The organism is Microbacterium sp. UFMG61 (genome assembly GCF_015354505.1).
Classification (GTDB): domain Bacteria; phylum Actinomycetota; class Actinomycetes; order Actinomycetales; family Microbacteriaceae; genus Microbacterium.
Window position 1 is genome coordinate 223891 of sequence record NZ_JACAFP010000001.1, and the last position, 55828, is coordinate 279718.

At 69.4% G+C, this 55828-nt stretch carries 54 protein-coding genes (2 of these 54 running past the window's edge); 28 read left to right on the forward strand and 26 right to left on the reverse strand.

Going from position 1 to position 55828, the window contains the following annotated elements; translation table 11 throughout:
- On the forward strand, positions 1-2756 hold the 3' portion of the coding sequence (locus tag IXW21_RS01145; RefSeq protein ID WP_194762412.1) for a bifunctional proline dehydrogenase/L-glutamate gamma-semialdehyde dehydrogenase. Its footprint begins 721 nt before the window's first position; 2756 of the gene's 3477 nt are visible here — the last part of the coding sequence; the start codon falls outside the window, past its left edge; it ends in the stop codon at positions 2754-2756.
- Between the two features lie 85 nt (positions 2757-2841).
- Here IXW21_RS01145 and IXW21_RS01150 read toward each other — a convergent pair whose 3' ends face one another.
- The 6 genes from IXW21_RS01150 to IXW21_RS01175 form a co-directional block, all read right to left on the reverse strand.
- Complete coding sequence (locus IXW21_RS01150; protein ID WP_194762585.1) at positions 2842-3897, reverse strand: ABC transporter permease; 1056 nt, start codon at positions 3895-3897, stop codon at positions 2842-2844.
- Positions 3898-3935: 38 nt separating this feature from the next.
- Positions 3936-4832, reverse strand: a complete 897-nt coding sequence (locus IXW21_RS01155; RefSeq protein WP_194762413.1) for an ABC transporter ATP-binding protein — start codon at positions 4830-4832, stop codon at positions 3936-3938.
- 142 nt (positions 4833-4974) lie between these two features.
- Entirely contained in the window at positions 4975-6204 is a 1230-nt protein-coding gene (locus IXW21_RS01160) for a hypothetical protein (protein WP_194762586.1), read from the reverse strand.
- A 38-nt stretch (positions 6205-6242) separates the two neighbouring features.
- The gene (locus IXW21_RS01165) at positions 6243-7442 is read right to left on the reverse strand and encodes a benzoate/H(+) symporter BenE family transporter (protein ID WP_194762414.1); all 1200 of its coding nucleotides are present in this window, start codon (positions 7440-7442) and stop codon (positions 6243-6245) included.
- A gap of 22 nt (positions 7443-7464) precedes the next feature.
- Entirely contained in the window at positions 7465-8169 is a 705-nt protein-coding gene (locus tag IXW21_RS01170) for a response regulator (protein WP_194762415.1), read from the reverse strand.
- Positions 8166-9533 carry a sensor histidine kinase gene (locus IXW21_RS01175; RefSeq protein WP_194762416.1) on the reverse strand — a complete coding sequence of 456 codons (1368 nt, stop codon included), beginning with the start codon at positions 9531-9533 and terminating at the stop codon, positions 8166-8168. Before IXW21_RS01175 ends, IXW21_RS01170 begins: the two co-directional genes overlap by 4 nt.
- Positions 9534-9796: 263 nt before the next feature.
- On the opposite strand from IXW21_RS01175, the gene IXW21_RS01180 reads away from it, so the two are divergent.
- The gene (locus IXW21_RS01180) at positions 9797-11014 is read left to right on the forward strand and encodes an MFS transporter (protein ID WP_194762417.1); all 1218 of its coding nucleotides are present in this window, start codon (positions 9797-9799) and stop codon (positions 11012-11014) included.
- A 291-nt stretch (positions 11015-11305) separates the two neighbouring features.
- Complete coding sequence (locus tag IXW21_RS01185) at positions 11306-13270, forward strand: MSCRAMM family protein (protein ID WP_194762418.1); 1965 nt, start codon at positions 11306-11308, stop codon at positions 13268-13270.
- A gap of 29 nt (positions 13271-13299) precedes the next feature.
- Here the strand turns inward: IXW21_RS01185 and IXW21_RS01190 are convergent, their stop codons facing one another.
- Both IXW21_RS01190 and IXW21_RS01195 read right to left on the reverse strand, forming a co-directional pair.
- Entirely contained in the window at positions 13300-14115 is an 816-nt protein-coding gene (locus IXW21_RS01190; RefSeq protein WP_194762419.1) for a Cof-type HAD-IIB family hydrolase, read from the reverse strand.
- A gap of 5 nt (positions 14116-14120) precedes the next feature.
- Positions 14121-14969, reverse strand: coding sequence for an exodeoxyribonuclease III (locus IXW21_RS01195; protein WP_194762420.1), 849 nt, complete (start codon positions 14967-14969; stop codon positions 14121-14123).
- 37 nt (positions 14970-15006) lie between these two features.
- On the opposite strand from IXW21_RS01195, the gene pyrE reads away from it, so the two are divergent.
- Entirely contained in the window at positions 15007-15567 is a 561-nt protein-coding gene (gene pyrE / locus IXW21_RS01200) for an orotate phosphoribosyltransferase (protein WP_042541265.1), read from the forward strand.
- Positions 15564-16466, forward strand: coding sequence for an ROK family protein (locus tag IXW21_RS01205; RefSeq protein WP_194762421.1), 903 nt, complete (start codon positions 15564-15566; stop codon positions 16464-16466). Before pyrE ends, IXW21_RS01205 begins: the two co-directional genes overlap by 4 nt.
- A gap of 31 nt (positions 16467-16497) precedes the next feature.
- Here IXW21_RS01205 and IXW21_RS01210 read toward each other — a convergent pair whose 3' ends face one another.
- A complete protein-coding gene (locus IXW21_RS01210) occupies positions 16498-16890 on the reverse strand; it encodes a hypothetical protein (RefSeq protein ID WP_228528029.1) in 393 nt (130 codons plus the stop codon).
- 200 nt (positions 16891-17090) lie between these two features.
- Here IXW21_RS01210 and IXW21_RS01215 point away from each other — a divergent pair, with 200 nt between their 5' ends.
- Entirely contained in the window at positions 17091-18248 is a 1158-nt protein-coding gene (locus tag IXW21_RS01215; protein ID WP_194762422.1) for an anhydro-N-acetylmuramic acid kinase, read from the forward strand.
- 19 nt (positions 18249-18267) lie between these two features.
- Here the strand turns inward: IXW21_RS01215 and IXW21_RS01220 are convergent, their stop codons facing one another.
- From IXW21_RS01220 to IXW21_RS01240, 5 genes are read right to left on the reverse strand one after another with little or no spacing between them, the layout of a single operon-like run.
- Positions 18268-18435 (reverse strand): hypothetical protein, encoded by a 168-nt coding sequence (locus tag IXW21_RS01220; RefSeq protein WP_194762423.1) that lies wholly within the window; start codon positions 18433-18435, stop codon positions 18268-18270.
- Entirely contained in the window at positions 18432-19001 is a 570-nt protein-coding gene (locus IXW21_RS01225) for a YdeI/OmpD-associated family protein (RefSeq protein ID WP_194762424.1), read from the reverse strand. The genes IXW21_RS01220 and IXW21_RS01225 overlap by 4 nt, the downstream gene beginning before the upstream one ends.
- A gap of 1 nt (position 19002) precedes the next feature.
- Positions 19003-19812, reverse strand: a complete 810-nt coding sequence (locus tag IXW21_RS01230; RefSeq protein ID WP_194762425.1) for an HAD-IIA family hydrolase — start codon at positions 19810-19812, stop codon at positions 19003-19005.
- Between the two features lie 55 nt (positions 19813-19867).
- Complete coding sequence (locus IXW21_RS01235; protein ID WP_194762426.1) at positions 19868-20500, reverse strand: metal-dependent transcriptional regulator; 633 nt, start codon at positions 20498-20500, stop codon at positions 19868-19870.
- 30 nt (positions 20501-20530) lie between these two features.
- Positions 20531-20833 carry a hypothetical protein gene (locus IXW21_RS01240; RefSeq protein ID WP_194762427.1) on the reverse strand — a complete coding sequence of 101 codons (303 nt, stop codon included), beginning with the start codon at positions 20831-20833 and terminating at the stop codon, positions 20531-20533.
- Between the two features lie 145 nt (positions 20834-20978).
- On the opposite strand from IXW21_RS01240, the gene IXW21_RS01245 reads away from it, so the two are divergent.
- Complete coding sequence (locus IXW21_RS01245) at positions 20979-23552, forward strand: rhamnogalacturonan lyase (protein WP_194762428.1); 2574 nt, start codon at positions 20979-20981, stop codon at positions 23550-23552.
- A 93-nt stretch (positions 23553-23645) separates the two neighbouring features.
- Here IXW21_RS01245 and IXW21_RS01250 read toward each other — a convergent pair whose 3' ends face one another.
- The gene (locus IXW21_RS01250) at positions 23646-24941 is read right to left on the reverse strand and encodes an Nramp family divalent metal transporter (protein ID WP_194762429.1); all 1296 of its coding nucleotides are present in this window, start codon (positions 24939-24941) and stop codon (positions 23646-23648) included.
- Between the two features lie 69 nt (positions 24942-25010).
- On the opposite strand from IXW21_RS01250, the gene IXW21_RS01255 reads away from it, so the two are divergent.
- Entirely contained in the window at positions 25011-25670 is a 660-nt protein-coding gene (locus IXW21_RS01255; RefSeq protein ID WP_194762430.1) for a TrmH family RNA methyltransferase, read from the forward strand.
- Between the two features lie 30 nt (positions 25671-25700).
- Here the strand turns inward: IXW21_RS01255 and IXW21_RS01260 are convergent, their stop codons facing one another.
- A complete protein-coding gene (locus IXW21_RS01260; RefSeq protein WP_194762431.1) occupies positions 25701-25892 on the reverse strand; it encodes a hypothetical protein in 192 nt (63 codons plus the stop codon).
- Between the two features lie 117 nt (positions 25893-26009).
- Positions 26010-27329, reverse strand: a complete 1320-nt coding sequence (locus IXW21_RS01265) for an MATE family efflux transporter (protein ID WP_194762432.1) — start codon at positions 27327-27329, stop codon at positions 26010-26012.
- Positions 27330-27443: 114 nt separating this feature from the next.
- On the opposite strand from IXW21_RS01265, the gene IXW21_RS01270 reads away from it, so the two are divergent.
- The 4 genes from IXW21_RS01270 (at position 27444) to IXW21_RS01285 (ending at position 31659) form a co-directional block, all read left to right on the forward strand.
- The gene (locus IXW21_RS01270; protein ID WP_228528030.1) at positions 27444-27992 is read left to right on the forward strand and encodes a DUF1992 domain-containing protein; all 549 of its coding nucleotides are present in this window, start codon (positions 27444-27446) and stop codon (positions 27990-27992) included.
- Between the two features lie 49 nt (positions 27993-28041).
- Positions 28042-30006 (forward strand): M13 family metallopeptidase, encoded by a 1965-nt coding sequence (locus IXW21_RS01275; RefSeq protein WP_194762434.1) that lies wholly within the window; start codon positions 28042-28044, stop codon positions 30004-30006.
- Positions 30007-30187: 181 nt separating this feature from the next.
- On the forward strand, positions 30188-31111 hold the full coding sequence (locus tag IXW21_RS01280) for a serine hydrolase (protein WP_194762435.1): 924 nt from the start codon (positions 30188-30190) through the stop codon (positions 31109-31111).
- Between the two features lie 116 nt (positions 31112-31227).
- Positions 31228-31659, forward strand: coding sequence for a DUF4357 domain-containing protein (locus tag IXW21_RS01285; RefSeq protein WP_194762436.1), 432 nt, complete (start codon positions 31228-31230; stop codon positions 31657-31659).
- A 19-nt stretch (positions 31660-31678) separates the two neighbouring features.
- Here the strand turns inward: IXW21_RS01285 and IXW21_RS01290 are convergent, their stop codons facing one another.
- Positions 31679-33121, reverse strand: a complete 1443-nt coding sequence (locus IXW21_RS01290) for an MFS transporter (protein WP_194762437.1) — start codon at positions 33119-33121, stop codon at positions 31679-31681.
- Between the two features lie 64 nt (positions 33122-33185).
- Entirely contained in the window at positions 33186-34649 is a 1464-nt protein-coding gene (locus tag IXW21_RS01295; protein ID WP_194762438.1) for a peptide MFS transporter, read from the reverse strand.
- Between the two features lie 91 nt (positions 34650-34740).
- Between IXW21_RS01295 and IXW21_RS01300 the strand changes: the two genes are divergently transcribed.
- The 3 genes from IXW21_RS01300 to IXW21_RS01310 all read left to right on the forward strand — a co-directional run bounded on the left by IXW21_RS01300 (position 34741) and on the right by IXW21_RS01310 (position 37667).
- Entirely contained in the window at positions 34741-35430 is a 690-nt protein-coding gene (locus IXW21_RS01300) for a GNAT family N-acetyltransferase (RefSeq protein WP_194762439.1), read from the forward strand.
- A gap of 114 nt (positions 35431-35544) precedes the next feature.
- Positions 35545-36930 (forward strand): glycine--tRNA ligase, encoded by a 1386-nt coding sequence (locus tag IXW21_RS01305; protein ID WP_194762440.1) that lies wholly within the window; start codon positions 35545-35547, stop codon positions 36928-36930.
- Between the two features lie 5 nt (positions 36931-36935).
- Positions 36936-37667, forward strand: a complete 732-nt coding sequence (locus tag IXW21_RS01310) for a hypothetical protein (protein ID WP_194762441.1) — start codon at positions 36936-36938, stop codon at positions 37665-37667.
- Here IXW21_RS01310 and IXW21_RS01315 read toward each other — a convergent pair.
- The 4 genes from IXW21_RS01315 to IXW21_RS01330 form a co-directional block, all read right to left on the reverse strand.
- On the reverse strand, positions 37657-38082 hold the full coding sequence (locus tag IXW21_RS01315) for a DUF1801 domain-containing protein (protein ID WP_194762442.1): 426 nt from the start codon (positions 38080-38082) through the stop codon (positions 37657-37659). The two genes, IXW21_RS01310 and IXW21_RS01315, sit on opposite strands and share 11 nt — an antisense overlap.
- Positions 38079-38651, reverse strand: a complete 573-nt coding sequence (locus IXW21_RS01320) for an HhH-GPD-type base excision DNA repair protein (RefSeq protein WP_194762443.1) — start codon at positions 38649-38651, stop codon at positions 38079-38081. Before IXW21_RS01320 ends, IXW21_RS01315 begins: the two co-directional genes overlap by 4 nt.
- 37 nt (positions 38652-38688) lie before the next feature.
- A complete protein-coding gene (locus IXW21_RS01325; RefSeq protein WP_194762444.1) occupies positions 38689-39210 on the reverse strand; it encodes an apolipoprotein A1/A4/E family protein in 522 nt (173 codons plus the stop codon).
- Between the two features lie 145 nt (positions 39211-39355).
- Positions 39356-40663 carry a glutamyl-tRNA reductase gene (locus IXW21_RS01330; protein WP_194762445.1) on the reverse strand — a complete coding sequence of 436 codons (1308 nt, stop codon included), beginning with the start codon at positions 40661-40663 and terminating at the stop codon, positions 39356-39358.
- Positions 40664-40726: 63 nt separating this feature from the next.
- Here IXW21_RS01330 and hemE point away from each other — a divergent pair, with 63 nt between their 5' ends.
- On the forward strand, positions 40727-41749 hold the full coding sequence (gene hemE / locus IXW21_RS01335) for a uroporphyrinogen decarboxylase (protein WP_194762446.1): 1023 nt from the start codon (positions 40727-40729) through the stop codon (positions 41747-41749).
- 19 nt (positions 41750-41768) lie between these two features.
- On the opposite strand, the gene IXW21_RS01340 is transcribed toward hemE, so the two are convergent.
- Positions 41769-42674, reverse strand: coding sequence for an NAD(P)H-binding protein (locus tag IXW21_RS01340; RefSeq protein ID WP_194762447.1), 906 nt, complete (start codon positions 42672-42674; stop codon positions 41769-41771).
- Between the two features lie 65 nt (positions 42675-42739).
- Here IXW21_RS01340 and IXW21_RS01345 point away from each other — a divergent pair, with 65 nt between their 5' ends.
- The 10 genes from IXW21_RS01345 to hemL all read left to right on the forward strand — a co-directional run bounded on the left by IXW21_RS01345 (position 42740) and on the right by hemL (position 50912).
- Positions 42740-43078, forward strand: a complete 339-nt coding sequence (locus IXW21_RS01345) for a metalloregulator ArsR/SmtB family transcription factor (RefSeq protein ID WP_194762448.1) — start codon at positions 42740-42742, stop codon at positions 43076-43078.
- A 59-nt stretch (positions 43079-43137) separates the two neighbouring features.
- Entirely contained in the window at positions 43138-44694 is a 1557-nt protein-coding gene (gene hemG / locus IXW21_RS01350; RefSeq protein ID WP_194762449.1) for a protoporphyrinogen oxidase, read from the forward strand.
- 169 nt (positions 44695-44863) lie between these two features.
- The gene (locus tag IXW21_RS01355; RefSeq protein ID WP_194762450.1) at positions 44864-45286 is read left to right on the forward strand and encodes a hypothetical protein; all 423 of its coding nucleotides are present in this window, start codon (positions 44864-44866) and stop codon (positions 45284-45286) included.
- 1 nt (position 45287) lies between these two features.
- A complete protein-coding gene (locus IXW21_RS01360; RefSeq protein ID WP_194762451.1) occupies positions 45288-45695 on the forward strand; it encodes a phage holin family protein in 408 nt (135 codons plus the stop codon).
- Entirely contained in the window at positions 45682-45987 is a 306-nt protein-coding gene (locus IXW21_RS01365) for a hypothetical protein (RefSeq protein WP_194762452.1), read from the forward strand. Before IXW21_RS01360 ends, IXW21_RS01365 begins: the two co-directional genes overlap by 14 nt.
- Positions 45988-46088: 101 nt before the next feature.
- On the forward strand, positions 46089-46766 hold the full coding sequence (gene hemQ, locus IXW21_RS01370) for a hydrogen peroxide-dependent heme synthase (RefSeq protein ID WP_194762453.1): 678 nt from the start codon (positions 46089-46091) through the stop codon (positions 46764-46766).
- An 8-nt stretch (positions 46767-46774) separates the two neighbouring features.
- On the forward strand, positions 46775-47788 hold the full coding sequence (gene hemC / locus IXW21_RS01375; protein WP_194762454.1) for a hydroxymethylbilane synthase: 1014 nt from the start codon (positions 46775-46777) through the stop codon (positions 47786-47788).
- Positions 47785-48579, forward strand: a complete 795-nt coding sequence (locus tag IXW21_RS01380; protein ID WP_194762455.1) for a uroporphyrinogen-III synthase — start codon at positions 47785-47787, stop codon at positions 48577-48579. The genes hemC and IXW21_RS01380 overlap by 4 nt, the downstream gene beginning before the upstream one ends.
- Positions 48576-49553 (forward strand): porphobilinogen synthase, encoded by a 978-nt coding sequence (gene hemB, locus IXW21_RS01385; protein WP_194762456.1) that lies wholly within the window; start codon positions 48576-48578, stop codon positions 49551-49553. Before IXW21_RS01380 ends, hemB begins: the two co-directional genes overlap by 4 nt.
- Before the next feature lie 33 nt (positions 49554-49586).
- Positions 49587-50912, forward strand: a complete 1326-nt coding sequence (gene hemL, locus IXW21_RS01390) for a glutamate-1-semialdehyde 2,1-aminomutase (protein WP_194762457.1) — start codon at positions 49587-49589, stop codon at positions 50910-50912.
- A gap of 193 nt (positions 50913-51105) precedes the next feature.
- On the opposite strand, the gene IXW21_RS01395 is transcribed toward hemL, so the two are convergent.
- The gene (locus IXW21_RS01395) at positions 51106-52536 is read right to left on the reverse strand and encodes an HNH endonuclease signature motif containing protein (RefSeq protein WP_194762458.1); all 1431 of its coding nucleotides are present in this window, start codon (positions 52534-52536) and stop codon (positions 51106-51108) included.
- A gap of 145 nt (positions 52537-52681) precedes the next feature.
- Between IXW21_RS01395 and IXW21_RS01400 the strand changes: the two genes are divergently transcribed.
- Positions 52682-53131, forward strand: a complete 450-nt coding sequence (locus tag IXW21_RS01400) for a hypothetical protein (RefSeq protein ID WP_194762459.1) — start codon at positions 52682-52684, stop codon at positions 53129-53131.
- 134 nt (positions 53132-53265) lie between these two features.
- Here IXW21_RS01400 and IXW21_RS18140 read toward each other — a convergent pair whose 3' ends face one another.
- Complete coding sequence (locus IXW21_RS18140; RefSeq protein WP_228528031.1) at positions 53266-54837, reverse strand: ATP-binding cassette domain-containing protein; 1572 nt, start codon at positions 54835-54837, stop codon at positions 53266-53268.
- A 124-nt stretch (positions 54838-54961) separates the two neighbouring features.
- On the opposite strand from IXW21_RS18140, the gene IXW21_RS01410 reads away from it, so the two are divergent.
- Positions 54962-55828: the 5' portion of an enoyl-CoA hydratase/isomerase family protein gene (locus IXW21_RS01410; protein ID WP_194762460.1), read on the forward strand. The gene runs 195 nt beyond the window's last position; the window shows 867 of its 1062 coding nt (coding positions 1-867); it begins with the start codon at positions 54962-54964; its stop codon lies off the right edge, out of view.

Consider the following 55828-nt stretch of genomic DNA (forward strand, 5'->3'; position numbering starts at 1 on the left):
CGTTCACCAGCATCCTCGACCAGCCGGGTCTCGAGAACCTCGAGGCCGGGATCGTGCTGCAGGCCTACCTGCCCGACGCGCTCGGCGCCATGCAGCAGCTGCAGGAGTGGGCTTCGGCGCGGCGCGCGAAGGGCGGGGCACCCATCAAGGTGCGCGTCGTCAAGGGCGCGAACCTCGCCATGGAAGAGGTGGACTCGAAGATCCACGACTGGCCGCTCGCCACCTACGGCACCAAGCAGGACTCCGACACGAACTACAAGCGCGTGCTCGACTGGTCGATGACTCCCGAGCGGCTGGATGCGGTGCGCATCGGCGTCGCGGGGCACAACCTCTTCGACATCGCCTACACCTGGCTGCTCGCGAAGGCGCGCGGGGTCACGGATGCCGTCGAGTACGAGATGCTGCTCGGCATGGCGACGGGACAGGCCGAGGCGGTCCGCAAGGACGTCGGACAGCTGCTGCTCTACACACCGGTCGTGAACCCCGCCGAGTTCGACGTCGCGATCGCCTACCTCGTGCGCCGCCTCGAAGAGAACGCGAGCCCCGAGAACTTCATGTCGGCCGTGTTCGAGCTCGCCTCGAACCCGACGCTGCTGACCCGGGAACGCGAGCGCTTCGAGCGTTCGCTGGACGCTCTCGAGGCCGACCGCAGCGTGCCCGCCTCGAACCGCGTGCAGGATCGTGCGGCCGAGGCCGCCGGGTGGGTCCCTGAGCCTGTCGAAGGGTTCCACAACCAGCCCGACAGCGACCCGGCGATCGCCGCGAACCGTGCGTGGGGCCGTGAGATCCTCGCCCGCTCGACCGCGTCGACGCTCGGTCTCGACTCCATCGCCCTCGCCAAGGTCGAGACGATCGACGAGCTCGACGGCATCTTCGCCGCGGCATCCGCCGCCGCCGAGAGGTGGGCGGCTCTGCCCGCTGCCGAGCGCGCCGCCGTGCTGCATCGCGCCGGCGATGAGCTCGCCGCGCGTCGTGGACAGCTGATCGAGATCATGGCCCACGAGGCGGGCAAGACCATCGCCGAGGCCGACCCCGAGGTCTCGGAGGCGATCGACTTCGCGCACTACTACGCCGAGCGCGCTCTCGATCTCGAGAACATCGTGGGCGCCGACTTCGTGCCCTCCAAGGTGACGGTGGTCACGCCGCCGTGGAACTTCCCCGTCGCGATCCCCGCCGGTGGCGTGCTCGCGGGCCTCGCCTCGGGGTCCGGCGTCATCATCAAGCCGGCCAAGCTCACGCAGCGCTGCGGCGCGGTGATGGTCGAGGCGCTGTGGGCCGCGGGTGTTCCGCGCGATCTGCTCGCGCTCGTCGACCTCGCCAACCGCGATCTCGGCACGCGTCTGGTCGCGAGCCCCGAGGTCGACCGGGTGATCCTCACCGGCGCCTACGAGACCGCGCAGCTGTTCCGCTCGTTCCGCTCCGACCTGCCGCTGCTCGCCGAGACGAGCGGCAAGAACGCGATCATCGTGACGCCGTCGGCCGACCTCGACCTCGCCGCCGCGGACGTCGCCCGCAGCGCCTTCGGCCACGCGGGCCAGAAGTGCTCCGCGGCGTCCCTCGCGATCCTCGTCGGATCCGTCGCCGCGTCGAAGCGGTTCGAGCGTCAGCTGGTCGACGCCGTCACCTCGATGCGCGTCGGGCTGACCGACGACCCGGCGACCCAGATGGGACCCATCATCGAGCCCGCGAACGGCAAGCTGCTCACCGCGCTCACGACCCTCGAGCGGGGCGAGCGCTGGCTCGTCGAGCCGAAGAAGCTCGACGACGAGGGACGCCAGTGGACGCCCGGCGTCAAGGTCGGCGTGGCCCCCGGATCGACCACCCACCTCACCGAGTTCTTCGGGCCCGTGCTCGGCATCATGCACGCGAAGGACCTCGACGAGGCGATCCGCCTGCAGAACGCCGTGGACTACGGCCTCACCGCCGGCATCCACTCGCTCGACTCCGCCGAGGTCGCGACCTGGCTCGACCGCGTCGAAGCCGGAAACCTCTATGTGAACCGCGGCATCACCGGTGCCATCGTGCAGCGCCAGCCGTTCGGCGGGTGGAAGCGCTCCGCTGTCGGTGCCGGCGCCAAGGCCGGTGGACCGAACTATCTGTTCGGCCTCGGTGAGTGGGCCTCGGCCGAGCTCCCCGCCGCCGCGGCGGGCGCCGCCATCAGCTCCCCGGTCGAAGCGCTGCTGGCGGCAGCGAGCGCCGACCTCGATGCCGTCGAGATCGAGTGGCTGCACCGTGCGGCCGCTGCCGACGAGCGCGCCTGGACCTCGGAGTTCGGCACGGTGAGCGACAAGTCGGGCCTCGGCGTCGAACGCAACGTCTTCCGGTACCGCCCGGTCGAGACCGATGTGCGCATCGCTGAGAACGCTCCGCTCGTCGAGGGCATCCGCGTGATCGCCGCTGCCCTCCGCAGTGGCAGCCCGTTCACGGTGTCGGCGCCCGCGCTGCCGTCGAAGGTCGAGAAGGCGCTCCGTGCGCACGGGGTGTCGGTCTCGCACGCGAAGGATGCGGCGTGGGTCAAGGCATACGCGAAGGCGGCGGCGAAGGCCGCGCACAGCTGGAAGCGGCTCCGTCTCGTCGGTGGCGACGCCTCGGCGCTGTTCGACGCACTCGGCGGGACGCCGGATGTCGCGGTGTGGTCGCACGCGGTCACGGGCGCCGGTCGCGTCGAGATGCTGCCCTTCCTGCACGAGCAGGCCGTGTCGATCACGAACCACCGGTTCGGCAACCCGACGACCCTGTCCGACGGCCTGATCTGACCCCGGGTCGGATCCTGACGACGAGGCCCCACCCCGCAGATGCCTGCGGGGTGGGGCCTCGTCGCGTCGGAGTCGCGATCCGTGTTCAGCCGCGCAGCGCCTCGCCGAGCTTCACCCGCGAGCCCATGCGCAGCAGTGAGTTCTCGTAGATCTTCGCGCCGACCACGATCGCGGCGACGCAGCTCGCGAGCAGAATCACCAGGCTCAGCAGCGGCTCCCACCACTGCGCCTCGCCCACGAACAGTCGCATCGGCATACCGACCGGAGCCGAGAACGGCACGTACGACATGATCGTCAGCACCAGCGGGTTGTCGTTGAAGATGATCACGAGCACGTACGGCGCCATGATCAGCATCGTGATCGGAGTCGTCGTCGAGCCGATGTCCTCCTGGCGGGAGACCATGGACGCCGCTGCGGCGAAGAGCGCCGCGAGCAGGATGAACCCGAACAGGAAGAACACCGCGAACCAGATGATCGGGGCGCCGAGCGTCGACAGCACCTCGCGCTGACCCGTCGCTATGAGTCCTATCGTCGCGACCGCGGCCAGGGCGAGGATCTGCCCCATCGCGAGGATGGTGTTGCCGATCACCTTGCCGGCGAGCAGCGTGCGCGCCGAGATGGTCGAGAGCAGGATCTCGACGACGCGCGTCTGCTTCTCCTCGACGATGCTCTGGGCGATCGTGCCGCCGAACGTCGCGGCAGCTCCCATGAACACGATGCCGAACGCGATCGCGATGAAGTAGCGCAGCAGCGGGTTGGTCGTCGCGGGTTCGAGGATCTCGACAGTCGGGGCCTGCGAGAGCGCAGACATGAGACTGGTCGGCGCGTCCTTGAGAGCGACGATCGTGACCCCGGTCGGGCCATCGCCGGGGACGACCGCGGCATCGACCTTCTCGTCGCGCAGCAGCTGCTCGGCCTCGGCCTGATCCGTCACCTCGGTGATCTCGATGTCGGGCAGGGCCGACACGATCGAGGCGGTCTCCGACGTCACGGCCACGGGCATGGTGCTCGTGTTCTTGCTCGCGAAGCCGCCGATGACGATGCCGGCGAGCGCGATGAGCAGCAGGACTCCGGTGGAGATCAAGAAGGCCTTGCTGCGCAGCTTCGAACCGATCTCGCGCTCGGCGACGAGCCAGATCATGGACGCCTGCGACGGGGAGCCGGCATTCTTCGGGATGCTCACTGGATGACCTCCTTGAAGATCTGTGCGAGGGACGGATGCTTCGGCGCGAAGCTCGCGACATCGCCGCGCTCGACGGCGGAGCGCAGCACGCGCTGGGCGGTCTCGGCACCGTCGGCGTCGAACAGGGCATACCCGCCTTCGAAGTCGACCACGGTGACGCCCGGCTCGGCGCGCAGCCAGCCGGCATCCCCGGCAGAGATGAGCTCGTAGCGGTTGCCCGCGTGCTGGGCGCGCAGGCCGTCGCGCGATCCGGAGGCGCGGATCGTGCCGGCCGCGAGGATCACGAGGTCGTCGCACAGGCGCTCCACGACGTCGAGCTGATGAGAGGAGAACAGGATCGATGCGCCTCGGGCGGCCGAGGACTGCAGCACCGATGCGACGACGTCGACCGCGAGCGGGTCGAGACCCGAGAACGGCTCGTCGAGGATCAGCACCTCGGGGTCGTGCACCAGGGCCGCAGCGATCTGCGCGCGCTGCTGGTTGCCGAGCGACAGCGACTCGATCGTGTCGTTCAGGCGCTCTTCGAGTCCGAGCTCGGTGAGCAGGGCGGTCGCTCGCGCCGTCGCATCCGCCTTGCTGAAGCCGTGCAGGCGCGCGAGGTAGACGATCTGCTCGAGCACCTTCATCTTCGGATAGAGGCCTCGCTCTTCGGGCATGTAGCCGAAGTGGCGGCGGTCGGCGCTCGACAGCGCGCGGCCGTCGAGTTCGACGCTGCCCCCATCGGAGCCGAGCAGCCCGAGGACGATGCGCATGGTCGTGGTCTTGCCTGCGCCGTTGCCGCCGACGAACCCGGTGAGACGCCCGGGGGCCACCTCGAACGAGACGTCGTCGAGCACGCGCCGCGAGCCATAGCTCTTGGTGATGCCGCTCAGTACGAGCTTTCCTGTGGTCATGCCCTCACGCTACGGAGGGCGGGGTCGCCGCGGCATCCCCCCTGCGGCGGAGATCCAGGGGGGACCCGCCTCCGGTGCGCCTCCCCCGAGGGGCGGACGTGCGTGCGTGCGCCCGGTTCAGCGCACCGGTCAGCGCGCCGGCTCAGCGCAGGAAGAGGAAGCCGAAGATGCCCAGCGCGAAGGGCGCAGCCGTGACGATGAACACGACGCCGAGGATGATGCCGACGACCAGCCACGGACTGCGCCGTCGGAGGCGCCGACCCGGCGGGGCGACGCCCGGGGGAGGGGTGAGCATGCCGGCAGGCGCCGCGAACGGCAGCGCCGGGGCGCCGGGGATGCCGGGCGAACCGGACATGCCGGGCGAACCGGGGATGCCGTGGGCGGCTGCGGCTGCGGCTGCGGCGGGGTTCGCGGGATGCGGCGCCGCCAGGCGCAGCCGGTCGTCGCGCCACCGTGCCCACTGGTCGAGCTTGGTCAGCAGTGCTCCCACCGCCCCGAACAGCCAGGCCCAGGTCGCCGCATCGAGTGTCGACACGTCGCGGCGCGCATAGAGGAAGAGCCAGTCGTCGACGATCTCGACGTCGAGCTCTGCCGCATGATCGATGAACCGCGCCATGACATCCGGCGTGAACAGATAGAGGGCGTCGGCTTCGTAGCCGGCCGGGCAGTACAGCGAGAAGTACCGGTCGAAGTCACCCTCGAGCGAGAGCCGCTGGTCGCCCCTGAACGCGGACGCGAGTGTGCTGCCGAGCGTGTTGTTGCCGAGCGCGTCGAGCACGATGTTCGGCAGAGGCACGTCGAGCTTGACGGCCACGTAGCCCCACCGGTGGGTCGTCGACTGCTTGCCGTTGCTCGTCGTGTACTGGTAGTTGCCGAATTCCACGAACCGGGGCTCGACGCCGCGCAGCACATCGGTCGACATGCGGCTCGAGCCCGACGAGAAGATCATCCCGGGCAGGGGAGGGGCGTCGATGCGATCGATGTAGGTCATCGCGTTGGCGCCGGCGAAGCGCGAGAGTCGCAGCCGAGTCAGCGCCCGAAGACGGTTGGCGCGCCGCACGAGAGCCACCACGCCGACGATGAGGCCGGCGGCGAGCAGTACTCCGAGCACCAGGCCGACCGCGACGCCCGTTCCCCGGGCGATCGCGTAGCCGATCCCCATCAGGAAGATGCCGATCACGGGCACGACGAACAGCAGTCCGATGATCCCGAACACCCAGCCCGCGATCTGCGCCGCCGATGTCGGGTTCGCCGCACGGTGGGCTCGCGCGTACGCGTCCAGCTCCGCGGGATGCACCGGCTCGATGAGCGCGCGGGCATCGAAGAAGCCGGGAGCGCTCGCGGCAGCGGGGGTGTCGGCGGACGGAGGCATCACGCGTCCACGCTAACCCGAAGACGGCGGACGCGGGATCAGCGGCGCCCGGCGTGCAGCACCGCGCGCACGAGCAACCCGGCCACGAGCGCCCAGAACGCGGCGCTCACACCGAGTACGGAGATGCCGGATGCCGCGACGAGGAACGTGACGACAGCGGGGATCCGCTCGCCGGGGTCATCGATGGCCTGCTGCACGGACGATCCGAATGCCGCGAACAGTGCGAGGCCCGCGACCGCGGGGATCACCGCTTCGGGCGCGAGCAGCACGAGTGCCGCGAAAGCCGCCGAGAAGCCGCCGAGCACGAGATACGAGACCCCTGTCGAGAGGCCGGCGACCCATCGGCGCTTCGGGTCGGGGTCGGCGTCGGGGGATGCCGCGAGTGCCGCGCTGATGGCGGCGAGGTTGATGGCATGGCCTCCGGCGGTGGCTCCCAGGGCGGTGCCGACACCCGTGACGAGCATCGCGGGTCGCCACGGCACCTCGTAGCCGAAGCTGCGCATGATCGCGACGCCCGGCACGTTCTGCGAGGCCATCGTGACGATGAACAGCGGCAGCGCGATGCCGACGAGCGCACCGACCGTGAAGGTGGGGGCGGTGAACTCTGCATGGGGCAGCAGCAGTCCGGCATCCACGGGCGCGCCCGCCTGCACCAGTGACACCGCGACGACGATCGCTGCGGCGACGAACGCCAGCGGCACAGCCCAGCGGGGTGCGAGGCGGGCGAAGATCAGCCAGGTGAGAACGACCGGAATGACGCCCCACGGGTTCGTCGCGAGCCCGGTGATCGGCGCGAGACACAGCGGAAGCAGCACGCCGGCGAGCATGGCCTGCGCGATCGACGGAGGGATGCGCGCGATCAGCCCGCCGAGCGCCGGCCAGACCGCGGTGAGCAGGATGAGCGCCGCCGTGACGAGGAAGGCCCCGACGGCTGCCGACCAGCCCCCGTCGACGACACCGGTCGCCGCGAGCAGTGCGGCGCCGGGTGTGGACCATGCCACGGTGATCGGCATCCGATACCGCCATGCCAGCACGATGCAGGCGAGTCCCATCGTGAGGCTGACAGCGAGCAGTCCGCTGGCCGCCTGCGCCGATGACGCGCCGACCGCGGTGAGTCCCGTGAGCACGACCGCGAACGAGCTCGTGAACCCGACCAGTGCCGTGACGATGCCGGCCACGATCGGGCGGGACAGCCGCGCGGGTGGCGGGGGAGCGGAGGGCGCAGAAGCGGACACCATCCGAGAGTATCCATGACCCGAGCTATGCGAGTCCCATGCGGTGCGCGAGTACGACGGCCTGCACGCGGTCGCGGGCGCCGAGCTTCTGCAGGATGCGTGAGACGTGCGTCTTCACGGTCGCCTCGCCGATGAACAGGGCACTCGCGATCTCCGCGTTGCTGCGGGCGTCCGCGAGCAGAGCGAGAACCTCGGCCTCCCGCTCGGTGAGCGGCTCGGCCAGCTCGACGGTCGGAGCGGCGGCCGGTGCGGAGGCCTGCGCCGGTTCGACGCCGGACGTCGGAGCGGATGCCGTCGCGAACCGTGCGAGCACCCGGCGCGTCACCTCCGGCGCGAGCATCCCGTCGCCCGCGGCGAGAGCGCGCACGGCGGCCAGGAGGTCTTCGGGGCCGGCGTTCTTGAGCAGGAATCCGCTCGCCCCGGCATCCAGCGCCTGGTACAGGTAGTCGTCGCGGTCGAACGTCGTGATGATCGCGATCGCGGCCGAGATCTCGGGGTCGGCGACGATGCGCCTGGTCGCCTCGATGCCGTCCATGTCGGGCATCTGCACGTCCATCGTGATCACGTCGGGGCGCAGGGCGGTCGCCTGTGCGATGGCTTCGGCACCCGTGGCCGCCTCGCCGACGACCGTGATGTCGGGTTGAGTGTCGAGGATCGTGCGGAAGCCGGCGCGGAGCATCGCGTGGTCGTCGACGAGCAGGACGCGGATCGGCGTGGAGGTGTCGGTCATCGTGCGGCACTGCTCTCGGGTGTCTGGGGAGTCTGGGGCGGTCGGGGATCCTGGATCGCCGGGGCATCCTGGGTCGTCGAGGAGCCCGGGGGTGCCGAAGCATCCTGAGCCGGTCGCGGAGCCGAGTCGTCGAGGGGGACCCGGGCGCGCACGCGCAGACCGCCCGTGAGGCGGGGCGTGACCTCGAGGGTGCCGCCCGACGCCGCGGCCCGCTCCCGCATGCCGAGTTGGCCGAGTCCGGGGCGAAGAGCCGCGATCGCGCGTCCCGTGTTCACGATCTCGACCTCCACACCGTGCTGGTCATAGCGCACCCGCACATCGGCCGTCGCTCCGGTGCCCGCGTGACGGCGAGCATTCGTGAGCGACTCCTGGGCGATGCGGTAGAGGTTGACCGCGACGACCGACGGCACCGGCAGGGGATCGCCGATCACGGCGTAGTCGGTGGGCAGCCCCGCCTCGGTCGACGCCGCCACGAGCTCGGCGATGTCGTCGAGCGCGACGGTCGACGAGGCATCCGTCGTCTCGCCGCCGGGGGTCCGCAGCGTCTCGAGCAGCTGTCGCAACTCGTGGATCGCGTCGCGCGCCGAGCCCTCGATGCCGGTCAGGATGCTCTTCGTCTTCTCGGGGTCCTGATCGATCACGAGCCGGGCGGCGCCCGCCTGCACCCCCATGACCGACACATGATGCGCGACGACGTCGTGCAGCTCACGGGCGATGCGCACGCGATCGAGGGCGACTGCCTGCGCGGCCGTGACCTCGCGCTGCTGCTCGAGTTCGGCGGTGCGCTGCTCGAGCACCGCGCGCTCCTGAGCGGCGTTCCACGATCGCTCGCCGAAGTAGTACGCGCCGGCGAAGTACAGCACGTTCAGCAGCAGCTGGATCAGCATGAATGCCAGGTACGGCGAGAGCAGTCCCGCGGCGACCTCGGCCTTCTCGGCCTCCTCGATGGCCGTGTGATACATCGTGATGAGCAGCCAGATGAACATGCCGACGATGATCGCCACGCGCACGACCATGGCCGCGCGGCGGTTGTTCATCCAGGCGCCGACCGTGTACAGCGAGACGAACATCGCGATGTTGCCCACGTAGATCTCGGGCACCTGGAAGGTGATGGCGAGGAAGTACGCGACGCACACCGCGATCGCGACGGCGGCCGGCCAGCGGCGCCGCCAGCCGAGCGGAGCCGTGACCGCGAGCGCGTAGAGGAGGGCGGTCCACTCGGGGGCCCGTGTGTCGCCGTAGATGTCGGCGACCGTGGAGAGTGCGGCGCTGAGGATCGCGCCGACGAACATGATCGCGGCCAGAACCAGGTCACCGCGCTGCTCGCGGACGCTGGGGAGGCGGGTGAACGGCGCGGCAGGCATTCCCCCACCGTAGAGCCGGGGCGGATGCGACGGCATCCCCCGCACGACGGATCGTATGGGGGCTCCCGCACTGTCATGGGCGGCCATCTCCGTGAAGGGCGGAGCTTCCGCGGTCGAACCTCCGCCCATCGCCGAGTTCTCCGCCCGCCGCGGGTGCGCACGGCATCTGCCCGACGCGGGTGTGCACGGCAGGCGCTTGCCGCGGGTGCACACGGCATCCGCCCGACGCGGGTGCGCACGGCATCCGCCTGGGAGAATCGAGCGTGACCTCGACGCCCGCCGCGCTCTCCCCACCCTCGGCGCCCTTCGCGCCCCGCCTCGCCCCGCTGTACCTCGCAGGGTTCACCACCGCTTTCGGGGCTCACGGCATCGCCGCAGCACTCGGCGCCGAGACCGAGGACATCGGCTGGACCCTGCTCGCGTTCGGTCTGACCCTCGCGCTGTACGACCTCGCCGAGGTGCTGCTCAAGCCGCTGTTCGGTGCGCTCAGCGACCGCATCGGCGTGCGCCCGGTGATCATCGGCGGGCTCCTCGCGTTCTCGGCATTCTCCGTGGTCGGCGCCGTCGTCCCGGGCATGCTCGGACTCGTGATCGGACGCTTCGGTCAGGGAGGTGCGGCATCCGCGTTCTCGCCGTCGTCGTCGGCCGCCGTGGCGAGGCTCACCGACGACGCCACGCGGGGGAAGTACTTCGGTCGCTACGGATCGTGGAAGAGCCTCGGCTACGCGCTCGGTCCGCTGCTCGGCGCGGTGCTCGTGGTGTGGGGCGGAATGCCGGCGCTGTTCTGGGCGCTCGCGGTGCTCGGCGTGGTGGCCGCGGGGTGGGTCGCGGTGGCCGTGCCGCGCGTGCCGGTGCTGCCCCGCAGACGGGTGACCCTCGTCAACCTCGGTCGTGAGCTGACCGCACCCGGATTCCTCGTTCCGACGCTCGTGCTCGCCGCCACCACCGGTGCCCTGGCGGTGGCGGTCGGGTTCCTGCCGCTGCTCGGGCGGCAGGCCGGACTCGACACGGTCTGGAGCATGGCGATCGTCACGGTGCTCGCGATCGCGTCGAGCGTCGCGCAGCCGTTCGTCGGGGCCGCGCACGATCGGGGAAGGGTCTCGGTGCGCCTCGCCGCTGTGGGCGGACTCACCCTGATCACCCTGGGCATCGCGCTCGCCGCGCTCACCCACCACCCCGTGGCGCTCGTCGCGACCGCGCTGCTGGTGGGACTCGGCGTCGGCACCGCGACACCCGTCGCGTTCTCGCACCTCGCGGCATCCACACCGCCGGACCGGATGGGGCGCACGATGGGCAGCGCCGAGCTCGGGCGGGAGCTGGGGGACGCCGGTGGGCCGCTCGTCGCGGGCGCGGTGGCGACGGCATCCGTTCCCGGCGTCGGCCTCGGGGTCGTCGCCGCTCTCACCGCCGGCGCCGGAGCACTCGCGCTGGTGGGGCTGCGGCGTCACACGGACTTGCCGGCCTCGGGAGACTCGGGATGAGCGCATAGTGTGAGCCCTGTGATCGTGCAGGATCTCTCCCGCAAAGGAGCACCTTGATGATCGGACGCATCCTGATCGACCTCTTCCTGGCCCTCGACGGAGTCACCCAGGGCCCGGATCGGGTGCCGGAGGTCGGGACGTTCGAGGACTGATGCTAAATATCGCCCCGCTTCTTCCCTGCTGCACGGTGATCGGATAGCTTCAACCCCACGCGGCCGCATCGGCAGCGGTTCCGAGGTCCGGCGCAGGGTTCACTCACGGCGTGCTCGACCTCCGTCGGAGGGTGGGACTATGGCGCAACGACGCGCTCTGATTCATGCAGTCCTGGGTGGGGTGGCGGCGATCGCACTCGCACTCGGGGGAGCGACGGCAGCGGGAGCGGTGGAGGATGACCCCGCGACGGGCGCGGGCGCGGTAGCGGACGTGGTGGCTGCGGCCGCCGACGAAACCGCCGACCCGCTCGACGGCGTCGCCGACGGTGAGGATGTCGACGTCGACGTCGACGTCGACACGGCACCTGCTTCAGCCGTCGTCGAGGAAGCACCGGCATCTGCATCGGCACCGGCGCTGATACCGACCCCCGCAGTGATTCCGCCACCGCCACCCGTGCCACAAGGCATAGGAACGATCAGCGGCACAGTGACGCGCGAAGACGACGGAGCTCCGATCTCCGGGGTCAGCGTATCGCTGACCGGGAGTGGGTGGGTGACCCCGTCGGTCGCCACCGACGCGAACGGCGACTACACCTTGAGTGGACTCGCGGACGATTCCTACGTCGTGTCCTTCTTCGCCGGAGGAGGAACGAACCTCGTGCGCGAGTACTGGCAAGGCGTCACGGACTTCTCGGCCGCCACGCCTGTCGTCATCACGGGCGGCGCGTCGGTCACCGACATCGACGCTTCGCTGCGTGCCGGAGGCGCCATCGAGGGTGTCGTCACGCGAGCGCAGGATGGTTCCCCGGTTGCCGAGGCTGACGTCTCGGCGCTCAACGCGAACAACGAGATCGTTGCGTCCACGCAAGCCGACACCGCGGGAGAGTACCGCCTCGGCGGACTTCCTGCGGGCGCATACCGCTTACGCTTCGGCTCGCCTGACCCGGGGCTCGTCTCCGAATACTGGAGCAACGCATACAGCTGGGACACAGCGACGCCCGTCACGATCGCCGGGGCGCAGGTGATCATGAATGTGGATGCCGCGCTCGACTCCGTCGGCTACATCAGCGGCACCGTGACGAAGAGCGCCGACGGGACTCCAGCTTTCGGTTCTGTCATGGTCAGCGGCATCGACCGGGACATGCGCGTCGTCGCGATCAACGGTGACGGGAGTTATCGAGCAGCCGTCGCACCGGGGACCTATGTCGTGCACTTCGACGCATTCGATTCCGGCCTGCTCGACGAGTACTGGGAGGATGCCGCCACCGAGGAGGCCGCGACTCCAGTGGTCGTCGAATCTGGCGATGACATCACAGGCACAGACGCTCAGCTCGAATCAGCCGCGACAGTCACCGGCACCGTCACGATCGTGAGCTCGGAGGACCGCGAGATCCTCGTCGAAACCTGGGATGGTGATGAGCGTGTCGGATATGTGATCGCCGACGGCAAGACGGGGTCATACACGCTCAACGTCCCCGCGGGAACGTACATCCTCAAGGCATCCGTGACCTTCTACGACGACAGCCCGACGATGGCCAAGCCGCAGTTCTACGACGGCGTCGAGACGGCGGATCTCGCGACTCCCGTGACGGCGGCAGCGTCCACGACAGTGGACGGCATCGACTTCACGCTCGTGCCCATCACGAAGTCGGAGCCGGAGCCGGAGCCGGAGCCGGAGCTAGAACCCGGGCCGGCTCTCGCGCTCTCAACGGGGTCGATCCGTGCCGGCAGCGACATCGACGTGTCGGGTACGGGGTTCGCCCCTGGCGCGAAGATCGCTTTCGAGTTGCGCTCGGCTCGTCTGGCGTTGGGAACGCTGACCGCCGATGCGAGCGGCGCGATGTCGGGTACCTTCCGCGTCCCTGCGAGCACGTCCCCCGGAATGCACACGCTCGTGGCGTTGAACGTGCAGTCGGAGGTCGTGGTCAGTGCCCGGCTCCTGGTCACTGCGGCACCCGGCGCCACGGCCACGGGGACGGTGACAGGCGCCGGCTCCCCACTGGCCAGCACTGGCACCGATGTGCCGGCGTTCGCGGTGATGATGGCATCCGGCCTGCTGCTCGCCGGCCTGCTGCTTGTTCCTCGTCGCCGCGTACAGAACTGACTCGAATGCTGACCTCGTGTCATGTCCGGTCAGTCGAACGCGAGCATCCGCTCGATCACCCGCGCCACACCGTCGTCGTCGTTCGACGCTGCGGTCTCGTCCGCGGCGTCCTGCACGACGTCGTCGGCTCCGGCCATCGCGACGCCGTGACCGGCCCACCGGAGCATCTCGACATCGTTGAGGGCATCGCCGAAGGCGACCACACCGGTGCGGTCGATGCCGAGGTGCTCGCACAGGCGCGCCAATCCCGAGGCCTTCGTGACCCCCTCGGCCATGACCTCGACGAACGGGGCTCCCGAGAGCGTCGCCTCGAAGCCGGTCAGGTCGAGGTCGCGCAACGTCTCGAAGAGCGCGGCCGGCGCGAGTTCAGGATGCCGGATCACGAACTTCAGGCTCGGAGCGGACACGACCTCGTCGAGCGCCACCCCGCCCATCGTCTCGGGGGCGCGCTTGTGGTCGGAGAGGTCGGCGATCTCGGCGTAGCCGTGCTGGGCGACGAACGTCTCGCCGCCCTCTCGCACGCTCGCGAACAGCAGGCCGGGGATGCTGGCGCGCAGCGCCTCGGCCAGGGGGCGGATGGTCTCTGCCGGAAGCTCTTCGGCGAACAGCATCCGTCCGTCGACGAGGTGCGTCGCATAGGCGCCGTTGCTGCACAGTGCCCATCCGTCGAAACCCGCTCCACCGGCGAGAGCCCGCAGCCCGATCGGCTGGCGCGCCGTGACGGGGACGACGTGGATGCCGCGGGCTCGCGCGGCGTCGAGCGCCGCTCGGGTGCGGGTGCTCACCTCGGATGCCGTCGTCAGCAGCGTGCCGTCGAGGTCGGTCGCGATCAGGCGGAGCGACACGGAAATCAGGAGAAGATCATCGGCAGGTCGTCGTCGTCCTCAGCGCCACCGCCGAGATCGAACTCCACCACGACCGGCACATGGTCGCTGGGCTGCTCGCCCTTGCGCTCGTCGCGGTGGATCGACGCGCCGGTCACCGCATCTGCAAGCGTCTTCGAGCCGAGCACGAAGTCGATGCGCACACCCTCGTTGCGAGGGAACTTCAGCCGCTGGTAGTCCCAGTACGTGAAGCCCTCGGGGATCAACGGGCGCACGACGTCGGTGAGTCCCGCATCGGCGAACGCGAAGAAGGCCTGGCGCTCCTCCGGCGAGACGTGCGTGGAGACGCCCTCGACGATGTCGGGGTCGCCGTTGTCCTTGTCGAACGGGATGATGTTGAAGTCGCCGACCAGCGCGAGGGGCAGGTCGGGGTTCGCGGCGAGCTCGGCCGCCGTCGCCTTCTTCAGCTCCTCGAGCCAGTGCAGCTTGTAGGCGTAGTGCGGGTCTCCGAGGGCGCGGCCGTTGGGCACGTACAGGCTCCACACGCGCACGCCGTCGACGAGAACGCCGAGGGCGCGCGCCTCGAGCGGAGCATCCGGACCCTCATGGCCCTTGGCGAAGCCCGGCATGCCGTCGAACGCGGTGCGCACATCGGTGACCGGCAGGCGGCTCGCGATCGCGACGCCGTTCCACTGATTCAGTCCGTGCACCTCGACGTGGTACCCGGCCTCTTCGAACGGCCCGTAGGGGAACTGCTCGGGTTTGCACTTGATCTCCTGCATCGCCAGCACGTCGATGTCCTCACGGACGGCGAACTCGACAGTGCGGGTGACACGGGTGCGGATGGAGTTGACGTTCCAGGTGGCCAAGCGCATGCGTCAAGCCTAGAGCCCACCTCCTACACTGGATGCCGTGACCGCACTCGACGCAGACCGCCAGACCCTCCTCGACCTGATCAAGGACGAGGCCGTGTTCCACGGAGACTTCACCCTCTCGAGCGGCAAGAAGGCGACGTACTACGTCGACATGCGCAAGCTCACCCTCGACCACCGTGCCGCTCCCGCGATCGGTCGCATCATGCTCGATCTGATCGGCGACCTCGATGTGGTCGCGGTCGGAGGTCTGACGCTCGGTGCAGACCCGATCGCGAACTCGGTGCTGCACGCCTCGGTCGCCGCCGACAAGCCGCTCGACGCCTTCGTGGTGCGCAAGGAGCCGAAGGACCACGGCCGCGGCCGTCAGATCGAGGGCGCCGACGTCAAGGGCAAGCGCGTCGTCGTGCTCGAAGACACCTCGACCACCGGCCAGTCCGCGCTCAAGGCCGTCGAGGCCCTGCGCAAGGAGGGTGCCGAGATCGTCGCGGTCGCGGTGATCGTCGACCGCAAGACCGGCGCCCAGGCCGCGATCGAAGCCGAGGGTCTCGAATGGCGTGCCGCCTTCGACCTCGACGACCTCGGACTCGACCCCCAGTGACCCGCTACGCGCTCGCGGTCGACGTCGGCGGCACCAAGATGGAGGCCGCGCTCGTCGATGAGCACGGCACTCTCGTCGACGGCAGTCGTTCGCGTCAGGCGACCGGTCGTGAGGCGACGCTCGATTCGCTGAATCTCGCCGTGGTCGCGATCGTGACGCACGCCCTCGCCGCGCTTCCCGCAGATGCCGAGCTCGTCGGCGCGGGGGCAGGCAGCGCCGGACCGATCGACCGCGGAGCCGGCGCGATCATGCCGGTGAACATGCCGCTCGCCCGCGGCTTCGGTCTCGCAGAGTCGGTGCGCGCCGCGGCATCCGCGGTGCTCGGCCGTGACGTGCCGACGATCATGGGTCATGACGGCGGTGCACTCGCTCTTGCGGAGGCATGGCTCGGTGCGACCCAGGATGCCGGTGCATCACTGTCGATCGTCGTCTCGACCGGCGTCGGCGGAGGATTCGTGGTGAACGGCGCGTACATCCCCGGCGCCACCGGCAACGCCGGGCACCTGGGGCAGGTGCGGCGCGAAGGAGGACTCACGCTCGAAGAGATCGCCTCGGGCCCCGCGAGCGCCGCGTGGGCGCAGCAGCAGGGCTGGGCCGGTGCCACCGGCGAGGACCTGGCGCGGGATGCCGCGGCAGGCGACACCATCGCCCGCGCCGCGATCGAACGTTCCGCGAAGGCCGTCGGCGAGGCTCTCGCTGACGCGGCGACTCTGGTCGACCTCGACGTGGTCGCGATCGGCGGCGGGTTCTCGCGGGTCTCGGCCGACTACATCGACCTCGTGCAGCAGGCCCTCACCGCGAGCGCCGCGCACGAGTACTCGCGTCGCACGCGCGTGGTGCGCTCAGGGCTCGGTGACGAGGGGCCGCTCATCGGCGCTGCGGCGCTCGTCCTGCGCTGAGTCGCGACTCGGCCGCACTCCGCGGGCTGTCTCAGCGGGGCGCGACGATCAGGTGGCGCTGCGGCCCTTCGAGTCGAGCCACCGCGACCTTGAGTTCGGTCGTCTCGGCGGCGACTGCATCGATGCGTGCGGCCAGCCGTTCTTCCACGCCGTCGATTCGTGCGGTGAGTTTCTCTTCCACTCCGTCGATGCGTGCGGTGAGCCTCTGTTCCACTCCGTCGATACGGGCACCGAGTCCGTCGATACGGGCACCGAGTCCGTCGATACGGGCACCGAGCGACGTCTCGCTGCCGACGAGGTCGGCGCGCAAGGCGTCGGTGCGACGGATGCACCAGGCGAAGCCCGCGAACATGAGGCTGCCCTGTGTCAGCAGCAGGCCGACTGCGCTGAGGACGATCGTGATGATCTCGGCGGACACGAACATGCTCCCATTCTGGGGGTGGCGGGTGGAGTCTCGCAGAATGCTACGTGGGAGACGTCCGAGGGCAACGGCGGTGCAGAACATTCGCCGGGCTGCGCGAAGAACGCGATTCAGCACGTGATCGTGCAGAAGAGATCCCGCGTTCCGTTCGCCTCCCTAACAAAACAGCTCTACGCTCGAAGCAGGCGACGGAAGGAACACGCATGCGCGTACTCGGACTGCTCTCGGGCACCTCGCACGACGGCATCGACGTCACGGTCGTGGACTTCGAGGAGAGCGCGGGAGAACTGCGCGGCACCGTGCTGCACGAGGACAGCGTCCCGTATGAGCCCGAACTGCGGGCCCGTCTCCTCGCTGCGCTGCCTCCGGCGCCCACCACGCTCGCCGAGGTCTGCGAGCTCGACACTCTGATCGGCCAGGCCTTCGCCGAGGTCGCGGCCGCCGCATCCGACGCGGTCGGGGGAGTGGATGCCGTGTGCTCGCACGGCCAGACCGTCTTCCACTGGGTCGACGCCCGCCACGCACTGGGCACGCTGCAGATCGGTCAGCCTGCGTGGATCGCCGAGCGCGTGGGCGCGCCGGTCGTGTCGGACGTGCGCATCCGCGACATCGCCGCGGGTGGGCACGGCGCTCCGCTCGTCTCGTTCCTCGACGAGCTCCTGCTCCGCGGTCGCGCGGGGGTCTCGGCGGCGGTGAACCTCGGCGGCATCGCCAACATGACCGTGGTCGGCCCTGACGGGCTGTCGGCCTACGACATCGGCCCGGCGAACGCGCTGGTCGACGCGGTCGTCGTCGCCGAAGGTCTGAACGAGCGCGGGTACGACGCGGATGCCGCCATCGCGCGCACCGGAAAGGTCGACGCCGACCTCCTCTCAGTCCTGCTCGCCGACCCCTATTACGCGCTCTCGCCGCCCAAGAGCACCGGCAAGGAGCACTTCCACCTCGACTACGTGCGCGCGCTCGTCGACCGGGCGCGACCCGGCATCGCGCCGGCAGACCTCATCCGCACCCTCACCGAGCTCACGGTGCGCACGGTCGCCCAGGACGTCCGGGCCGCCGGCATCCGCTTCCTCGCGGTGTCGGGCGGCGGATGCCACAACCCGCTGATCATGCAGGGACTGCGCGAGACGCTTCCCGACGTCGAGGTCGTCCTGGCCGACGAGCTCGGGGCGCCGGTCGACAGCAAGGAGGCGATCCTGTTCGCCCTGATCGGCTGGTGCACCATGCACGGGGTCGCCGCCGTGACGCCCGGTGGCACGGGAGCTCGCGAGCCGCGCATCCTCGGCACGATCACGCCGGGTGTGGGTCCGCTGCGGATGCCGGAGCCGGTCGAGCGCGTGCGCAGCCTGATCTTGGCCTGATCCCGACCTGCGACCGCGATCAGCGCGTGCGGTCGTCGTCGTCCCAGGGGCCTTCCCACCAGCCCGCGCGGCCGCCGCCCTCTCCTCCGCCGCGACGGCGCGAGCGCACGAACTGCACGATGAACACCGTCAGCGTGCTGAGAAGGATCAGGAACACCGCCAGGAACAGCAGGTCCGACTGGTTCATGGGCGCTTCCCCTCCGCGGCATCCGCCACGATCTTGGCGATCCGCGCGGCGCGCGTCTCGGCTCGTTTCGCCGTCGCGATGTGTGTCAGGCCGAACTTCTTGACCGACTTCGGGAAGGCATCCCAGTGCGCGCGCGCAGCGGGCACGGCATCCAGAGCCGCAGTCAGCTCGGGTGGTTCGATGCCCGCCTCCGGACCGTCGAGCATCGTCCATGAGCCGTCGGCCTTCGCGGCGTCGAGCACGCGGATGCCGGCCGGTGCGAGCAACCCGGCGGCCTCGAGATCGACCAGTCGTGCCTTGTTGGTCGCCGCCCAGCCGCTGCCGCGGCGCCGCGGCGAGAACCATTGCCCCACGGTCTGATCGTCGAAGGTGCGCACAGGGCCGTCGATCCAGCCGAAGCACAGCGCCTGCCGCACGGCATCGTCATAGCCGACGCCTCCGACGTCCTTGCCGCGCACGCTCAGAAGCCAGACTCCCGCGGTGCGCTCATGATGCTCCTCGAGCCAGGCGCGCCAGGCCGCCGCATCTTCTGCGACGACCCGCTCACCCTCGTCGAGCGCCCCCATGTCAGTCCTCGTCGAGCGTCGGGATCGAGGCCGTGACCGTGGGCAGCAGGTCGGCGACCGAGTCGACGATCTCGTCGGGGCGGAACGGATACTTCTCGACCTCGGCCTCGTCGCTGATGCCCGTCATCACGAGCACGGTGTGCAGGCCCGCCTCGATGCCGGCGATGATGTCGGTGTCCATGCGGTCGCCGATCATCCCGGTCTTCTTCGAGTGCGCGCCGATCTTGTTGAGCGCCGAACGGAACATCATCGGGTTCGGCTTGCCGACGACGTAGGGCTCCTTGCCCGTGGCCTTGGTGATCAGGGCCGCGATCGCGCCGGTGGCCGGCATCACGCCGTCGGCCGACGGGCCGGTGGCGTCCGGGTTTGTGACGATGAAACGCGCACCCTTGATGATGAGACGGATCGCCTTGGTGATCGCCTCGAACGAGTAGTTGCGGGTCTCGCCGACGACCACGAAGTCGGGGTTCGTCTCGGTCATGATGAACCCGGCCTCGTGCAGCGCGGTGAGGATGCCGGCCTCGCCGATCACGAAGGCCGAGCCGCCGGGCAGCTGCTGCGCGAGGAAGTCGGCGGTCGCGAGAGCCGATGTCCAGATCCGCTCCTCGGGCACGGTCAGGCCACTGGCCCGCAGGCGGGCAGAGAGGTCGCGCGCGGTGAAGATCGAGTTGTTCGTGAGCACCAGGTACGGGATCTCGTTCTGCTCCCACCCGGCCAGCAGCTCGGCGGCTCCGGGGATGGCGTCGTTCTCATGGACGAGCACGCCGTCCATGTCGGTGAGCCAGCATTCGATGTCATCGCGGTGTGCCATGTGCTCAGCCTATTGGCCCGCGGTGACGGGCAGGTGACAGGTTCGGACGAGGTTCTCAGGCGCTGAGCCAGACGACCTCTGCCGCGCCGTCGGGGAGGTCGATCGGGGCGCCGTCCAACGCGATGCCGGATGCCGTGGTGGCCACGGTCGCCGCGACGATCACCCCTGCCGCCTCGAGGGCGCGCAGCAGCTCGGGGTCGCGGTCGTCGACGCGCAGCACGCGACCGACATGCCCGGTCGGGGCATCGGCGAGCAGCACGAAGGGCTCGCGATCGACGACTCCGTCGGCATCCGGGATCGCGTCCCCGTGCGGATCGAAACGTGGCCGCCCCAGGCGAGCGTCGATGCCCTCGAGCAGGCGGTCGCTGATCGTGTGCTCGAGCACCTCGGCTTCGTCGTGCACCTCATCCCAGCCGTAGCCGAACTCCTGCACCAGCCAGGTCTCGATCAGGCGGTGCCGCCGCACCATCGCCAGCGCGCGCTGCGTGCCGGCATCCGTCAGTCGCACCGCGCCGTAGGGAACGTGCGAGACGAGTCCGGCGGCGGCGAGCTTCTTGACCATCTCGGTCACCGACGAGGGAGCGATGCCGAGCTTCGCGGCGAGCACCGAAGGCGTGATCGGCGCATCCTGCCATTCGGTGTGCGCGTAGACGGTCTTGAGGTAGTCGTCTGCTGCCGGGGATGCCACGGGTCCAGCCTAGATCAGGCGTCGCCCTGCTCAGGGGTTGGCGACCTCGACCAGGAGGCCGAACGCGACCTGCCCCGCGAAGAACACGATGAGGAACCCGAGCAGCGCGGCGAAGAGCGACAGGCGCCCGTCGAATCCCTCGATCTCGGCGATGCCGATCTTGCGCGCACGGAAGGCCAGCACGAGGGTCGCGATGCCCAGGGCGAGCTGCACCCAGGGGCCGCCGACGGGCAGCACGGTGGGGAAGGCGACGAGCAGACCGCCGATCACGCCGGTCGCGATTCCGATCCAGGTGAGGATGCGGACGGTACGGCGCGCGGGCTCGGCAGACATGACTTCGAGCCTAATCGCCGACATCGCCTGTGGATCGTCTCAATCGGGTCGGATTCCTTGACGGACACGGCTTGTGCGGGTAGCTTCGAGCGGGCACGGGAAAACGCTATCCGAGTGGGCTTCGGCCCAGAGAAGGATTTCGACGATGAATATCCGACACCGATCGTTCCATGCTGCCGTCGCCGTCACGGCTGTGGGGTGCCTCCTCCTCGGAGGCGCGCAGAGTGCGGGGGCAGCCACCCCGGGACAGGCATCCGGCTCCGCGTCCACGGGCCGCCACGACCCCGCCCCCGCGACCCCTCAGCTCGAAGCCCTCGACCGCGGCCTCGTCGCCGTCTCGACCTCAGACGGGGTCTTCCTCAGCTGGCGGCTGCTCGCGACCGAGGCGGGGGGCGCGACCGCGACCGGTCTCAGCGGACCCGACTTCGCGGTCTACCGCGACGGTGTCAGGATCGCCACCGTCACCGACAGCACGAACTACGCGGATGCCGAGGGCGCGGCCGACTCGGAGTACTCCGTCGTACCTGTGGTGCAGGGCGTCGAGCTGACGGCATCCGCGTCGGCATCCGTCACCGCCTGGGCCGAGGGGCATCACGACCTGCCGCTGCAGAAGCCCGCCGACGGCGTCACGCCGAAGGGCGAGGCGTACACGTACTCGGCGAACGACGTGTCGGTCGGCGACGTCGACGGAGACGGGCAGTACGAGTACGTCGTGAAGTGGGACCCGTCGAACTCGAAGGACGTGTCGCAGCGCGGCTACACGGGCCCGGTCTACCTCGACACGTACGAGCTCGACGGCACGCTGCTGAACCGCCTCGACCTGGGCGTGAACATCCGCGCGGGTGCGCACTACACCCAGTTCCTCGTCTACGACTTCGACGGCGATGGGCGCTCCGAGACGATGCTGAAGACGGCGCCCGGAACCAAGGCGGTGCAGTACGCCGCCGATGGCTCGGTCGCCGCCGAGTCGTACATCACGATGCCCGAGGCCGACGTGGCCGCCGGATACTCGAACGACGACGACTACCGACTCAGCGCCGCCGACTACGAGGCGCACCTGGTCGAGATGTTCCTCGGCTGGAGCGAGCGCGACGAGGTCGTCTCGGGGCAGTGGCCCGCAACCCTCGAAGAGGCGTGGGGCATGCCCGTCACGCACGAGTATCCGCTGTCGCGGGAGAGCGCCGAGGAGCTCGCCGACACGTTCATCGACGTGTACGCGCCGAGCCGCAGCGCGCGCAACCTGCTGCGCGAGTTCGAGGGCTTCATCGTCGACGGCCCGGAGTACCTCACGGTCTTCGACAGCGCGACCGGCGAGGAGCTGCAGACCATCCCGTATCCGACCGAACGCGGCGACGACGGTCTGCTGTGGGGTGACTACGCGATGTCGCGCATCGAGCCGGGCAACCGCGTCGACCGGTTCCTGGCGGGCGTCGGCTACCTCGACGGAGAGCATCCGTCCGCCGTGTTCGCCCGTGGCTACTACACGCGCACGACGGTCACGACGTTCGACTGGGACGGCGAGAACCTCAGCCAGCGCTGGCAGGTCGACAGCGGCCACGCACCCATGACCAACCCCTTCAACGACTCGCCGCACGGACGCGACGGCACGGATCCCGAGTTCGGCACGATCACGACGCAGGGCGATCACTCGCTGAGCCTGGCCGACGTGGATGCGGACGGCAGGCAGGAGCTCGTCTACGGCTCGGCGACGATCGATGACGACGGCAGCCTGCTCTACAGCTCGTTCGACGTGCTGCCCGAGGGCAGTGCGGCTCCCGGTGAGAACGTGCGACTCGGTCACGGAGACGCTCTGCACGTGGCCGACATCGATCCGAGTCGCCCCGGTCTCGAGATCTGGACCGCCCATGAGGGAGCCACGAGTGCGCCCTACGGCTCGGCGATGCGCGACGCGGCGACCGGCGAGACCCTGTTCGGCGCCTACTCGGGGCGCGACACGGGTCGCGCCATGATCGGCGATGTCCGCCCCGACGTGCCGGGCATCGAGGTGTGGTCGAGCATGCCCGGCGGCACCGAGGGCAGCGGACTGCTGAGTGCGACAGGTGAGGTGCTGCAGCCGGAGACCCCGGGCACGAACATGTCGATCCGCTGGGCGGGCGACCTGACGACCCAGATCGTGAACGGGGGCGGCACCCAGACGCCGACGATCGACGACTGGACACGCGGAAACCTGCTCACGGCGACGGGCACGCTCACCAACAACGGCACGAAGGGCAACCCCTCACTCGTCGCCGACGTGCTGGGCGACTGGCGCGAGGAGCTGCTCGTGCGCACCGCGGACTCGAGCGCGCTGCGGTTCTTCACGACCACCGAGCCGACCGTGCACAAGCTCACGACGCTCATGCACGACGTGCAGTACCGCGTCGAGACCGCTCGGCAGCAGACGACGTACAACCAGCCGGCCTACACGTCGTACTACCTGGCGAGCGATCTCGACTGGGCGGACGTCCCGGTGCTGACGGCACCCGTGACGCCGAAGGCGCCGACCGTCAAGGACCGTCCCGGCACGGCCCATGACGAGGTGCAGGTGCCGAAGAACGTCGCGGGCGTGACCTACTACGTGAACGGCGAGGAGGTCACGTCGCGCAACGGCAAGGTGCGCGTCTCGGGTGAGGCGACGGTCGTCGCCGTACCCGACAGCGGATATCGCATCGCCGACGGTGCCGAATCGGTGTGGACGGAGACCCTGCGCGGGCGCTGACGCCTGCGGCGACAGGACGCCGCCCCGAGCCGACTCTTCCCGTGCCGGCTCGGGGCGGTTCTGTGTGTGGATGCCTGCGTGCGGAGGTGCAGATCAGGCGCCGGTGAGCACCAGCCAGAGCAGGGCGCCGTTGAGGGCGATGAGAAGAACGGATGCCAGGATGCCGGCGGCCGTGGTCCAGGTGCGGTTGACCCAGACGCCGAGGGTGCGCTTCTGCGCGGTGAGCGCGACGAGCGGGATCAGCGCGAACGGGATGCCGAACGACAGCACCACCTGGCTGAGCACGAGCGCCAGGGTGGGGTCGACGCCGATGCCGAGGATCACGAGCGCAGGGATGAGCGTCACCAGGCGGCGCGCCAGCAGCGGGATGCGCACGTGCAGCAGGCCGTGCATGATCTCCGCTCCCGCATACGCGCCCACCGAGGTCGAGGCGAGTCCTGAGGCGAGCAATCCGACGGCGAAGAAGGTGGCGACGACCGGGCCGAGCCCTGCGGCCAGCGCGGCGTGGGCGCCCTCGAGGGAGTCGGTTCCGTCGACGCCGGCGAGGTTGGCGGCGGCGAGCAGCAGGATGCCGAGGTTCACCGTGCCGGCGATCAGCATCGCGATCGACACGTCCCAGCGGGTCGCGGTGAGCAGGCGCCGGATGCGCGAGGTCTCGGTGCGCACGGCCTCGGTCGGGGCGTGCGATGCCGCTGACCCGAACCTGTCGCGCGTCAGCGACGAGTGGGCATAGATCGCGTGGGGCATGATCGTCGCCCCCAGGATGGATGCGGCGAGCAGCACTGAGCCGGTGTCCTCGAAGCGGGGCACGAGTCCGGCGACCACGCCCGCAGGGTCGGGCGGTGCGACGAAGAGCCCGGCCACGAAGCCGACGGTGATGATCAGCATGAGTCCGATGATCACGAACTCGAAGGGGCGGGCGCCGCGACGACTCTGCACCGCGAGCAGGATCATCGACACGGCGCCGGTGATGACACCGCCGAGCAGCAGCGGAATGTCGAAGAGCAGGTAGAGCGCGACGGCGCCGCCGATGACCTCGGCGAGATCGGTGGCCATCGCGACGAGCTCGGCCTGCAGCCAGTACGCCCGACGCGCCCAGGGCTTGGTGAGGCGCGTGCCCAGAACCTCGGGCAGGCTCTGTCCGGTGACCACGCCGAGTTTCGCGGACAGGTACTGGATCAGCCACGCCATGACATTGCCCGCGACCACGACCCAGACCAGCAGGTAGCCGTACTGGGCGCCTGCGGTCATGTTGCTCGCGACGTTGCCCGGGTCGAGGTAGGCGACCCCCGCGACGAGGGCGGGCCCGAGCAGCCAGAGGCTACGTGGCGGGGCGGCGCTCGCAGCCTTCGCTATCGGGGCGTCGTCGATCGTGGAATTTTTAGGCATGCCGAAATCGTAGCGGATTTTTCGGTGTACCTAAATATCGATCGAGGACGTGGCGGATACGCTGGCCGGATGGATGAGCAGCCGGCCCAGGACCACCCGGACTCCGGCGACGCATCGCCGCAGCCTGGATACGGGGTCGGCCCGTGGCCGGGCGGCGAATCCGAATGGCCCCAGGGGGAGCAGTACGACCCCGACCTGCTCGCGGTCGGCGACACCCGCAACGTGATCGATCGCTACCGCTACTGGCGGATGGAGGCGATCGTCGCCGACCTCGACACCCGACGGCATCCGTTTCACGTCGCCATCGAGAACTGGCAGCACGACATGAACATCGGCTCGATCGTGCGCAGCGCCAATGCCTTCCTGGCCGAGACCGTGCACATCATCGGCCGTCGCCGCTGGAACAAACGCGGTGCCATGGTCACCGACCGGTACCAGCATGTCGTGCACCACGAAGACGTCGAGACCTTCGCTGCATGGGCGGCGGACGAAGGCATCCCGATCATCGCGGTCGACAACGTCGACGGCGCGGTGCCCGTGGATCGCGCCGAGCTGCCGCAGAGCTGCGTGCTGCTGTTCGGGCAGGAGGGGCCGGGTCTGTCGGACGCTGCGCTCGCCGCGGCATCCGCGCACATCGAGATCACGCAATACGGTTCGACCCGATCGATCAACGCGAGTGCGGCAGCCGCCGTGATCATGTACGAATGGTGCCGGAGACACGCGGGCTGACGGGTCCCGCGCGCTTCCGGCCCTCGGGCGTCAGTCCCTGTCGATCCCGAAGGTGTTCCGGTAGAGCGCGGTCACATCACGGTCGAGTGTGTCGATCCGGTGATGAACGCTCCGGATCTCGGTCTTCACGACGTGGATGAACAGCGTCGACACGACCGTGACCATGCCGAACATCGTCGCGGCGAAGACGCCGATCAGCACCCACACCTGAGGTTCGTTCATGGTCAGCACGCTCCGATTCTCGTTCGCTCGGAACGAGAATGCCAGGCCTGGGCCGGCCCACTTCGCCGAGATTCCGGGATACGTGGAGAACCTCGGATCGCGACGGATCGTGCAGGGCTAGACGCCGGCCGAGATCCAGCGCCCCGAACGCACGCGCCAGCCGAGAGTGCCGAGTCGTGCGAGCAGGTAGACGCCGAAGAACGCGACCGCGAGCCAGATCAGCCCGGCGGCCCCGTCGACGCCGGTCGCCGCGATGATCCACAGCGCGGGCAGGAACGGAAGCAGGTTGAGCCCGCCGGCGATCGCGAGGTACCGCGCATCGTTCGCGCCCATCAGCACACCGTCGAGCACGAACACGACACCCGCGATCGGCTGCGCGACGGCGAGGATCAGGAGCGCCGGCTGCACGAGAGTCGCGACCGCCGGGTCGCCGGTGAACACGATGCCGAGCACGCCCGAGAGAGCCGCGATGAGCGCGCCCACCGCGACGCCGAACCAGGCGCCCCAGGCGACCGTGCGCCGGAGGACCCGATGCACCTGCCGCTCGTCACCCGCGCCCAGCTCCTTGCCGATCAGCGCCTGCGCGGCGATGGCCAGGGCATCGAGCGCGAAGGCCGCCGCCGAGAAGATCGTGAAGACGATCTGCCATCCGGCGAGCTCTCTCGTGCCCAGGCCCGTGGCGACGGCGACCGTCACCAGCAGTGCCGCCCGCAGACTCACGGTGCGCAGGAACAGCCAGCCACCCGAACGCGCGGTGCTGCCCATGCCCTCGCGCCGAGCGCGCAGCGAGGCGTCATGCGTCGCGGCGAGCCGGCGGATCACCAGCACGTACGCGCCGACCATGCCCCACTGCGCCACGACGGTTCCCGCTGCGGAACCGGCGATGCCCCAGCCGAGGCCGTAGATGAAGAGCACGTTGAGCAGGGCGTTAGCGCCGAAGCCGAGACCGGCGATCCACAGCGGGGTCACCGTGTCCTGCATCCCGCGGAGGAGCCCGGTCGCGGCGAAGACGATGAGCATCGCCGGCAGGCCCCACATCGACACCACGAGGTAGGCGTTCGCGTCGGCCGCGACCGCCTCGCTCGCGCCGAACAGCGACACCAGCCACGGTGACGACGCGGCGCCGGCGGCGGCGAGCACCGCTCCGATCGCGAGGGCGAGCCACATGCCGTTGATGCCGACCGAGACGGCTTCACCCGGGCGGCCGGCGCCGAAGAGCCGCGCGACCGCCGGGGTGGTCGAATAGGCGAGGAAGACCATGAGGCCGACGATCGTCTGCAGCACGGCTCCCGCGATCCCGAGACCGGCGAGCGGGGTCGTGCCGAGGTGGCCGACGAGCGCGGCGTCGACGATGAGGAAGGCCGGCTCGGCGATCAGAGCGCCGAGGGCGGGGACGGCGAGGCGCAGGATCTCGCGGTTGAGAGTGCGCTCGGTCATCCTCCGAGCCTATTGGGTGACGGTGGCGCCGAGACGGTCCCGGATCGGGGGCGACGGAGCCCCGCCGCCCCTCCGGTCGTACCCTGGAAGAACCGGATGCCACGGAGGTGCGTCATGACGGATCCGAGAGAGGCCGCGGCGAGATACCGCGCGCAGCAGCAGGGCGATGCCGAGGAGGACGTCGGGGCGGCTCCCGGGTTCGCGGCGGCCGTCGATCAGGCCGCGTTCATCGAGACCGCGATCCAGGTCGCGATCCGCCGGGGCGACTTCGACGATCTGCCCGGTGCGGGCAAGCCCCTGGAAGGACTCGGCACGCATCACGACCCGGACTGGTGGATCCGACGCAAGATCCAGCAGGAGAACCTCACCGGCCTCGGCCCGCCGGCGATCCTGCTGCGCACCGAGGACCGCGAACTCGACGACCAGCTCGACCTGCTCGGCCGCGAAGCCGACGTGTGCGATGTGCTCGTGGACTTCAACAGGCGTGTGATCGAGGCCCGCCGTCAGCTGCAGGGGGGTCCTCCGGTGGTCACGGAACCGCGCGACGTCGACGCCGCGGTCGTCGCGTGGCGCGAGCGGCGTGCGGCGCGGCTCGCCGCGCGCGCCGCTGCGGTGCCGGAGCAGCCGCGGCGTCGCCGCTTCGGTCTGCGACGCAAGGCCTGAGCATCCGGCGATCCCACCCGAATGTCGGAGCGCCGCATAGGCTGGTCGCATGACTGACGTGCTTCCCTCCGGCCTCGAGACCTCCGAGTTCAGCTCCGACATCCGTCCGCAGGACGATCTCTATCGTCACGTCAACGGCGCATGGCTCGCGCGCACCGAGATCCCGGGCGACAAGGCCCGCTGGGGATCGTTCCACCTGCTCGCCGAGCAGGCTGAGAAAGACGTCCGCGCGATCATCGAGGAGTCGCAGGATGCCGAGGGCGGCACCCTCGCCCGCAAGATCGGCGATCTGTTCGCCAGCTTCATGGACACCGAGCGCATCGCCGCCGCCGGAGTCACGCCGCTCGCCGAGACGCTCGCCGAGATCGCCGAGATCGACAGCATCCCGGCATTCCTCCGCACCGTCGGGGCCTACGACCGCGACGGCCGCGCCCACCTGATCGGCTTCTACGTCGACGGCGACCCCGGCGACCCCGAGCGCTACCTGCCCGTCATCGTGCAGTCGGGTCTGTCGCTGCCCGACGAGAGCTACTTCCGCCTCGACACCTTCGCCGAGACGCGTGCGGCGTACCGTGCGCACCTCGAGCGCCTGCTGACCCTCGCCGAGATCCCTGACGCGGTCGCGACCGCCGACCGCGCGATCGCCCTCGAGACCGAGCTGGCCGGCCACCACTGGGACAATGTGCGCAGCCGCGACGCGGTCGCCACCTACAACCTGAAGACCTGGGCAGAGATCCAGCAGCTCGCCGGCGTCGACCTCGAGCCGTGGCGTGACGCGGTCGCCCCCGCCCACCCCGAGGCGTTCGCTGAGGTCGTCGTCTCGCAGCCGAGCTTCCTCGAAGGGCTCGGCTCGCTGCTCGTCGCCGAGCGTCTCGACGACTGGAAGGCATGGCTGCGCGCGCAGGTCGTGCACGCGGCGGCGCCGTACCTCACCGACGACGTCGTGCAGGAGAACTTCTCGTTCTACGGCACCGAACTCACCGGCGTCCCGTCGATCCGCGAGCGCTGGAAGCGCGGCGTCTCGGTCACCGAGAGCGCGCTGAGCGAGGCGATCGGCAAGGTCTACGTGGAGCGCCACTACCCGCCGACGGCGAAGGCCGCGATGGACGAGCTCGTCGCGAATCTCATCGAGGCCTACCGTCGCAGCATCACCGACCTCGAGTGGATGACGGCCGAGACCCGCGAGCGCGCCCTCGCGAAGCTCGACTCGTTCACCCCCAAGATCGGCCACCCCACGGTCTGGCGCGACTACTCGACGCTCGAGATCGACCGCGACGATCTGTTCGGCAACGTGCGCCGCGCGGCGATCTTCGAGCACGACCGCAACGTCGCGAAGGTCGGCAGGCCCATCGATCGTGACGAGTGGCACATGCCTCCGCAGATGGTCAATGCCTACTACAACCCGTCGATGAACGAGATCGTCTTCCCCGCGGCGATCCTGCAGTACCCGTTCTTCGACGTCTCGCGTGATGCCGCCGCGAACTACGGTGGAATCGGCGCGGTCATCGGTCACGAGATCGGTCATGGCTTCGACGACCAGGGCAGCCGCTACGACGGGGCCGGCAAGCTCGAGGACTGGTGGACGGATGCCGACCGCTCGGCGTTCGAGGAGCGCACGAAGGCTCTCATCGCCCAGTACGACGAGCTCGTGCCCGAAGGGCTCGACGCCGCGCACCACGTCAACGGTGCCCTCACGATCGGTGAGAACATCGGCGACCTCGGTGGTCTCGGCATCGCGCTGAAGGCCTACGAGCTCTCGCTCGACGGCGCAGAGGCCCCGGTCATCGACGGATACACGGGCGTGCAGCGCCTGCTGCTGTCGTGGGCGCAGGTGTGGCAGCAGAAGAGCCGCGACGCCGAGACGCTGCGTCTGCTCACGATCGACCCGCACTCGCCCAACGAGTTCCGCTGCAACCAGATCGTCCGCAACATCGATGCGTTCTACGATGCGTTCGGCGTCAGCGAGTCCGACGCGCTCTGGCTGCCGCGGGAGTCGCGCGTCACGATCTGGTGACCCGTTCGTCGTGATCGACCGCGTGGGAGGGGAGGAGCCCTACGGCGTCCGGAATGACGATCCGTTGACCGTATACCGGAGTGCATAGGGCATCCTCACCTGGCGGGGTTACGATATCCGTGCTGCGGCGGATGGACCCCGCGGTATCCCGCCAATCCCCTCCCCCTCCTAAGGATCACGCGTGGGCGCTTCCGAGCCTGTCGATGGGCCGCCTCTGGCCTCGCTGCGCCGCTCTCAGCGGACGAGCCGACGGCTGCCGCGCCGTGCGGCGGTCGGGCGTCGGTCGTTCACCGCCGCGACGCGAGCGCTGGAACAGCTCGTCGAGTCGGGTGCTCAGGTGTCGGTGCATGTCGTCGACCTCGACACCCATGTGCACGTGCTGTCCGGAGACGACCACGTCACGATGCCGGTCGGCGGGCTCGGAGTCGTGCCTCTGCTCATCGAGGTCGCGGCCGGCTTCGCATCGGGTTCCCTCGACCCGCTCGAGATCGTCGAGCGCAGCACGGTCGCCCCGGTCTCGACGGCCGGTGTGTGGCGGCATCTGCACGCACCGGCTCTGCCGCTCGAAGACCTCGCTGTCCTCGCGGCGACGTCGGGCGACCCGATCGCGATCAACGCACTGCTGCAGAAGGTCGGTCACGACCGCGTCCGCGACCGGATCGAGGACCTGGGTCTGCGTCGCACAGCGCTGCTCGACCGGTTCCGCGACGAGCGGGGTCCGGATGACGCCCCGCAGGTCGCGGTGGGGTCTGCCCGAGAACTCGCGGGGCTGTTCTCGGCCCTCGTGAACTCGCAAGTGGTCGATGCGCCGGTCAGCGCCCAGGTGTCGGAATGGCTGAGCCTGAATCAGGACCTCAGTCTCGTCGCGGCCGCCACGGGACTCGACCCCTTCGCACACGACCACGACGCGCACGGCCTGCTCTTCATCAACAAGACCGGCCGCGATCGTGGCGTGCGAGCCGAGGCGGGCGTGCTCGCGGGGCCGAGGGCGGGCATCGCCTACTCGCTGATCGTCTGCTTCGACGACCTGTCGATCACGCATCGTCTGCGCGCCCACGACGCGTTCCGCGTGCTGGGCGTCGAGCTCATGGAGTACACGCACTGAGCGAACCGCTGCCGAGCGCGCCACGACTGCGCGAGCCACGGCTGAGCGCGCCACGACTACGCGCCACGACCGCGCGCGCCACGATCCAGCGCGCCGACGATCGGTAGCATCGGGTGATGCCCCGCCCCGACTGGACCCCGCATCGACGTGATGACCGTGAACTGCTCGGATGGATCCATCCCGACGGCGACGGGTGGGTGGCCGTCGACGTGCTCGGTCGCTCGGCATCCGGTCGCACGGAGTGGCTCGACGCAGAGGCCGCGCTCGAGGAGCGAGGCATCGCGTGGCTCGCCGACTCGTGGATTCTCGAGGGCGACGAGGGCGACGAGGGCGACGAGGGCGACGAGGACGACGAGAGCAGACCGCTGCGCGTACGCATCCTCGAGGTCACTCCCGACGACGACGGCGTTCCCGGGCGCATCGTCGTGAAGGTCGACGACTTCGGCGACGTCACCCGCCCGCCGGTGCAGCAGATCGTGCTCGACTGGCCGATTCCCGAGCGGCTGCGTCAGCCGCTGCCGACGGATCCCGATCCGCGGGTGATCTGAAGCGACGTCGCGCCCGAGGTCATCCGGGCAGCGACGGGTGCTGTTCGGCAGACCGCTGTCGGGGGATGAACAGCGACAGCACCAGGGCGACGATGCCCGCGGCGATGGCGAGCCAGAAGCACAGATCGAACGCTGCGCGCGTGGGCACCGAGACCCCGCCCACGTCGACGCTCATCGCCGCGAGCACGCCGCCCATCACGGCGGATGCGCTCGAGGTTCCGACCGATCGGAAGAGGGCGTTGAGTCCGTTCGAGGCGCCGGTCTCGTTCGCCGGCACCGAGCGCATGATGATCATCGGCATGGCGGCGAACGTGAAGCCGATGCCGACGCCGATCAGCAGGTTGCCGACCAGGATGTGCCACACCTCGGTCGACCACAGCAGCACGAAGACGTAGGCGAGCACGATCGCCCCCGCCCCGACCGTGAAGAGCGGGCGGGGTCCGACTGTGCGCTCGAGGAAGCCGGACAGCGGCGAGATGACCATCATCACGAGGCCCGCGGGCATGATGATGAGCGAGGCCGTGACCATGTCGAGTCCGAAGCCGGCGCCGGCGGACACGGGCCCCTCGAGCAGCTGCGGGAACGTCACGTTCGAGGCGAACAGCGCGAAGCCCATGCCGATCGCGGCGATGTTCGTGAAGAGCACGGCGGGGCGGGCCGCGACCCGCAGGTCGAGCAGCGGGTCCTTCGTGCGCAGCTGGTACCAGCCCCAGATCAGCAGCACCCCCACTCCGCCGATGATGCAGGTGAGGGTCAGCGGTGCCGTCCACCCCCACTCGGCTCCGCGGGAGACGAACAGCAGGATGCCGGTGAGTCCGATCGCGAGGCCGATCGCGCCCAGCACGTCGAGGCGGCCCGGGAAGCGCAGGACGTCTTCTGGAACGGCGGCGAGCACGAGCAGCAGCCCGGCGACGCCGAGACCGGCCGCGAGCCAGAAGAGCCAGTGCCAGTCGGCGTTCTCGGCGAGCAGGGCGGCGACCGGCATCCCGATCGCGCCGCCCACGCCCATCGTGGCGCTCATCAGCGCCACGGCGGTGCCGAGCCGCTCGGGCGGCAGCACGTCTCGCATGATCGCGATGCCGAGCGGAACGACTCCCGTCACCGCGCCCTGGAGGGCACGCCCGATGATCACCCCGACGATCGATCCCGAGAGCGCCGCGATGACCGACCCCACGATGAGCAGTGACAGCAGCACGATCACGACGCGACGTTTGCCGTACATGTCGCCGAGGCGTCCCGAGATCGGGGTGGCGACCGCGGCGACCAGCAGGGTGATGGTCACCACCCAGGTGGTGTCCTCGCGCGAGGCGTTTAGCAGCCGAGGCAGCTCCGCCTGCAGAGGGACCACGAGTGTGAACATGAACGACGAGCAGAGCCCGGCGAAGGCGAGCACCGCCACGGTCGCCCAGCGGGGGACCTTTCGGGAGAGCCTTCGTCGTGTGCGATCGTCGTTCTCTCCCATCGCTTCAGGCTATCGGCGATCCGGCCCCCGGGCCTCGTCGCGATCCTGCACGGGGCGCCCTCGGTCAGCTGACACCCTTCATGAGCCGCAGCACGGGCTTCGCCGACAGCAGCAGGCCGACGCCGACCACGATCGCGATGCCGCCGAGGATCGAGAAGTACGGCACCTCGTTCTTCGGGTCGTAGAACTGCACGAGCCACCCCGAGATCGCCGTGCCCAGCGCCACGGAGAGGAAGAAGAGCGCGACCATCTGCGTGTGGAAGACCCGCGGCGCGAGCTTCGTCGTGACCGAGAGCCCGACCGGCGAGATCAGCAGCTCGGCGATCGTGAACACCAGCAGGATGCCGACGATCGCGAGGAGCGGCGTCGAGTTGGCGGCGCCGTTGGCGAAGGGCAGGAACAGCAGGAAGGCGGCGCCCATGATCATCGCTCCGAGCGCGAACTTCACCGGCGTCGACGGCTGGCGCTTTCCTAGGCGCGTCCAGATCGCGGCGAAGACTCCCGACAGGATGATGATGAAGATCGGGTTGATCGACTGCACCCACGAGATCGGCATCTCGAAGCCGAACAGATCGCGGTTCAGCCGCTCGTCCGAGTACACCGTGAGCACCGTGAACTGCTGCTGGTAGAGCGACCAGAAGGCGACGCTCGTGATGAACAGCGGCAGGAAGCCCCACACCCGAGAGCGTTCGGTGCCGTCGATGCGGCGGCTTGTGAGGATGACAGCGAAGTAGGCGATCGACGCGACGATCGTGGCGATGATGACGATGGTCGAGAGGTTGTCCGCCGTGATGACCCCGACCAGCACGAGCACGGCGATCAGCACGATGGCGGCGATCGCGATGCCCACCACGAGCGGATAGCGCGATGCGGGGAGCGGGTTCGGCACGGCCCGCGCCTCGTCGGGGAGTCCGCGACGGCCGAAGGCGTACTGCACCAGGCCGAGCGTCATTCCGATGGCGGCGAGTCCGAAGCCGAAGTGGAACCCGAGCGTGGACTGCAGGATGCCGGTGAGGATCGGGCCGAGGAAGGCGCCGAGATTGATTCCCAGGTAGAACAGCGAGAACCCTGCATCGCGCCGCGTGTCCTCAGGTCTGTAGAGGGTGCCGACGACCGCTGTCGCGTTCGCCTTGAGCCCGCCCGAGCCGAGCGCCACCAGGACGAGACCGACACCGACACCGAGGAAGCCGGGCAACAGCGCGAGGGCGACGTGGCCGGCGACGATGACGATCGCGCTGAGGAACAGCACCCGTTCCGATCCGAGAATCCGGTCGGCGATCCACGCGCCGAGGATCGTCGAGAGGTAGACCGATCCGCCGTACGCGCCGACGATTCCACCCGCGACCGCCTGCGAGAGGCCGAGCCCGCCCTCGGTCACGGAGAAGTACAGGTAGATCAGCAGGATGCCCTGCATGCCGTAGAAGCTGAACCGCTCCCACATCTCTACGCCGAAGACGTGGACGAGTGCCCAGGGCTGCCCGAAGAACCGCGTGTCGGACTTCGAGGCTGTGGTGTCGCTGGATGCCATTCCTCCACGGTACGCCCCGTCAGCGCACGGATCCCAGCCCGATCGCGTCGCGCGATTCCGAAATCCTGCGCGGGAGGGGCAGACTGGGGTCGTGCGAACCATCCGTGATCTCGACACCGTTGAACTCATCATCGACGCGCAGAGCCTGCTGGACTCGATCCGCGGCCCTGAGCGCGTCATCGACGCCGGAACCCTGCGCGCGCTGCAGCAGTCGGGCAACTACGTCGTCGGCCTCTTCGATGTCGAGGAGGGGGAGGAGCGCATGGTCGGCGCCTCGATCGCCTTCTTCGGCGCTCCGGCCCGGCGGGCGATGCACTCGCACATCACCGCGCTGCTGCCCGAGTACCGCGGTCGCGGATGGGGCCGTGAGCTCAAGGAGCACCAGCGGCAGTGGGCCTTCTCGCGCGATGTCGGCCGCATCAGCTGGACCTTCGACCCGCTCGTCGCCCGGAACGCGCACTTCTTCCTGACGGTGCTCGGTGCGCGCGCGACCGGATACTCCGTCAACCGCTACGGCATCTTCGGCGGCGGCGACGCCGGAGACGAGAGCGATCGGCTCGACGTGGAGTGGGCACTCGCCGACATCGCCAAGCAGCCGGCATCCGAGTCCGTCGTCGAGACGCTCGAGATCCCGACCGACATCGAGGAGATGAGGGTCTCCGACCCGGATGCCGCGCACGAGTGGCGCCTGCGCCTGCGTGCGCAGATGGAGGGACTGCTCGGCAGCGGTCTCACCCTGTCGGGGTTCGACGTCGAGAGGGGCTACCTCTTCTCGGCCTGAGCATCTCGAGGCTCGAGACAGTCGAGGTCTGCGAGTTGCGCTGCATCACGCGCGGATAAGATTGACGTGCCCGTGATCACGGGTCATCTCCCGCAGCCGACCATTGGAGCCACCGTGGCCGAACAGTCCCGTCTCGACAAGGTCATCGCCCTTGCCCGCCACCGCGGGTTCGTCTTCCAGGCCGGTGAGATCTACGGCGGTTCGAGGTCGGCGTGGGACTACGGGCCCCTCGGCACGGAGCTCAAGGAGAACATCCGTCGCCAGTGGTGGCAGACGTTCGTGCGCGGCCGCGGCGACATGGTGGGCCTGGACTCGAGCATCATCCTGCCCAAGCGCGTGTGGGAGGCCTCGGGTCACGTCGCCACCTTCACCGACCCGCTGGTCGAGTGCCTGAGCTGCCACAAGCGCTTCCGCGCCGACAACCTCATCGAGGACTTCGAGGCGCGCAAGGGACGCAAGGCCGAGAACGGCCTCGCCGATGTGCCCTGCCCCAACTGCGGAACCAAGGGCCAGTACACCGAGCCCAAGTCGTTCTCGGGCCTCGTGAAGACCTACCTCGGTGTCGTCGACGACGAGTCGGGCCTGCACTTCCTGCGCCCCGAGACCGCACAGGGCATCTTCGTGAACTTCTCGAACGTGCTCACCGCCAGCCGCAAGAAGCCGCCGTTCGGCATCGGCCAGGTCGGCAAGGCGTTCCGCAACGAGATCACCCCCGGTAACTTCATCTTCCGCACCCGCGAGTTCGAGCAGATGGAGATCGAGTTCTTCACGCCACCCGCCGAAGCGCAGGAGTGGTTCGACCACTGGGTCGAGGCCTGCTGGAACTGGTTCATCGACCTCGGCATCGACCCCGAGAACATGCGCCAGTTCGACGTGCCCGAAGACGACCGCGCGCACTACTCCGCCGGCACGATCGACGTCGAGTACCGCTTCGGCTTCACGGGCAAGGAGTGGGGCGAGCTCATGGGCGTCGCCAACCGCACCGACTACGACCTCTCAAGCCACAGCGAGGCCTCGGGGCAGAGCCTGACGTACTTCGACCAGGCCACGGGCGACCGCTACACGCCGTACGTCATCGAGCCGTCGTTCGGCCTCACGCGCGCCATGATGGCGTTCCTCGTCGATGCGTATCGCGAAGAGGAGGTGCCGAACGCCAAGGGTGGCACAGACGTGCGCACCGTGCTGAAGCTCGACCCGCGCCTGGCTCCGGTCAAGGCGGCCGTGCTGCCGCTGAGTCGCAATGAGCGCCTGTCGCCCCTCGCCCGTGAGGTCGCCGACACGCTGCGCAGCTCGTGGGCCGTCGACTTCGACGACGCCGGCGCGATCGGTCGCCGCTACCGTCGCCAGGACGAGATCGGCACGCCGTTCTGCGTCACGATCGACTTCGACTCGCTCGACGATCGCGCCGTCACCGTGCGTGACCGCGACACGATGGCGCAGGAGCGCGTCTCGATCGACGAGCTGCACGAGTACCTCGCGGAGCGCCTCAAGGGCGCCTGACTCTCATGAGGTCGCCGGGGGGACGGACTCACCAGGAGCAGATCGCCGCGACCCGCGCGGTCGCGGCGATCGTGATCGGCGCGCTCGCGATCAGCTGGATGCTGCTCGCCGTGCTCGACCTTCAGGACAACGACGGAGCCGCGCCGATCATCGCGATGTTCGGCATTCCCGCGATCGCGTCGGCTCTGGTCATCCAGATCGTGATGACGCGGCTCGGGAAGCGGAAGAGAGTGCCGAAGCCGGTGCTCTGGCTGATGCTCGCCGTCCTGCCGCTCGGAACGCTGCTCGGCTTCGTCGTGGCGATCCTTCGTGAGCCCGACTACTTCATCGGGGACGACGGCCCGTGGATGCTCGTCTGGGTGCCGATCTTCATCTGCGTCGGTGTGACGCTCGGCGCTCTGGTGTGGTTCTTCTTCGTGTTCCCCCTCGTCTCGCTGGCGAAGGTGATCCGTCTGCTCGCCCGCCGTGAGGCGCGGCCCACGGCATTGATCATGCCGCTCGTGCTGCTCGCGCTCGGGGTGGTGTGCGTCGTCGGGGGCATGTCGATGTCGAGCGGCGAGGTCGGACGCAGGGCTGAGGCGCAGGTCATCGCGGCCTTCTTCGGACTCCCGGGCACCTACGAGGTGATCTGGGAACCGGGGCTCTGGATCGTACGCGGCATCGTCGCGGCGATCGTGCTTCTGCTCGCGGTCCCTGCAATCGGCGCACGCCTCCGTCGCGCTCGTCTCAGCCCGTGACGGTCAGCTGCACCTGATCCGTGCCGCCCGCTTCGACCCACGCGAGTGATCGCTCGAGGATGCCGCGGAGCACGTCGAGATCGATCTGCTCGAGGTCCTTGATGTACAGGCATCCGACGCCGGTCGTGTGCGGTCCGAGATCCTGGAGCGCCGCGCCGTGCGCGTCGACACCGTCGAACAGGTAGATCGTGGTCGCCGCCTTGCGGGGAGCGAAGCCGAGCAGGCCGCTGTCGCCCTCGGTGCCCGTCGGGTACCGGTAGTGACAGCTGCCGAAACCGATGATCGTGCCCCAGGTCTGCGGTTCGCGTCCCGTGACCTCCTGCATCAGCGCGGTCAGCGTCTCGGCATCCCGACGGCGCACGGCCGGGGTGGCGCGGGCGATCAGTCCGACGACGTCATCGCCGGTGGGCTTCATGCCTTCACCTTCGCCGCGGCCTTCATGGCCTTCTTGTGCTCGCGCACCTTGGTCAGGGACTCGGGGGAGACGATGTCGGCGACGCTGCGGTACGAGCCCTCGACGCCGTAGTCACCGGCGGCCTCACGCCAGCCCGCACCGGTGAATCCATACTGCTTGCCCAGCAGCGCGAGGAAGATCTTCGCCTTCTGCTCGCCGAATCCGGGCAGAGCCTTGAGGCGCTTGAGTACTTCGGCACCCGACGGGTCGCCCGCGGTCCAGATCGCCGAGGCGTCGCCACCCCATTGATCGACGAGCTCCTGGCAGAGCGTCTGCACCCGAGCCGCCATGGAGCCGGGGAATCTGTGGACTGCGGGAGTCTCTTTGAAGGCGGTGAGGAACTCGTCGGGATCCATGTCGGCGATGGCGGCCGCGTCGCTAGCGCCGGTGCGCTGTTCGATCTTGAGCGGACCTGCGAATGCTGTCTCCATCGGAACCTGCTGGTCGAGCAACATCCCGACCAGCAGTGCAAGCGGGTTGTCGGTCAGGAGGGCGTCGGCGGCGGTGTCTCCGGTGATGTGCAGGGCCATGCATCCAGTCTGTCACCCGTATGCGTGCGTGGAGAGGTCAGATCCTCTGCAGCTTCGGCAGCGGACCCTCGAGGCGGGCGATCGAGACGCGGACATCGGCGATATCGGCCTTGAGCTCGGTCTTGACTGCGGCGATCTCTTCTTTGAGTTCGGTGCGGAGGTCGGCGATGTCGGTTTTGAGTTCGGTGCGCAACTCGGCGATGTCGGTCTTGAGTTCGGTGCGCAACTCGGCGATGTCGGTCTTGAGTTCGGTGCGCAACTCGGCGATGTCGGCCTTGAATTCGGTGCGCAACTCGGCGATGTCGGTCTTGAATTCGGTGCGGAGGTCGGCGATGTCGGTCTTGAGGTCGGTGCGGAGGTCTGCGATCTCGACTCTCACGGCGACGATGTCGCCCTTCATCTCCTTCTTGAGATCGGTGATCTGCGTCTCGACCGTGGTGAACCTGTCATCGATCCTGTCGGACTGCCGAGCGAGCATTCGGGAGACCCCTCCGAGCACGGTGGCGGTGAAGGCGAAGAGGGCGATGATGATGCCGATCACGTTCGGGTCCACGAGCATGCTCCCAGTCTGCGTCGCGCGTCGGACGCTGTCATGGGTTCGACGATATGAAGCAGGGATGATGCGTGGGGTGAGGCGTCGTCCGAGACCGCGAGTTCTGGGGACGAGCCCTCGACGACTTCCTCTGTGCAGAGAGGGTGACGCCTCAGGCGGTCGCGGCGGTGTCGGCGTCGGAGGGCAGTGCAGACTCGGCAGGTGCGATGCCGTACAGGGTCGCGAGCGCCGCGGCGAACTCACCCGCCTGCCCGGTCGCGGCGAGCTCATGCGCGCGCGTCGTCGGGGTGTGCAGCAGCACGCCGGTCAGGTGTCGCAGCGCCTGCTCCACCTTGCCGTCTTCGTCGCCGCGAGCGCGCGCCCGACCGATCTCGGCCTCGAGCAGCGCGAACATGTGCGAGCGGAGCGCCACGACCGAGGGGGTCACGCTCTGGCGACTCCCCACCACGTGGAAGGTCTCTGCGGCTTCGCGGACCACGGTGCGTGCGGCATCCGTCGCCTGGAGCTCGTCGAGCGGAGCGTGCAGGCTGATCGTCTCGAGATCGAGCAGCGCGACGCCCTCGAGAGCGGCGACGGCGGGGTCGACGTTGCGGGGCATGCCGAGGTCGACGACCAGCTGACTGTGCGAGGCGACGGGGCAGCCCGCAGCCGCGATGCCCGTCGGAGCCTGCAGATGCGCCGGCGTGAGCACCGGCTCCGTGGCCGTCGTGCAGGTGATCAGCAGGCTTGAGCGCGAGGCGATGCGCGCGTAGTCGTCGGCGGCGACGGGCCGGATGCCGTGCTTCGCCGCGAACTTCTCGGCGCGGCCCGACGGCGAGTACACCGAGATGTTGACGGCGCCGCGCTCGCGCAGGGTGGCGAGGGTGACGGCCGCGTACGCGCCGGTACCCACGAGCAGCACGCGCTCGGCGGCCCAGTCGGCGATGCGGCTGTCGGCGAGCTCGAGTGCGAGGCGCACGAGCGAGCGGCCGGCACGGCCGAGGGCCGTGACGTTCTTGACCTTGCGCTGCGCCTGGCTCGCGCGCTGGAAAAGACGCTCGAGCTCGGGAGAGGTCGTGCCGTCCTTGCGGGCGGACTTCAGGGCGCGGCGCACCTGCCCGGCGATCTCGCCCTCTCCGGACACGACGGATTCGAGACCCGAAGCGACCGAGAACAGGTGCTCGGCGACTCGGCGACCGGAGTGCACGTCGTAGGCGCCGTCGAGCTCTGCGGTCGGGATGCCGGTCGCGGATTCGACGGCCTCGAGCACCGCTTCGACGCCGATCGCACCGGCCGCCGTGACGGGTTCGTCCATCTCGACGTACGCCTCGAAGCGGTTGCAGGTAGCAAGAACGACCGCACCCTGCACGCAGGACGCCGTGTCCACGATCGTGGAGGCGACGTCATCGGGGGTGCGGCTCAAGCGTTCGAGCAAATCGAAGGAGGCGGTCTTGTGACTCGCCGTGACACACAGCAGCACACGACGATTCTACCCCTCCACGCGCACAGGTCGGCCAGAGGGGCGAGATGGGAGAATGGGGTCATGCCTCTCTCCGACGCTCCGCTGCTGCGCGCCCTCACCGGACCCCGTCCCGAACATGCTCCCGTGTGGTTCATGCGACAGGCCGGCAGGTCGCTTCCCGAGTACCGGGAGCTGCGAGTGGGAACGCGGATGCTGGACGCCTGCCTCACGCCGCACCTCGCGGCCGAGATCACGCTGCAGCCGGTCCGTCGGCACGGCGTCGACGCCGCGGTGTTCTTCAGCGACATTGTGATCCCGCTGCGCCTCGCCGGCGTCGAGGTGGAGATCGAGCCCGGACGCGGTCCCGTGTTCGCGAACCCGGTTCGCACGGCTGCCGATGTCGACCGGATCACCGCGATCGACCCGGACTCCCTCGACGGCACGGCGATCGCCGAGGCCGTGCGCCTGGTGACCGCCGAGCTCGGCGACACCCCGCTGATCGGGTTCGCGGGAGCGCCGTTCACGCTCGCCGCCTACCTCGTCGAGGGCGGCCCGTCGAAGGAGCACCTGCGTGCGCGCGGCATGATGCACGCCGACCCCGATGCCTGGCATCGACTCGCCGGCTGGCTGGCGCAGATCTCGCGTCGCTTCCTCGAGACGCAGCGCGACGCCGGAGCGTCCGTCGTGCAGCTCTTCGACTCGTGGGCCGGATCGCTCAGCACCGCCGACTACCGCGCCTTCGTCGCTCCGCACTCGCGCACGGCGCTCGAGGGCATCGGAGTTCCGAGCATCCACTTCGGAGTCGGAACCGGGCCGTTCCTCGCAGACATGCGACTCGATGGCCTCGCCGATGCCGTCGGCGTCGACTGGCGGCTGCCTCTCGACGAGGCCGCCGCCATCCTCGGACCGGACGTCTCGGTGCAGGGCAACATCGACCCGGCACTGCTGTCGGCGCCGTGGCCCGTTCTCGAGGCGCACGTGCGCGATGTGGTCGAGCGCGGCCGCGCCGCCCGCGGACACATCGTCAACCTCGGACACGGTGTGCCGCCGGAGGCCGACCCCGACCAGCTGACACGGATCGTCGAGCTCGTCCACTCGATCTGATCGGTCTGATGCGCGGGACTCACGCCCTCGCGATGCGCCGTCGCCACCACCGGACGATTCGGAGATCGCCGGGGCCGAATCGGCCTTCCGGGAGCGCGGCGCGGATGCGGGCATCGCTGAAGGGGCGTGTGGGGCGGATGTCGGCCGGCGGCTCCGGAGCAGCGGGAAGCGCCTCGCTCACGCCCTCTGCGAGCATCCTCGCCTGGGCCTTCGCGACCAGTGGCACCACCATCGCCCATTCCGTGAGCTGAGCGAGGATCCGGATGGTCCACGTCGGCACCGGTACGAACGCCGGCCGGCGTCCTGCCACACGCGCGATGCGCCTGATCGCCTCGCCGAGAGTGATCTCATCTGCGCCCAGAACGGCCACCGTGGGGTCGGGGATGCGGCCTTCCAGCGCCGCGACCAGTACGTCGACGGCATCATCGATCGGCACAGGGCGGGCGGTGCGCTCGCGGAATCCGACGGTCCAGAAGAGGGGAACTGTGCGCACGGCTTTGGTGACGTGATCGACCATGTGGTCGCCGGGGCCGTAGATCATCCCGGACTTGAGGATCGTGTGCGCGGTGCCTGAGCCGCGGATGATCTCCTCGGCCTCCCATTTCGACTCGTGGTACGGCGATCCGCAGTCGGGGCGGGCGCGGAGAAAGCTCACCATCACGATGCGGCGGACACCCGCCCGTCTCGCGGCCTCCACGACGGCGCGCGTGCCGTCGACATGCACGCGCTGGAAGGTCTGGTCGCCGATCTCGCGGTTGATGCCTGCGCAGTGGGCGACCGCATCGCACCCGGCGAAGGCCGCGGCGAGGGCGTCGACGTCGTCGATCTCGACGCCGCTCCGGCGCGAGACGACGACCGCATCGCTCAGGCGCTCGGCCAGGTTGCGACCGACGAATCCGGTTCCGCCGGTGATCGCCACTCTCATGAGAACTCCTTCGCTCATTAGCTACTGGGCTAAACTGTATCTAGCACAGGTGCTATATTGCAAACATGACAGATAGCGCGACCGACATCTTCGCCGCGTTGGCCCACCCGACTCGACGTCAGATCCTGCAGGACCTCAAGGGTGGCGAACTCGCGGCCGGTGAGATCGCATCCCGCTTCTCGTCGAGCGGGCCGACGATCTCGCGGCACCTCAGCGTGCTGCGGCAGGCGGGTCTCGTCAGCGAGCGACGCGACGCCAACCGCATCCTCTACTCGCTCGTCGGCGAGCGGTTGGCGCTCTCGGTCGGTGACTTCCTCTCGACCGTGTGCCCCGAGCAGATCGTGCTCCGCGAGGTGCGCAAGCGCGGTACCGGCCGCGCCTCCACGGCCCCCGCCGAAGCCTGACCCGCTTTCCCCTGCCGACGACTGTGAGTCGTCCAGGTCGTGGGTGACAGGATTGAGTCATGACCTCGAAGTCCGCGAACCATGAGTCTTCCCGTGCAGAGCTCGCAGCCCGTGCGGAGCTCGCTGCGAAGAAGCACGTCGTCGTCGTCGGCGGGGGCGTCGGCGGACTGATCGCGGCGCGCGAGTGCGCCAAGGTCGGCATGCGTGTGACGCTGCTGGAACGTGCGGATGCCGTGGGTGGTGCCATCCAGCGGGCCGAGCTCGACGGCGTCGTGGTCGATGCGGGAGCAGAGAGCTACGCGACCCGCGGCGGGCGCGTCCGTGCGCTGATCGACGACCTGGGGATCGCCGACCGCGTCGTGACACCCGCGGCGGGAGGCGCGTGGCTCGCCGGGATCCCGAGCGTCGGTGCGGCGCCGCTGCCGGTCGGTGGCATCCTCGGCATCCCCGGGAATCCGTTCCAGGAGGACGTGCGGCGCATCCTCGGGTGGTCCGGCGTGTGGCGCGCGTATCTCGACCGCGTGCGACCGCCGCTCACCATCGGTCACAACCACAGCCTGGGCAGACTGGTGGCCTCACGCATGGGGGCGAAGGTGCGCGATCGCCTCGTCGCTCCGGTGACCACGGGCGTCTATTCGGCGTCTCCCGAAGACGTCGACGTCGACGTGGCAGCACCCGGGCTCAACGCCGCGCTGACCCGCGTCGGATCGCTGTCGGGCGCGGTGCAGGCCCTGCGCGACGAAAGCGCGTCGCGCGCTGCGAAGGCGCAGTCGCCGGGGGCCGCGGTCGAGGGCCTCGACGGTGGCATGACGGTTCTGATCGACGCGCTCGTCGCCGACCTCGAGAAGCTCGGAGTCGTCGTGCGCACCGGTGTCAGGGTCACGGCTGTCACGAAGTCCGGCGACTCGTGGGTCGTCACCGCCGAGAGCGTCGCGACCGCGGACGTCCCCGGCCGGGACGCGCGGAGCGCGGAAGAGGGTGACGTCGCCGGTCGAGCCGATGACGGCGCGCTCTCCGCGGACGGTCTGGTGATCGCGACGCCCGAGTCGTCAGCCCGTACCCTGCTGGCGTCGGTCGCCCCGGCGCTCGCCGCGACCGACGCGGCCGAGTCGCCCGAGATCGAACTGGTGACGCTGCTGCTGGCGCCCTCGGCGATCGACGGCGCGCCGCGCGGCACCGGGGTGCTGACCGTGCCGGGCAGCCACACGGCGAAAGCCCTCACCCACTCGACGGCCAAGTGGGAGTGGGTGCGACGGGCGGCCGGAGACCGCCACGTCGTGCGCGTCTCGTTCGGTGCGCAGGGCGAGCCCGCCGCGACGGCGAGTCTCGATGACGCCGCAGCGACACGCCTCGCGGTGCGCGAAGCATCCGCTCTCCTCGGCGTCCCGCTCTCCGACGAAGACGTCGTGGCCGCGCACCGCTCGCGCTTCGTGCAGTCGCAGCCGGCCTCGATCATCGGCTCCGGCGAGCGGCGCACGGCGGCGCGCACCGCGGTGCAGGCGGTCGCGGGTCTGGCGGCGGTCGGTGCCTGGCTCGCGGGAACCGGACTCGCGCAGGTCGTGCCGGATGCACAGCAGGAGGCCGACCGGCTTCGCCGCGCGCTCCTGTGGGAGTGAGGCGAGTCGACTCCGCACCGTGAGTCACCCCCATGGGCCGCCGTCTGTCAACCCTCTGACGTGTAGATGCCGAATTCGGAATACAGGGCTACGCTGGACACCTGGCAGGCGGCGCCGAGCCGCCGGTTCGCCGCAGGGCGTTCACACCGGAACAACGTGAGGAGACCCCATGAAGGGGAAGATCGGACTCGTCGTAGGACTCGGCGTGGGATACGTGCTCGGAACGCGTGCAGGACGCGAGCGCTACGAGCAGATCAAGACGCAGTGGCTCAAGGTGTGGAACCTCGACCCGGTGCAGGAGCAGGTCGACAGGGTCAAGGGCTACGTCGGCGACAAGGCTGCAGCGGTGCCCGGCGCGATCTGGACCGGTGTGCAGAAGGTCGTCAAGTCGGCGAGCGGTGGCGACAAGACCGCCGGCCAGCGCCTCGACTCCGCCGTCGCCGCGGGCCGCAAGGCTGCGGAGGACATCGTCGACGCGACGGACGACGCCGTCGATGAGGTCAAGACCGCTGCCAAGAAGGATGCCGCGAACAGGCCCGCAGCCAAGAAGTCCACGTCTGCGCGTTCCGGCGCAGCGAAGTCCGGAGACTGAGATGCCCCGCGGATACCGTGATCGCGCCGAGGACAGCCTGCTGTCGCTGATCGGCGATCTGCCCGAACTCATCGGCAATCTCGTCAAGGCCGAGATCGACGCCGCGAAGACGTGGGTCTCGAGGACAGCCAAGGATGCGGGCATCGGCTCGGTCTGGTTCCTCGTCGCCCTGTTCTTCCTGTTCTGGGCCGTGCCGGTGATCCTGGTGTTCGCCATCGCCGGCCTGTCGTCGTGGTGGCCGGTCTGGCTCTCGGCGCTCGCCGTGCTCGGCATCCTGATCATCGCCGTGCTGCTGTTCGCGCTGCTCGGCATCCTGAAGTTCCGCAAGGTGCTCCGCCGACAGAATCCCGCTCAGGCGGTCGGCGAGGACATCCGACTCGTGAAGGAAGCCGGCGATGACGAACTCTGACAGCACGTCGATCCAGAAGGCCGCAGGCGCCACGTCACTGCCCAAGACGGCGGTCCCCGCAGGGATCCTCGACCCGGTGGCATCGGCGCGAGCCGAGCTGAAGGCCGCTCTGGCAGCGATCGAGGTCAAGGGCAACGTGCCCCGGCGCCTCGACAAGGCCTCGAAGCGCGCCGCCGCGAAGGCGCGTGTGTTCGCCGACCGCAACCCGGTCGCGGCCGTCGCCGCAGCTGTCGCGATCGCCGCGGCGGTCGGCGGTGCCGTGTGGGTCCTCGCGCGCGCCCTGTCTCGCTGAGGCGCCTCGCACGGAGTCTCCGCTCTCACGGGGTCGCACCGGTGCTGTCAAGCGGGTCCGGGGAATTAGCCACCGCTCGGTAAAGGGGGCAGACTGGTTCCATGTCCGATGAGCGCGAAGAGAACCCGTCCGGCTTCACCCTGTGGGCGGTCTGGCGACGAAACCCCGACGTTCCGGTCACCGAGTCCGACTCCACCGAACTCGAGACGATCGTCTCGTACATCGAGGATTCCGGCGTCACGGTCCGCGGCTTCTACGACGTCTCCGGTCTGAAGGCCGACGCCGACCTGATGGTCTGGCTGCACGGCGACACGGCGGAAGAGCTGCAGAAGGCGCTGCGTCGTCTGCGTCGCACCGAGCTGCTCCGCTCGCTCCTGCCCGTCTGGAACGTCATGGGCGTGCACCGCGACGCCGAATTCAACCGCTCCCACGTGCCCGGATTCCTCCGCGGGGTCGAGCCGAAGGACTGGCTGTGCCTGTACCCCTTCGTGCGCACGCCCGAATGGTACCTCGCGCCGGAGGAGGAGCGTCGCAAGATGCTCGCCGACCACGGGCGCAAGGGCGCGGCGTTCACGGGAGTGATCGCCAACACGGTCGCCGCGTTCGCTCTCGGCGACTACGAGTGGCTGCTTCCGCTCGAGGCCGACGACGTCACCGAGCTCGTCGATCTCATGCGCGACCTGCGCTACACCGACGCGCGTCTCTACGTACAGGAGGAGATCCCCTTCTACACGGGGCGCCGACTCCGGTTCGACGAGATCGCGGACGTGCTGCAGTAGGCCGCGCGATGACGACTCCGAAGAACAGGTCCACCCCGATCCGGTTGGGCACTCGCCGCAGTGCGCTCGCCCAGGCGCAGTCGGGTCATGTCGCCGCTGCTCTCGAGAAGGTGTCCGGCCGTCGCGTCGAACTCGTCCCGATCACCAGCGAGGGCGACACGAACCGTGCGTCCCTGTCGGAGATCGGCGGGCAGGGAATCTTCGCGACGCGCCTCCGCGAGGCCTTGCTGGCGGGGGAGTGCGACTTCCTCGTGCACTCGCTCAAAGACCTTCCGACGGCGATCCCCGCCGGGCTCGTGATCGCGGCGACGCCGGTGCGTGAGGACGCTCGCGACGTGGCGATCACCCGTGCGGGCACTCCGTTGCACGAGCTGGGCACGGGCAGCACGGTCGGCACCGGCTCGCCGCGGCGCATCGCGCAGGTCCGTCGCCGGGCTCCGCACGCCGAGGTCGTCGACATCCGAGGCAACGTCGACTCGCGGTTGCAGCGGGTGGCATCCGGAGAGCTCGATGCGGTGATCCTCGCCGCCGCCGGGCTGTCGCGGCTCGGCTCCGACTCGCCGCTGCGCCGGGAGGAGCTGGGTCTCGCCGAGTGGCCGACCGCGCCGGGACAGGGATCGCTCGCCGTGGAGACCCGCGAGGATGCGCCTGATGAGCTGCTCGCAGCGCTGGCAGAGCTCGACGACGAGCAGACGCGTCTGGCCGTCACCGTCGAGCGGGCCGTGCTCGAGGGACTCGACGCGGGGTGCCAGGCGCCCATGGCTGCGCACGCGTCTTTCGACGGCGCCGAGATCCGCGTCAGGACGGTCGTCTACGCCCCGGATGGGGGCCGCCGGATCGGCCTCGACGTCACGGAGGTCCTGAACGGGGAGTATATTCAACGGAACGGCAGTGGCAATGGAGCGGATGCTGCCGATGGTGCAGTCCCGATGCACGCGGCTCGCGAGCTCGGGTTGAGTGTTGCCCGTCGGCTGCTCGATCAAGGGGCGGCTGACCTTGTTTCCCGAGAGCATTCCTCATGACGAATTCGAAGCAGAACCGGCCGCTGGACGGCTGGAGGATCCTCGTACCCCGCGGTGGCCCGTGGGGTGACGGGGTGGCCGCGAGACTTCGCGACCGCGGAGCGGTGCCCGTCGTGGCGCCGCTGATCAACTTCGCGCCGACCACGGATCAGGCGGCGCTCGACAGTGCTCTGCGGCGTCTCGCAGCGGGTGAGTACGACTGGCTGACCGTCACGAGCGCGACGACGGTCGACGTGATGTTCGCCCACCGCGCGGTGGTGCCGCGCTCGACGCGGATCGCCGCAGTCGGCGAGACCACCGCGGCCGCTCTGCAGGCGGTCGGCTACGAGGTCGCGATCGTTCCCGAAGAAGACAACTCCGCCGCGGGTATGGCCGAGCAGCTGATCGCTCTCGAGACGCCGGAGCGTCGCCGCATCCTCGCCCTCCGCAGTGAGATCGCGAAGCCCGTGCTGAGCGTGATGCTGCAGGAGGCCGGGCACGACGTCGACAGCGTCGTGGCGTATCGCACCGTCGGTGTGCCGGTGACCGACCGCATCAAGCGCGATGTCGAGAACGGTCGCATCAATGCGATCCTCATCACCAGCGGCTCGGTGGCGGAGCAGGTGCGCGAGCAGTTTCCGCAGATCCCCGACGAGACGCTGCTGGCGGCGATCGGGCCCCGCACCGCGAAGGACGCCGACAGGGCGGGGCTCCCGATCACGGTCGTGGCCGACCGGCAGACGGTCGACGCGCTGATCGATGCGGTGTCGAGCTTCACCCTTCCGCACGCGTCGGATGAGCTGGCGCCGTGAGCTTCCCTGACGTGCGTCTGCGCCGGTTGCGCCAGTCTCCTGCGGTCCGCGGCCTCGTCCGTGAGACCTCGCTCGAGCCTCGCAACCTGGTGCTGCCGCTGTTCGTTCGCGAGGGCATCTCCGAGGCGGTTCCGATCGGTTCGATGCCGGGAGTCGCGCAGCATTCGCTCGATTCGCTGCGTGCTGCCGCCGTGGATGCCGCGGACGCCGGAGTCGGCGGCGTGATGCTGTTCGGCGTGCCCGCCGTGCGCGACGCGCAGGGCTCGGGCGCAGACGACCCGAAGGGCATCCTGAACGTCGCGACCGAGGTGCTCGCAGCCGAGGTCGGCGATGCACTCGTCGTGCAGACCGATCTCTGCCTCGATGAGTTCACCGATCACGGTCACTGCGGAGTGCTGGCTGCCGACGGCTCCGTCGACAACGATGCGACGCTCGTGCGGTATGCGTCGATGGCGCTCGCGCAGGCGCGTGCCGGATCGCAGCTGCTCGGCCTGTCGGGAATGATGGACGGCCAGGTCGCCGTGATCCGCGCCGCTCTGGATGCCGAGGGCTTCACCGGCACGCTGCTGCTCGCCTATGCGGCGAAGTACGCGAGTGCTTTCTACGGACCCTTCCGCGAGGCGGTCGACTCTCAGCTGAAGGGCGATCGCCGCACGTATCAGCTGGATCCCGGCAACCGCCGGGAGGGTGTGCGTGAGGCCGTCGTCGACGAGCAGGAGGGCGCCGACATCGTCATGGTCAAGCCGGCTATGGCGTTCCTCGACGTGCTGCGCGAGGTGCGCGACACCGTCGACATCCCCGTCTGGGCCTATCAGGTGTCGGGGGAGTACGCGATGATCGAGGCGGCCGCCGCGAACGGCTGGATCGACCGTCGGGCATCGATTCTGGAGTCTCTGCTGTCGATCCGCCGTGCCGGCGCCGACGCAGTGCTCACCTATTGGGCGACAGACGCCGCCCGTTGGCTGCGCGGCTGAGACGCCGCCTCGCCGTCGTTCTGGAAGGACCCCATGACCGATCGCAATGACGACCTGTTCTCCGCTGCCCGCTCGGTGATCCCCGGTGGGGTGAACTCGCCGGTGCGCGCCTATGGATCGGTCGGCGGCACGCCGAGGTTCCTGGCGTCGGCCACAGGTGCCACGGTGACGGATGCCGAGGGAATCGAGTACGTCGACCTGGTGGCGTCGTGGGGACCTGCCCTGCTCGGCCACGCTCACCCCGAGATCGTCGCCGCCGTGCAGGACGCCGCGGCTCGCGGACTCTCGTTCGGAGCGCCGACCGAGGGCGAGGTGGAGCTCGCGGCGTTGATCGCGGACCGTGTGCGGTTCGGCGAAATGCGTCCGATCGAACGCGTGCGCCTCGTGTCGACGGGCACCGAAGCCACGATGACCGCCATTCGCCTGGCGAGGGGGGCGACGGGTCGCGACCTGCTGGTGAAGTTCGCCGGTCACTACCACGGCCACTCCGACGGACTGCTCGCCGCGGCGGGCTCAGGAGTCGCCACGCTGGCCCTGCCCGGATCCGCCGGCGTGCCCGCTCCGATCGCCGCGCAGACGCTCGTGATCGACTACAACGACCGTGACGCCCTCGAGGCCGTGTTCGCCGAGCACGGCCCGCGGATCGCTGCGGTGATCGTCGAGGCGTCGGCGGCGAACATGGGTGTCGTCGCACCGCTGCCGGGGTTCAACCGCTTCATCGCCGAGACCGCGCATGCGCACGGTGCGCTGATGATCATCGACGAGGTCCTCACCGGGTTCCGCGTGCACCCGGCCGGCTTCTGGGGACTGCAGGCAGCTGCCGGTGAGGAGTACATGCCGGACATCTTCACGTTCGGCAAGGTCGTCGGAGGGGGGATGCCGCTGGCGGCTCTGGGTGGACGCGCCGAGGTCATGGATCTGCTCGCGCCGCTCGGCCCCGTGTACCAGGCGGGAACCCTGTCGGGTAATCCGCTCTCGGTCGCCGCGGGTCTCGCGACGCTGCGACTCGCGACGCCCGAGGTGTACTCGAAGGTCGATGCGTCGGCGGCACGCGTGGCTTCGTCGCTGACGGCTGCGCTGGCGGATGCCGGGGTCACGCACGCAGTGGCGAACGCCGGCAGCCTGTTCAACCCGTCGTTCCGGGCGACCGCTCCGCGCGATTACACCGAGGCGCAGGCCCAGGACACGTTCCGTTACGCCCCGTTCTTCCACGCCATGCGCGAGCAGGGGGTGGCGCTGCCGCCCAGCGTGTTCGAGGCCTGGTTCCTCACTGCGGCCCATGGCGAAGACGAGCTGCAGCGCATCGAGGCGGCGCTGCCGATCGCCGCGGCCGCTGCGGCGCGGGCCCAGGAGGGCTGACGCCGGTCGCTGTCTCTGATCGCTGTCTCTGATCGCTGTCTCTGGTCGACGTCGCCGTCGCTGGTCGCCGTCGCACACCTAGGCCGGGCCAGCTCCTTGGCCCGTCCCACGAGAGGGGAACTGGTCCCGGTCCCACGAGAGCTGGTCCAGTCGCACTCCAGGCGCGAACTGGCTCTCGGGGCACTGCGGACTTCTAGACGAACATCACGCGTCGTCTCGGTGCGTCTCGGTAGGTGCGGCCGAGCGGACTGAACCAGTCGATGGTGCCGTCCGGAAGCTGCTGGGCCGTCCATCGGGCCTCGTCGGCGACATCCGGATGTTTCAGGGCGTGGTGTCGAGCGCACAGGTGGCCGAGATTGTGGATCTCCGTCTTCCCACCCTTGGCGTGGTCGAAGGTGTGGTCGATCTGGCATCGGTGCACCGGCATCCTGCACCCCGGGAATCGACAGTGCTGATCGCGGGCCCGGAGGAATCGTCGCATCGATTCCGTGGGTGAATAGTTGTCGGTCTCGACGACCATTCCGGTGGGATCGAGGAAGAGACGCGACCACCCGCTGTGTCGACCCGCGAGGTCGCGGACGACATCGGGGTGCACGGGGCCATGGCCGTCGAGTTGGGCGGGTCGGTCGTCGCAGCCGGCAAGCGTTGTGGCGGCGATCGTGACCTGGATGCGAGCCGTGATGTTGTCGAGCGCGCAACCGTGCGCGGCGCTCGGATCGGAGGCGAGCAGAAGGTCGATCAGGAGGTCGGTGCGCACCTGATCGATCGTGCGCTCGTCGGCGGGGATGTGCTCGACATCGGGGCTGTTGATCGGGTCGACCATCGGGTCGACCATCGGATCGGTCGTGAACGTGCCGTCGCCGAAGATGGCGTGGTCGTCGCGCGAGGGATCGTCGTGGGCGATGTCTTCGGGGTAGATCGGATTCTCGCCGTCGTCGATCGGCTCGAGAGTCGGCTCGTGGTCGCTCCGGTTCCTGATGACCGCACGAGCCAACTGCGTGAGTCGATCCATGACGGCCACCGCGAGGTGCTCGGGCAGGACGATGGTCAGCACCGCGAGGCCGTCTCCGGCCGGACGCATCGTGACCGTGCGTTCGGACTTCGCCCGTCGGTGACGCTCGACGATCGTCGTGCCGGCCAGTACAGCGGCGAGTTCACGCAGGTGCGCCCTGGTGCGAGCCGGTGTCTCTTTCTCGGCGACGATCACGGCGACCGTGTCGTAGAGCGGCAGCACATCGGCATCCGCGGTGCCGTTGTTCACCGCCTCGCGAACCACGCCTGCGGCGCGCACGATCTCGCGGACGTGCGCGGCTGTGATCGTGCCCTGTCGGAAGGCCGTGCGCACCCCGGGATGACTGCCCTCGACGAACCCGGCGTCCGTGAAGGCGTAATCGACGCTGCCCTGAGTCATCCGCCCCGCTGCAGAGTACTCCGCGATCATCGACCGGCGGATGGCGTCGCGATAGCGGGGATGCTCGTCGCCGTCGGCCTCGCTCAACCGCATCCTTTCAGCGAGAAGAGACGATGCCTGAGCCTCGAGAGCGGCGATCTGCCGACGCTTCTCGACCCAGGCGTCGAGCAGCGCCGTCCGCTCTTCGAGGTCGTCTGGCTCGGTTCGTGTCATGCATCCGAGTCTAGTACATTTGTTCGAATAGCCGAGTGGAACACCGGAATGGGAGAAGCGCCATGGAGAGACCGGACAACGGATCGTTGCCGTCCTGTGAGCAAGAAGCAGACAACTCGCAGGGCGCCGCTGGCAGACTTGACGCATGGTGACGTTGCTGCTGGACCAGACGCAACTCGAGGTCGTGCTCTCGCCGATCGAGCGAGCCGCGAGCTTCCACCGGGACAATCTTCGCATCGCGCGCGACACCATCACCAAGGTGCAGCTCATCGAGGACGCGTGGACGTGGCTGCGCGGGGTGCCCAATCCCGGGACCCACATCCCGGGCGTCCTCGCATCGGGCACCTGGAAGGCGGCCGGCAGTGTGGACTTCGTGCTGATCCGCCGACGTCGCCCGAGCGTCGTGATCGACCTCGACGGCGATGAGCAGTATCGTCGCCTGATCCTGACCACGCGTCACGGGCTCGCCCTGACGCAGGCGCTGCGTCTCGACGTCTCGCACGAGCCCGCGGACGTCGAGGAGATCGTCGCCACCGCACCCACGTCGACGTCGAAGGGGCGCCGGCGACCCGTCATCCGGCCGAGACCGGCCTGAGCCCGGCTCCGGTACCCCGGTACGGAAACGCCCTCCGTCGCCTGTCGGCGCGGAGGGCGTTCGCGGGGGAACCGGGTGCGGGTCTAGTTCTCGCGGTGCTCGTGCTGGTGCTCGCCGTCGTGGTGCTGACCGTGCTAATGCTCGCCCTCGGGAGTCTCGACCGGTTCCTCCGCCTCGGGGGCTGCATCGGTCTCGCCCTCGCCGAACGGATACTGCTTCGGCTCGTCCTCGTAGTAGGCGCGCGCGGCGGCGGCCAGCATCGAGCTGACGGCAGCGGATCGAGGGTCGTCAGCGTCGGACTCGCCAGCATCATGCGTGTCAGCGTCGTGCGTGTCGCTGTCGTTCGCGTCGGACTCGTACTCGCCGGTGCCGGGCTCTTCCTCGTCGGACGCGGAGTCGTCTGCACCCGGGGCGGTGGACACGTCGACGCCCTCGTGCTCGTCGGTGCCCGGCTCGGCGGAGTCGGAGGACCGCTCGGTCACAGCGGTTTCGGTCGCGGTGCCGAACAGGATGTCATCGAACGACGGCTGAGGTGTCGATGCGTCGGCGTCGGAGGCGAGGGCTTCTTCTGCATCGGCTTCTTCTGCGTCAGCTTCTTCTGCATCGGCTTCTTCTGCGTCGCGTTCCGATGCGGCTGCCACTCCGTCGGTCTCGGAGTCGACAGTGTCGCCGCCCGCAGGCTCCACACCCTCGCCCTCGGATTCCGCATCCTCGCCGCCACCGACAGCATCCGTGCTCTCGGCTTCGGCTGCGTCCTCGATCACGACGGGCGGGACGACCACCGGTGCGGTGGCGAGTGCGCGCGGCGCGTGCTTTCCGCCGCGGACGAGCTCGATGAAGATGTCCTCGAGCGTGGGGCCGCGCTGCACGAGCGTGGTCAGGGCGATGCCCGCGTCGGCGGCGATCGCGCCGACGGTGCCGGCGTCGCCGCCACGCACGGTCAGACCGGATCGCAGCACCTCGACCTCGAAGCCTGCGGCGGAGAGCGCAGCGGTGAGGGCGACACGATCGGCGGCATCGACCACGACGGCGCCGGACGACGGATCCGCCAGCGTCTCGATGCCGCTGGACAGCATCAGCTGACCGCGGGAGAGCACGAGCACGTTGTCGGCGACCTGCTCGATCTCGCTCAGCACGTGCGAGGAGACGAGAACCGTGCGGCCTTCGTCGGCGAGCCGACGCATCAGGAGGCGCATCCAGCGGATGCCCTCGGGGTCGAGGCCGTTCGCCGGCTCATCGAAGACGAGGGCGCCCGGGTCGCCGAGAAGCGCATGGGCGACGCTGAGTCGCTGTCGCATGCCGAGCGAGAAGCTGCCGATGCGTCCGTCGGCCTCGTTCTCGAGGCCGACGAGAGAGAGCACCTCATCGACGCGGGACAGCGGGATGCCGTTGGCTTTGGCCGAGATCGTCAGCTGTCGTGCCGCCGAGCGACGAGGGCGGTACACGGTCTCTTCGAGTACGGCGCCGATCGTGCGCAGGGGGTGCCGCAGCTCCGAGTAGGCCGCTCCGCCGATGGTCGCCGTGCCGGTCGTCGCACGCACCTGGCCGAGCAGGATGCGCAGGCTCGTGGTCTTGCCGGCGCCGTTGGGACCGAGGAACGCGGTGACCGCTCCGGGTTCGATACGCGCAGAGAAGTCGGAGACCGCCGTCACCTCATTGAAGCGTTTCGTCACGCGCGTGAACTCGAGCACCTGTCCGTCGGGCATCCGCGACCTCTCCTTGAAAAATGGGCAGTTCCGTCTATCCTGCCGGAAAAGCCCTCGGATCGCGCATTTACCTCACTATTCGGGTCGTCTGCAAGAGCGGAATCGAGCGGGTAGCCTGGCACGCGTGACCGACTCCACCGCCTCGCCCCGCGTCCTCGTCCGCACCGAAGGGGCGCTCGGCCGGCTCACGCTGAACCGCCCCGAGGCGATCAACGCGCTCGACATCGACATGATCCGTATGCTCACCGAGGCGCTCGATCGGTGGCGATCCGACAGCGACGTGCAGATCGTGCTGATCGACGGCGAGGGCGAGCGCGGAATGTGCGCCGGCGGCGATGTGCGTGCCCTGCATGCGCAGATCACGGCGGGGCAGGCCGACGAGACCGCGGAGTTCTTCCGGGCGGAGTACGCGCTCAACGCGACGATCGCGGAGTACCCCAAGCCGATCGTCTCGATCGCCGACGGCATCACGATGGGCGGAGGCGTCGGGCTCTCGGGGCACGCCGCCATCCGCATCGTCACCGAGCGCTCGAAGCTCGCGATGCCCGAGACGCGCATCGGCTTCACGCCGGATGTCGGGGGTACCTGGCTGCTCGGCCGTGCGCCGGGGCGGTTCGGGGAGTACTTCGGGCTCACGGGCGGCACGATGGACGGCGCCGATGCCGTTCTGCTCGGCTTCGCGGATCATGTGGTGCCGTCGGATCGCCTCGAGGCGCTGCGAGAGGCGCTCGCGTATCGGGCGGACCCGACCGGACCTGCCGAGATCGTCCTGCTCTTCGACGAGACTCCGGAGCCCTCCGCCCTCCCCGCATCACGGGAGTGGGTCGACGCGGCATTCTCGGCGGACACGGTGGTCGAGATCGTCGAGCGACTGCGGGAGCGGAGCGAACCGGATGCCGTCGCCACTGCCGACCTGCTCGGGAGCCTCGGTCCGACCGGCCTGGCGGTGACTCTCGACGCCGTGCGTGAGGCCCGTCGAATGCCTGGGCTT

Bases quoted from the DNA above. Each gene is read 5' to 3' on its own strand.
- IXW21_RS01150 (WP_194762585.1), bottom strand. From the start codon at position 3,897: ATGATCTGGCTCGTCGCCGAGCGCGAGATCGGTTCGAAGCTGCGCAGC.
- IXW21_RS01155 (WP_194762413.1), bottom strand. From the start codon at position 4,832: ATGACCACAGGAAAGCTCGTACTGAGCGGCATCACCAAGAGCTATGGC.
- IXW21_RS01160 (WP_194762586.1), bottom strand. From the start codon at position 6,204: ATGCCTCCGTCCGCCGACACCCCCGCTGCCGCGAGCGCTCCCGGCTTC.
- IXW21_RS01165 (WP_194762414.1), bottom strand. From the start codon at position 7,442: ATGGTGTCCGCTTCTGCGCCCTCCGCTCCCCCGCCACCCGCGCGGCTG.
- IXW21_RS01170 (WP_194762415.1), bottom strand. From the start codon at position 8,169: ATGACCGACACCTCCACGCCGATCCGCGTCCTGCTCGTCGACGACCAC.
- IXW21_RS01175 (WP_194762416.1), bottom strand. From the start codon at position 9,533: ATGCCTGCCGCGCCGTTCACCCGCCTCCCCAGCGTCCGCGAGCAGCGC.
- IXW21_RS01185 (WP_194762418.1), top strand. From the start codon at position 11,306: ATGGCGCAACGACGCGCTCTGATTCATGCAGTCCTGGGTGGGGTGGCG.
- IXW21_RS01195 (WP_194762420.1), bottom strand. From the start codon at position 14,969: ATGCGCTTGGCCACCTGGAACGTCAACTCCATCCGCACCCGTGTCACC.
- IXW21_RS01210 (WP_228528029.1), bottom strand. From the start codon at position 16,890: ATGTTCGTGTCCGCCGAGATCATCACGATCGTCCTCAGCGCAGTCGGC.
- IXW21_RS01215 (WP_194762422.1), top strand. From the start codon at position 17,091: ATGCGCGTACTCGGACTGCTCTCGGGCACCTCGCACGACGGCATCGAC.
- IXW21_RS01220 (WP_194762423.1), bottom strand. From the start codon at position 18,435: ATGAACCAGTCGGACCTGCTGTTCCTGGCGGTGTTCCTGATCCTTCTC.
- IXW21_RS01225 (WP_194762424.1), bottom strand. From the start codon at position 19,001: ATGGGGGCGCTCGACGAGGGTGAGCGGGTCGTCGCAGAAGATGCGGCG.
- IXW21_RS01230 (WP_194762425.1), bottom strand. From the start codon at position 19,812: ATGGCACACCGCGATGACATCGAATGCTGGCTCACCGACATGGACGGC.
- IXW21_RS01240 (WP_194762427.1), bottom strand. From the start codon at position 20,833: ATGTCTGCCGAGCCCGCGCGCCGTACCGTCCGCATCCTCACCTGGATC.
- IXW21_RS01245 (WP_194762428.1), top strand. From the start codon at position 20,979: ATGAATATCCGACACCGATCGTTCCATGCTGCCGTCGCCGTCACGGCT.
- IXW21_RS01250 (WP_194762429.1), bottom strand. From the start codon at position 24,941: ATGCCTAAAAATTCCACGATCGACGACGCCCCGATAGCGAAGGCTGCG.
- IXW21_RS01255 (WP_194762430.1), top strand. From the start codon at position 25,011: ATGGATGAGCAGCCGGCCCAGGACCACCCGGACTCCGGCGACGCATCG.
- IXW21_RS01260 (WP_194762431.1), bottom strand. From the start codon at position 25,892: ATGAACGAACCTCAGGTGTGGGTGCTGATCGGCGTCTTCGCCGCGACG.
- IXW21_RS01265 (WP_194762432.1), bottom strand. From the start codon at position 27,329: ATGACCGAGCGCACTCTCAACCGCGAGATCCTGCGCCTCGCCGTCCCC.
- IXW21_RS01270 (WP_228528030.1), top strand. From the start codon at position 27,444: ATGACGGATCCGAGAGAGGCCGCGGCGAGATACCGCGCGCAGCAGCAG.
- IXW21_RS01275 (WP_194762434.1), top strand. From the start codon at position 28,042: ATGACTGACGTGCTTCCCTCCGGCCTCGAGACCTCCGAGTTCAGCTCC.
- IXW21_RS01285 (WP_194762436.1), top strand. From the start codon at position 31,228: ATGCCCCGCCCCGACTGGACCCCGCATCGACGTGATGACCGTGAACTG.
- IXW21_RS01290 (WP_194762437.1), bottom strand. From the start codon at position 33,121: ATGGGAGAGAACGACGATCGCACACGACGAAGGCTCTCCCGAAAGGTC.
- IXW21_RS01295 (WP_194762438.1), bottom strand. From the start codon at position 34,649: ATGGCATCCAGCGACACCACAGCCTCGAAGTCCGACACGCGGTTCTTC.
- IXW21_RS01310 (WP_194762441.1), top strand. From the start codon at position 36,936: ATGAGGTCGCCGGGGGGACGGACTCACCAGGAGCAGATCGCCGCGACC.
- IXW21_RS01315 (WP_194762442.1), bottom strand. From the start codon at position 38,082: ATGAAGCCCACCGGCGATGACGTCGTCGGACTGATCGCCCGCGCCACC.
- IXW21_RS01320 (WP_194762443.1), bottom strand. From the start codon at position 38,651: ATGGCCCTGCACATCACCGGAGACACCGCCGCCGACGCCCTCCTGACC.
- IXW21_RS01325 (WP_194762444.1), bottom strand. From the start codon at position 39,210: ATGCTCGTGGACCCGAACGTGATCGGCATCATCATCGCCCTCTTCGCC.
- hemE (WP_194762446.1), top strand. From the start codon at position 40,727: ATGCCTCTCTCCGACGCTCCGCTGCTGCGCGCCCTCACCGGACCCCGT.
- IXW21_RS01340 (WP_194762447.1), bottom strand. From the start codon at position 42,674: ATGAGAGTGGCGATCACCGGCGGAACCGGATTCGTCGGTCGCAACCTG.
- IXW21_RS01345 (WP_194762448.1), top strand. From the start codon at position 42,740: ATGACAGATAGCGCGACCGACATCTTCGCCGCGTTGGCCCACCCGACT.
- hemG (WP_194762449.1), top strand. From the start codon at position 43,138: ATGACCTCGAAGTCCGCGAACCATGAGTCTTCCCGTGCAGAGCTCGCA.
- IXW21_RS01355 (WP_194762450.1), top strand. From the start codon at position 44,864: ATGAAGGGGAAGATCGGACTCGTCGTAGGACTCGGCGTGGGATACGTG.
- IXW21_RS01360 (WP_194762451.1), top strand. From the start codon at position 45,288: ATGCCCCGCGGATACCGTGATCGCGCCGAGGACAGCCTGCTGTCGCTG.
- IXW21_RS01365 (WP_194762452.1), top strand. From the start codon at position 45,682: ATGACGAACTCTGACAGCACGTCGATCCAGAAGGCCGCAGGCGCCACG.
- hemQ (WP_194762453.1), top strand. From the start codon at position 46,089: ATGTCCGATGAGCGCGAAGAGAACCCGTCCGGCTTCACCCTGTGGGCG.
- hemC (WP_194762454.1), top strand. From the start codon at position 46,775: ATGACGACTCCGAAGAACAGGTCCACCCCGATCCGGTTGGGCACTCGC.
- IXW21_RS01380 (WP_194762455.1), top strand. From the start codon at position 47,785: ATGACGAATTCGAAGCAGAACCGGCCGCTGGACGGCTGGAGGATCCTC.
- hemL (WP_194762457.1), top strand. From the start codon at position 49,587: ATGACCGATCGCAATGACGACCTGTTCTCCGCTGCCCGCTCGGTGATC.
- IXW21_RS01395 (WP_194762458.1), bottom strand. From the start codon at position 52,536: ATGACACGAACCGAGCCAGACGACCTCGAAGAGCGGACGGCGCTGCTC.
- IXW21_RS01400 (WP_194762459.1), top strand. From the start codon at position 52,682: ATGGTGACGTTGCTGCTGGACCAGACGCAACTCGAGGTCGTGCTCTCG.
- IXW21_RS18140 (WP_228528031.1), bottom strand. From the start codon at position 54,837: ATGCCCGACGGACAGGTGCTCGAGTTCACGCGCGTGACGAAACGCTTC.